Here is a 51,392-nt window from a genome sequence, read left to right as displayed (position 1 = left end):
TCAAAAAATCGCGTCTGTTGAAATTTGATTCGCTCATCTTTCCCTCCATTTGAGAAATTCTTAGCTTAAGTTTAAGGTTCTAAACTAATTGTGCAATTTTAGTTTTATTTTTTACATAAGTCAAATATTATTTAGCGTATAATTATATAATTCTATAATTATAAATTGGAGGTACCAGATGAATTTACATCGTATGCAGCTCGTGCTTAAAGTTGCCGAATTTAGAAGTTTTACCGCGGCTGCCGAGGCTCTTAAAATCCCGCAACCCTCGCTATCGCAAAGTATATTATCGCTCGAAAAGGAGCTTAAAGTAGCGCTGTTTAATCGCTCCACAAACCCCGTTTCGCTCACGCGTGCAGGCGAAATTTACGTAAGTAAGGCTAAGATCATTTTTGAGATAATGGACGATCTAAACAGCGAAATTTCCGAGCTCGACGGTTCAAAAAGCGGCAAGATCCGCATAGGCTTTTCGCAAAACGGCTATAATCTGCTGCCCTTACTGCTACCGAAATTTTGTAAGAAATTTAAAGATTCGGATGTACAAATCATGCAGTTTTCATCAACGCTTAATATTCGAGAAATGCTCTTGCAGGGGGAGCTCGACGTAGGAATGCTAATACTTCCTATCGATATGAGCGGGCTTGAAGGCAGTGAAATTTTAAAACAAAAAACATATGTAGCGCTTAGCTCTTTGCATCCGTTGTCGCTTAAATTTAAAAATGAACCAACTCCTAAAATCGATATTTTGCAGCTAAAAAACGAGAAATTTATCCTGCCTAAACAGAATTTAAGAAGCGCCGAGCAGATAGATGCATTTTTTGCCTCCGCAGGCTTTGCGCCGAAAGTGCTGTGCCGCACAGAGACTTTCGACATCGCCAATGCCATCGTCGCAAGCGGCGCAGGAGCGTGCTTTAGCACACCGCAGATGATAAAAGAGGATAAAGCAGGCAGGATAAAGCTCTTTGACGTAGGCGCGCGCGAGCTCGATAATACGCTGATAATAGCCTACAAAAAAGGCAAACGTCTAAACCATCTAGCGCAGGCATTTATCAAAACTGCACGTAAAATTTCTAATGAAATTTAAAATTCATAGCTCGCAACGATAAATGAGAGATTGAGTTTTTGCAGCACTTTGCATTTCTTTTAGCTTTTGCATAAAAATTTTAGAGCAGATTTCGCTCAAACTTGGGATGAAATTTCAAACTAAGCTTAAATTAGAATTTTGTCAATAGAATTTTTTATTGCTAAAATTTCACTCACAATTTACGACGAAATTTAGTGCGAAATTCTAATTTTCACTCCATTTAAAATATCCAAATCCTTGTTATACACCTTGGTATCTACTTCAAAAATTCCAAGCAGCGTGTGAAAAAGATTATCGTGCGAAAAAGCATCATCCTTATGCGATTTAAGCGCGCCTAAATCGTATCTTTCGCGCATTTTTCCCTCACCCAGCCAAACGATGGCGCCGATATGCTTTTGCGCCTCGGGAGCGAAAAGATAGGGCATGCCGTGCAGATAAACGCCGCCCTCGCCGAGGCTCTCGCCGTGATCGCTCATATAGATCATCGCCGTTTCGTGCGTCTTAGAATACGGTTTTAAAAAATTTATAACCCTACTTAAAAAATAATCCGTGTATAAAATCGCGTTATCGTAGGCATTTGAAATTTCTTGCTGCGAGCAGTTCTCAAGCTCGTTATCGCGGCAAACGGGGCTAAATTTTTCAAATTCTTTCTTATAGCGCTTAAAATACGCAGGCCCGTGATTGCCCATCTGATGCAGCACGATTAACACATCTTTGTCCGCGCTTTCGGCGACAAATTTATCAAGCCCCGCAAGCATCCCCTCATCCCTGCACTCTACTTCGCAGATCGGATTATTTTGCGGAATTTTAAAATCCTGATATTTTACGCGCAGCGCCACACCCTTGGAATCTGAATTGTTATCGCGCCACAAAATCGCCATGTCATCAGCGCGGCTTAGTATGTCTAATACGTTTTGCTCCTCCGCAGCCTTTTCGACGCTAAATTCCTCGCGATTTAGCAGCGAAAACATGCACGGCACGCTTTGCGCCGTCGAAGTGCCGCAAGAATGGGTATTACTTAGGCTTACGACGCCCTGCTCTTTGGCTAGTAGCGGATTAGTATCTCGCTCGTAGCCGTTTAGCGAAAATCTATCCGCTCTCGCCGCTTCGCCCACGACTACGACGACGAGCTTTTTTGAGCTTGTGGAATTTTCATCGATATGCGCGTCCGTAGCGATTTGCATCAGAGGCTGCGAGCCTTGCTTTTTGGATTTTGCGACAAATTTAACGCCGCTGTAGATCCAATATCCGGGATTTGCGTAGCTGCGTAAAATTTTATGCTCTCTGAAAAATGACGCGTAGTATTTGCTAAATCCAAAAAGCAGCGCCGCGATGATTATTATGCAAATGCCCGCTGTTTTGAGCTTAGCTAAAATTTCAAATTTAAGCGGACGATAGCTAACGCGCGCGCGAGCAATCAGCACGCAGGGTAAGACGCCCAGCACCAGCACGTAAATCGCTAGTCTTGGGCTAAAAAGATCCGCTGACTCGGCAAAGTTCGTCTGGGCTGCGTTACGGATCATCTCCGAATCGATTACGACGTTATAGCTATCCATGAAATACGCCGTAAACGACGAAATAAAAAAGCAGATCATCAAAATCGGCTTGGTCGTATAACGCGAGCTAAAAATTGTAAAAAATAGCGTCAAAAAAGCAATCAAAGCCACCGCGTCGCAGACAAGATAGATAAAATTTAGTCCCGAGATTCCGTAGGCGTTTATGATATTTTTAAAAAACGAGAAGTTAAAAAATGCCACAAAAGCAAGCGAGCTTAGAAAAATAAGCTTCTGCTGCGACGGATTTTTAAAAAAGCTAGGCACGAAGCGTTCCTTGAGATAAAATTTCAAGTTGAAATTTTACGGCGTTTTGGTAAATGCTCGGAAATTCCGCGCTTCGTATCTCACAAATCGCAGCAAAATTTTTGTGAAATTTTAAAATTCCGCGCGCATTCATCTTATCTTCATCTTGGAATTTTAAAATTGCGCCATCCAAAATAAAATTTGGAAATAAAATTAAAAGGATTAAAGATGAAAAATCTTAAAGTTTTAGGCGCGCTCGCCGCTACATTCGCCCTTGCGGGTGCATTAAACGCAGGAAGCTTTAGCGAAAAGGATGCTAAAGTTTCATTCGATCAAGCGATAGGGATCGCGCAGCAAAACTTTGATGACGCGACTATAAAAAGCGTCGAGATAGATGACGAGCACGGAAGGCTCGTCTATGAGATCGAGTCGTATAAAGAAGGCAGCGAAAGCGAGATCAAAATCGACGCTCAAAGCGGAGAAATTCTAAAAACTCAAACGCAAAAGAAGCTAAAGCCTAGTAAAATTGATTATTCGCAGGTCAAAATCAGTGCCGCAGATGCCCGCGCCAAAGCACTTAGCGCAAATGCCGGCTGGGATTTTCGCGAGGTCGATTTGGAAAGTAACGGCGGTAAGCCTGCATACGAAGTCAAACTACGCCAAGGCATGAGCAAAAAAGAGGTGCTAATCGACGCCGCTACGGGCGAGCAGATCTTGCAGCGTCAAAAATAAGCAAAGGCGTGAGATGAAAAATCAAAGCTTAAAGAGCGGAGTGGACAACTCCGCCAAAACTAGCGAGGCTTTGGACGCTAGGGATTTTAGCATAAACGAAAACGCTGACTATGGCGCCCAAAATGTAGACGCGGCTAAAAATTTAGATGAAAATACGCAAGATTTTTCGGTAAATTTAGCGAGCGAAACAAGCGAGTGGAATCTCGCGCCCTGCGAGCAAAATTCTAAAGATTTTTCCAGCGTGGAATGTTGCAAAAATCAAAAAAATTCTTCGGAAGCGAAAGATTATAAGGACGAGTGGAATTCTTCGCAGACGCAAGACTTATCAAGTGCGCAAAATTTCGCTAGCGAGCAAAATTTCGCCGATACACAAAATTTTTCTGATACAAGTAATTTCGCAAGCGCGCGAGATTCTGCCAGCGCAGCAAGCTGCGCGGAGGTTTGTAATTCTTGCAAGCCAGTGCTTTGCAGCCGCTGCAAACGCGAAATCGCTAAGCAAAATTTCAAGCTTGGCTGCGTAGGATTTGGGCTTTTTGCGCTAAATATCGCAGCAGGCGCGCTAAATTTTTTAGGGCGATTAGGAAGCGTGGCGGATAAAAAGGCAAGCGAGATTAGAGCTAGGCAAAAGGCGCCTGCGAATTAGCGCAGCTCCCAACGCTACTGAAATTTGGCGGTGCATAAAGCAAGCGGGGTTTACACATCCAAATTTATGCGTTTTTGGCTAAAATGGCGGATTAGAATTAGCAAAATTTTAAAGGAGCGCTTTGAAAATTCTACTTGTCGAGGATGAAAAAGATCTAAATCAAATCATCGCAAAATGTCTGAAAAAGGACGGCTACAGCGTAGATCGCGCCTTTTGTGGTAAGGAAGCGTTAGAGCTTTTGGATGTCGCGAAATATGACGCTATCGTGCTTGATGCGATGATGCCCGTGATGAACGGCTTTGAATTTTTGAAGGCGGCGCGGGCGCGCGGACTGGGCACGCCGGTTTTATTTTTAACTGCGCGGGACGCCAAAGAAGATATCATCGCAGGGCTTGATCTGGGCGCAGACGATTATATGGTTAAGCCCTTTGATTTTCGTGAGCTTTTGGCGCGGCTTCGCGCAATTATCAGGCGTAAAAACGCTACTATGGATAACGAAATTATCATAGGGCAAGTGCGCCTAAATCTAAGCAAAAAATCGGTCGTCTGCGCGGGCGAGGTAGTGGAGCTAACGGGTAAGGAATATAGAATTTTAGAGCTTTTGATGCTAAATCGCGGTGCGATTTTGAGTCGAGAACAAATCGGCGAGAGCATTTGGGATTTTAGCGGCGAAGCAAGCTCAAATGTTATCGATGTTTTAATCAAAAATATCCGCAAAAAGCTAGGCGAGCACGGCGATATAATAGAAACGAAGCGAGGGCTTGGCTATGTCGTGGCAAAATAGCAAGATTTGTATCAAAATTTCGGCGATTGCGAAGCAGATTTTTGTCACTACGGCGCTTTTCATATTAAAATTCGTGCGAAATTTTAAACAGAATTTTACGCATAATTTTGCGTGTTTAAAGAAAAGCCGCAAGAAAAATCCCACGCAAAATATCGAGTTAAACCAGACGCTAAATTCTACTCAAAGCCAGGCGTCAAATTTTAAACGGAATTCCACGCAAAATCTGGCATCAAATTCCGCGCCGAATTTTGCTGCTACAAGCGCAACGCCTGATCTAGCGCAAAATTCTAATAGCGTTCTCGCGCAAAGTCAAGAACAAAATTTCGCGTCTAAAATCGCGATAAGAAATTTTACTCAAGCCTTATCTAGAGTATTTACAACCGCTAAAGAGAATTTTATCTCACACGCGCTACCTATCAGCCTACGCGTGACGCTTTATTACAGCGTATTTATTTTGGTGCTTGCAGGCGCTATTATCGGCATTTGCGGATATATTTTAGACGAAGTATCAGGAAGCTCCGTCAGCCAAAAAAAGCTTGCCCGCTTAGTGCAAAAAGCTGCGCGCGAGGAAAAATTTAAAAGCTTTGATGACGGTGTATTTTTCTACGAACATGACGGACAAGGCGGCGTAATCACAGGGTTTGTGCCTAAAGGCTTCGAGCCTGCGATGCCGCTCTCGCCTCAAGGCGCGCGCGAGGTGGAGCTTGATGACGACGAGTTTTTCTATTACGACGCGCAGATCAAAGGGCGCAGTGCATGGATACGCGGCGTCATCGCAGTTAGCGAGTTTGAGCTTGCGATGAAGCGCGTGATGCTGATCGCTCTTATCCTATCGCCGCTATTTGTGGTGCTCGTCATCTACGGCGGCTACGCGATCATAAAAAGAGCGTTTAAGCCCGTGCGCACTATGTCGCGTACAGCTAGCGAGATCGGAGCTAGCGGCGATTTTACGCGGCGAATAGAACTACCGCGAGGCAAGGATGAGCTAAGCGCGCTCGCAGCTACGTTTAATGAAATGCTAGCATCACTGCAAAGCGCGTTTGAGCGCGAGCGGCAGCTAAGCACCGATCTTTCGCATGAGCTGCGCACACCCGCTGCCGTCATACTGGCTCAAAGCGACTATGCCCTAGCCTATGAGCAAGACGCGAGCGAGGCGAAGGAGAATTTCGCTGTCATAAACAATCAAGCGCGTAAAATTTCGGCGTTAATAGAGCAAATTTTAGAGCTTGCCCGCTTGCAGCGCGGCGCGCGTTTGGCACCCGTAAGCTTAAGCAGAATCGCAAACGAGTGCGCGCAAGACTTTCAACTTTTGTGCGCACAAAAAGGGTTAAGTTTTAGCTCGCAGATAGCCGAGGGCGTGCGCGTAAACGGCGATGAGCTACTTTTGATCAGGCTGATTAATAATTTTTTAAGCAATGCTTTAAAATTTACGCGCAGCAGCGTCGTTTTAGAGCTTTGCGTCAGTGCAGACGCGTGCAAACTTAGCATAAGCGACGACGGAGAGGGCATTGAGCCTGCTTTGCAAAATAAAATTTGGGACAAGCTCTATCAAATAGAGCGCTCCAGAAATCGCGAGCAAAATAGTGGCGCGGGGCTCGGGCTAGCCATCGCCTCACAAATCGCAAAAATCCATGGCGCGCAAATTTCACTACGTAGCAAAGTAGGACGCGGAAGCAAATTTAGCGTGGAGTTTAAGAAGGTTTAGGCGGTTTTGTGGGCTTGGTGGCGTAAAGAAATGCTGGGCGGCGAAATTCTTAAAATTTTATCGCCTATTGTTGCTTAAAATTTAACGACTATAGCAGTATGTAGGGGCGATGGTGTAATTTTAAAATTAGGCCGGCGTCACCAATAATATCGGATGATTTTTGCGATAGTCGTGCGCTTTTAAATTTAAATGGGCCAAATTTCAAAATTTAGTTTTACCGCGAAATTCCGCGGCGAATTAATAAAACAAGGCGCAGCATTTTACCCTTAGGCGAAGTGATAAGGCAAGCGCTTTAGAGCTTAAGTGGGCCGGTACGGGTAATTTAAGAATTTTGAGGTATGCGGCAAAATAAGCCTTTGCTGAAATTTCACGGCGCAGCATTACAGGATAAACCTTTGCTAAAATTCTAAGACGCTACATTCGGCTCTAGGGAATTTAAATTTAGGAGTATCTAGCGACCGAGTAAAAATTTAAATACGGAGCAAAAAAGACAGACTGAGATTTAAGACCGCCTACATAAGCGAAATTTTGTATTTTTGCCCGCTTCGTCCTCGTAGCTTACGGCGATATAATCAAAGCCGTTTGCCTTACCTCGCCCCATGAGGCAGCCCCGCCGTTTATTAGTATGACCCTACCGCGCTCGTCGGTCTCGTAGTCGTAGTGGGTGCTATAGCCAAATTTTACGCGGATCTTGCACAGCGGTAGGTTAAATTTCACGAGCTCGCGGCGAGTTACTTTTTTTTGTGCCATATTCGTCGTAAAACATCGCGCTTTAGTTATGCGCAGTACTATCAAAAAGTAAAATTTTCTCGCCCGTTTTTACGCATTTGATTGCGAACTTGCGAGGCATGAGCTCGTCCTCATAAGTCTGCGGCGATGGACTTTTCTAAATTTTTCGCCCTGCCTAGGATCGTAATCGCCTTGCGCTCGCATATATTTACGCACCTGTAGCAAAGCGTGCACTCATCGCCGAATTGCGCCTTTTTGCAAGCGAGCTTTATTTTTTGCATCGGGCAGGGTTTGACGCAAGCCCCGCATCCGCTGCATCGCGATGGATCAAGGCTCGGCTTGCGCTTGGCAAAGGGGCTTTTATCCCAAATTTTCATCCAAAGTCGCTGTCCTAAAAACCCTGCGATACGACAGAGCGCGCCCAGCCCCTCTTGCGGCGGACGATTTGCGCTAAGCGCCTCTGCAACGCGTCTAACTTTAGTATCCGCCTCTTTGATTATGCGCTCGTTTTTCGCTTGCGAGTAGCCAAAAATCGCCACGTCGAGGATGAACGCGGGCATTTTGATATGAGCGCCGCCCGTTATGTTTGCGCCGAATCGTTTTAAAACTCTAGCCGCACACCCTGCCCCATCGCCGCTGAAAATCTCCATCGTAGCGAGGATGAATACGTTTTTGCCGCTAAAGCTCGCGCCGTTTTGGTAGAGGAAGTCGCGCACGATACGCGGTAGGTCGCTAAAATAGATAGGATACGCCAAAATGACGTCGTTGTGGTGCTTTAAAAGCTTGCCGCAAGCCTCGCTCTCGATCGAGACACAGACGCCACCAAGATGAGCGATGAGCCTACCCGCGCAATGCTTCGTGTTGCCCGTGGCGCTAAAATAGATCGCTATCATACCCGTCTCCCAAGCGTACTTTATGTGACGAATTTTAGCGAAATTTAGCGTCGTTGATTGTTAAATAGATGAAATTTTACGCAAAATGCGCATGAAATTTTAAAATTTGATCGTGCACTCATGCCGCTACGGCGTCATAAAAGCGGCGTTTAAATTTAGCTTTTACCTAGTGTGCGCGATACGCACAAAACAGGGCTTACGCAGCGCAGACTCGGGCGACGCCGTAGAGTTTTGGCGCTACAAAATTTAAAACTCCCGCGTTATGAAATTTTAAAATTTTATGATTTGAAATTTTACCGTCGCGCCGCCGCGGGCGGCGAACGCACTCTCGTCCTTAGGCGTTACGACTTGGGCAACAAAGCCTTTTATGCTGTACGCATTTTACTGCTTCACGTACCTAGCCTTGTAAACCGCTACAGACCCTGCCGCCGCTCTACGTAGGATTTACGGATTGTGTGCTGTGCCCTACTTCGCGTAAGTCCTTCTCAAGCATTTCGGCGCAAAGCATGTATGGCTACTTCGTGTCGAAATTTTGAGGCGCTAAATTTAAGCCCCGATTGTTTCGCCCGCGATCATTCCAAAAACCATACAATCAAGGATCGCGTAGGTTCCGAGCCTGCTCGCGCCGTGCACGCCGCCGGTCACCTCGCCTGCAGCCCAAAGCCCTGGAATCGGCTCGTGAGTAAGGCTCGAGACGACCTGAGCTTTGGTATTGATCTCAAGTCCGCCCATCGTGTGGTGTACCTTCGGCATCGTGCGGCTTGCGTAAAACGGCGGTTTGGAAACGTCGATGCCGTCCAGCTTATCGACAACCTTGCCAAATTCCGGATCTTTACCGGCTTTGACGTAAGAGTTATAATCCGCGACGGTCTTTAAAAACGGCTCCAGCGGCAGGTTGTAAGCCTTCGCAAGCTCCTCTAGCGTGTCAAATTTCTTCACGACGCCCGCTTCTAAAGGCCTTGATGTATAGACCGGATTACGCGCGGCGACGGCTTGAGAGTCGCAGACGTTTACCGGATAGTTGTCGTTTTTCTCGCTCTCGCCGATAACCTTAAAGCAAGCATCCGCCTTGATCTTGCGCCCTGCGTGCTCGTCCATAAAGCGTTTGCCGGTCTTTGGATCGACGGTTAGACCGTAGGTGTCGCAGCAGTGGTTGGTGAAATTTACCGCGGCGCCGAAGCCCTTTTCGTCGGGCGAGCAATACGGAAGGAACTGAATCCACGACGTTAAAAGGGTAAATGCACCGATTCTATTTGCCGCTAGCATCGCTCCCGCCGAGCTTCCAGGGTGGTTGGTGCTGTCTATGCTAGGTACTACGCGCGGATCTTGGATCTGGCGGTACCATAGATCGCGTCCGTATCCGCCCGAGGCTAGCAAAACGCCGTCTTTAGCTTTATAGCTCTTTTTCTCACCGCTTTTATTTTCCAGATCGTCGCTAAAGAGCTTTGGATCAAATTTATACTCCTCGCGCGCTTCTACGCCCACGACGCGGCCGCTGTCATCCACGATGAAATCGTCAAATTTCGTGCGAGTTTTGATCGTGACGTTAGGATCGTTTTGAAGTTTACCCATCATCGGCTGGATGTAGCCCGAGCCCGAGCCGTTGGTTGATTGCAAGCTTCTTGCGACGCTGTGGCCGCTCTCAAAGATCAGCTTATCGCTAAATTCCACTCCGCAGCTAGTTAAAAGATCCACCGCATCGTTGCTGCGATCAAACATCACGCCTAAAAGATCGGTGTGGTTGAGCCCGAGCCCGTCTTTTACGGCATCGGCGATAAAAAGCTCCTTGCTATCCTTGATGCCTTGTGCGACTTGAAATTTATTCATCGGAGCGGCCATATTTCCGCCGTTGATGACGGAATTTCCGCCCGCGCGACCCATCTTTTCTAAGATAAGCACCTTTTTACCGCGCCCGCTAGCTTTAATCGCCGCAGCAAGTCCCGCAAAACCGGTGCCGATGATGACGATATCGTATTCCTCGTCAAATTTGACATCCTTAGCGTTTTGCGCCGCACTTGCGCTACTAGCCCCTAGCGCAAGTGCTCCGGCGCCCACTGCGCTAATCTTTAAAAAACTACGTCTTGATACGTCTTGCATTTGCAACTCCTTTAATTGAAAGTGTATATTTAAAAGAAATGATAACTCGAATTTAAATGTAAGTCAAATAGAATAACTTTATAAATAGATAGTAAAAAGCTATGAAATATAGGCATTGATATAAAATTTTGAAATTCGGCGGGCGAGCGGAATTAAAATTTTAAAATTTTATCAGGCGCTCGTTTGCAAAATGCTTGTGAACGCAAAAGCGCACTCGGCACGAAAATCGCAATGAATGCAAAATTCGCGCCGAGCCTTAAAATAGCTACGCCCTTAGCGAGCGACTTTAAATTTAAGCATTTGCAGATCGTAATTATTTACTCGCTCGTATTGCATATCCTCGATAGAGATCGCAGGAAGCGCGCACGAGCCAGCCATAATCACGTTTATCGGCGTGTAGATGACGCCGGTACTATTATAGCCCTCTTGCGGATCGTAGTAAAAATAACCGCTTTTCGGGAAGTGAAGTACTCGGTCGTACAGATACTCCGTATGCTCGATCGCTACGCTATCCACAAAGCCTTCCGGGCGAGCCTGTGCGGCCGAGCCCAGGCGCTCATTTACCGCCTCAAAGCAGCTAGGCATCGCCTCGTCGATTGCGAAATTATACAGATAATGATTCGCTCGCCAGCTGATCTTAGAGTAAATTTTCTGCCCTACTTTGAGTTTGTTTAGATCGACGATGTTGCCGCGAGCATCGAGAAACTCGCGATAAATTTCAACCTTCTTATCTCGGTCGTTATCAAACGGTCTATTTATGCTAAGCGGATTGTGTTTGACCGCAGCGCTTTCATATCCAAATCCCAGCACCGTAAAAAACAGCTCGCCGTTGCCGCTCATCGGCGTAAATTCTATCGAGCCGTCTTTAACCGCAAGCTTGGTATCCAGCGGCGAATTAAAATTTTTCGTCTCGCCGTCGTATTTCAAAGCAAAGCTAATATCTTTTTTCGCGTCCTTAAAATACGCATCAAATCCGCGTATAACGCTCGCTCTCTCCTGCGTATTGTCCGCATCTTTTAGGTTGCGCACGAGCGCGATAGCCGCCTTGCTTGTGCTATCGTCTTTGATGCCCGCCTTGCCGAATGCGTAGAGCTTAAAGGCGGCGTCTCTTATGTCGCTAGCAAACGTCAAGCCCGCTCCGTCTTCGGCGTAATCATAATCCATTTGGTTTATTTTTTCACGCATGAAGTTAAACTCGGTCGTCATATTGTGCTTTTTAAGTATCGCAGCCATAGCGATGCGAGCCATCGGCGAGTTGTCATAAAGGCCGTTGTCGTAAATGAAATTTATCTCATCGTCATCCAGCTTGCCGTATTGATCTAGCACGAAATCCGCATATACTCGAAGCGTCGCTTGATCTTCGTAGTCTGATTTTAAGGCGCTAAATATCAGCGATCTTTGCTTATTGCTAAGGAATTTATAGCGCGCGTCAAGCTCTAGTAAAACGTCGCTTGCGTAAATCGAAGCGTAGTAATTAGTAACGCCGTGAGCACTCCAGTAGCCGAAACTGCCGCTAGGTTTGAGGCGAGATAAAATTCTACTTGCATACTCGTTTACGCGGTTAGTTAAGGTTTTATTGGAGTCTTTGCGTGCGACATAATCAACCGCTACCATCTTTGAGGTAAGCTGCTCGGTGCAACCGTAAGGATAGAGATATAGCTCGTCCGCTAGGCTAAAAGCATTAGGCGTAGCGCTGATGTGAGTATAAATTTCTTTATAGCTCGGATCGATTTTGAGCGTTACCGGCTTATCGCCATAGCTTACGTGAAATAGCTTCGAGCGCGGGAACTGGCTGATTATGTCAAATTCCACGTCGTTGCTAAATTTCTGCCCGTTTGCGTCAAGGTCAAATTTAATGTTTGCATCCGCGATATCAAGCGCGCTCGCGGTGAAGTTCGTATGCTTGACTTCAAGCGGCTTGAGCGTGAAATTTGCCTCACCGCCGCTTATAGCGACCGAAGGAGACGAGCTGATTTTTAAGACCGCCTTTTGCTCTTTGTCGGTGGTGTTGATGAGCGTTAGCGGCACGGAAATTTCATCGCCGCGCACCATATAGGTTAAATCGGCGGGCTTTATGATCACGTCGTCTCGGACCTTGGCTTCGACGTTTGCCGAGCCGATCGTAGCCGCCTCTCCGATAGCCATGGCGCTTAGTCGGATCGTGGAGTTAAAATTTTTCGGCATCGCAAGCTCAAATTTCGCCTCGCCGTTTGCATCCGCTTTTGCGATCAGCATTTTGATAAATTTTTTCTGCTTTTTGTTTTCGACCGGGCTTAAATTCCGTTTAGCTTTCGCCATCACGCCGTCGCCGCCGAAGCTTAGCTCTTTAGCAGTAGTTTGATACACGCTAAGATCGTCGTAAATGTCAAAGTACCGCAGCGCAAAATACGCGCTAACGTCAAACGCCTTAAATGCATCAAGTTCCTCTTGTGAGACGATATCTAAAATTCCAAGATCGACTGCGTAGAGCACCACTTTGGAATTTGGCTCGCTTTTTACGCTGATCTGCGCGTTTTGCCCATTTTTGTAGCTTTTCTCGGCTAGGATTTGCACGTTAGCCTTGTGCGAGCTCGCATCTAGCGCCACCGGCACGTTTGCATAGGCGCGAAGCGGCATCGCAGCGGGTGTCGCAGCGCGCGCGATTACAGCGTTGATGTGTCCGCCGACGAAATTCTCCGGCACGCTAAGCTCAAATTCCGCGCTACCGCCTTTTATGGATAGAATTTTATAGTCGTAAACCTGCTCTCCTACGAGCGAGATATTTAGCACGCCGCTTTCTACCGGCGAATTGATGACGCCTTTAATTTTATCTCCAGCTTTAACCTTGTCGCTTGCGAGGTTGATTTTAGCGCTTTGCACGTCTTTAGCGTTTACCCGTCCATAATATCCCCAGCCGCTTACGTCCACGCGCACGCCAGCACTCGCGCCGCTTGAGTAATTGTTTGCGACGATTAGATAATTGCCGCCGTTTTGGAATTTGTACTCAAACTCGCGCGCATCGGTGCTAACGGCGCTTACGAGATTAAAGCTTTCTTGCTCGACGTATCTGTTGCCGTCATAAACGTAAGTAAAATCGTCGCGGTAAATTTCAACGTCGATCTTGCCTTTGACGTCGGTTTTGGTTTTGGAATCTAGCAGCGCAAAGCCGAATTTTACGCTATCGCCGCTTGATATAAAATCTTTGTTCGCGCGAATTCCTACGATACGATCATAAGGCAGATAGCTCAGGCTGCGATATGCGTTTACGTTTTTGCCCTCCTCGGTTACGCTGAAATTTAGTAAAATATTTATGGCGTTAGAGACATTTAGATCAGCTGCTGCCGGCGAGAGTGCAAGCTCTTTTTTACCGGCGGGGCTTAGCGTAAATTCCGCTCTGCGAAGCTGCGTAGCGCCCTTTTTCTTTAAGCGATCGTTTAGAAACGAAAAGCCCTCGTAGCCTTTAATTTTTAGCTCTTTTTCGTAGGCGTTTGCTTCCAGCGAGCCTTTCAAATCTCCAGCCGGCGCGCCTGCAAGATAGTTTGAGCTTAGCTTTAAAGTTATGATCTCATCCGCGCCGTATTCGTCTTTAGCAGTTAAAATTTCATTTTTAATGCGGTTTGGGACGAAATTTTCTACGCTGAAGCTTTTAGAAGCGATGATTTTGTCCTCATAGATGAGATCCAGGCGGTAAGTGCCGCTTTTCTCGCCCATCAGCTCGTCGATTTTAACGCTACCGAACTCATCGGTGTTTTGCGCGCGCGTGATGACCACAGTGCCGCTAGGATCGTAAATTTTAAATTTAATCGGCGTATTTTTTAAAGAGCTAAAATCGCGATTTTTCATCACGATCGTGCCTAAAAGCCGCTCATTCGGGCTTATCAGCTCGCTTGCGAGATAAACGAACGGACGCTTTGCAGTAATCGTTTTCTCGACGCTTGCTACGGCGTTATTAAACAGCACGAACGCATGCTCATCGCCTTTACTAATCTCGATAGAGCGTGGATTTTTGGCTAGAATTTCCATATTTTCTAATCTTAAAATTCCATCTCCGTCCGTTTTATCCTCTACGATTAGCTCATTTTTATCGCTGTAAATTTTAACCTTCGCTCTGCTTAGCTCCTCGCCATTACTAAGCCTAGAAGTATAAATTAGCGCGCCGCGCTCAAGTAGCACCACTTGAGCCGTAATGTCGCTAAGATAGGCTACGCGCGAAACCTCTTGCATCTTTTCGCCCACTTTGTAAAACGCCGTGATTTTATAAATTCCATCCTCGTAGCCTTTAAAATCCATCGCGATTTTATGCTCCGCAACGGCGTTTTTAGCACCTCCTATATCAAAGCTCTTAACCGCGATCTCACTAGCTAGCCCACCTACACTATCTTCGTTGCTTTCAAAGTTTAAAAAATACCTAAAATTTTGCTCAGGGACTTTGGCAATCGAAATTTTAACCTCATTTACGTTTGAGCTTTTAAAAGCTAACGAAGCGGATTTTGGGATAAAATTTTTCTCGTCGCTAAAGGCTACGAAAGGCAGCCTGTCGCCCATTTTTACGCTTTGTTTTATCTCGTCACGCAAGATATATGAGCTATCTCCGAAGCCCTTTAGCAGCCTAATCTCGTAGCTTTTATTTGGCATAAACTCGTCGCTTACTATATCTGCATAGTAGTAGCATGAAGAATCGTCGCTTTCGCCGCCCTCTTCATCTTCGCCGTAATAATAATATCGCGGCTGAGTGAGGCTAAATTTACTCACGCCTGCAATTCTTATGTATTTTGCGGACAGCTCGTCCATATAGTTAGGAAAACACACTCTAGCTGCGAGCGAGCCGTCTTTTAGAGCCGCAGGACGAATCTGCACGCCGCTTAAATTTGAAGCGTTAATGCTATCATTAAAAGGCTCCTCGTCCGTGCGCAGCTCCACCGGATTTTGCAGCTTTGCGCCCGCTTTTGAGGTGAGGGATTCTATTTGCAATACGACGTTTTGCGCCTTAGGATCGAAGCTGAATAAAAAATTCCGATCATCGTGCGAGCTAAGCTCGTAGGATATGTCGTTTTGGGCTAAATTCTGCGCGCGATAAATTCTAGTCGCTTGCTGTAGCGCGTCCTTGCTAACCGCATCGTTAAATTTAATTGCCACTAGCCCCGGACGCAGAAGCGCGATATGCTCGGTGCTAAAAGGCTCTGTCTCGAACTCAAAGCGCACCCCGCGCGCCTCGCACGAATAATTAACCCCGGCGCTAAGCATCGGCTTTGGATAGAGCCTGATTGAGCTCTCGCTCACGCTTTCGTAGGTGCCCGTGATTTTGGGAGTGCATTTTAAGATCTGCTTTTGCGTGACACTAAATCCACTGCCGTCCACCCCGCTAATCTCGTAAGCCCCGCTAGCGTATTTGATCTCTACGCCTGCGGCAAAGCTAGCCAAAGCGCAAAATAGCGCTGCGCTTAGTAGTTTTGTCTTCATAAAATTCCTTTGCAAAAATTTTACGAAATTATATACAAATTAACCTTTTATTTTCTTTCATTTACTCTAAAATTTGCTTTAGCGAAATTTGCATTTTCATCCAAGCAGCCAAGCTCAAAATCCCCTGCTCCAAGACTTAGCGTAAAAGCCTCGCCGTTAGTGCGTGCAAAATATTCTCCCATTTTAACTTTAGAATTTGCAGGCGCTAGGCTTTGCGTGGTGAAATCGCGTGCCACAAAATTTTGCTGCGAGGAATTTTGATCCGTAAAATTTTTCGCTGTGAAATTTTGAACCTCCGAATTCTGCTCTGTAGAATTTTGCAAGATAGAATTTTGCGACGCTAAATTCCGTGTGACTGGATTTTTAGTTATAAAATTCCATTCTACAGAATTTTGCTTCGTAAGATTTTGTGATTTTAAATTCTGTAACGCTAAATTTTGTCGCATAGAATTTTGTACCGCAGAATTCTGTTCTGCAAAATTTTGCTGTGTTAAATTCTGCTTTAAATTATCTTGCTGCGCCGCGCTAGAATGCTTGGAATCCAAATCCGTGGAATTCTCCCTCGTAAACGCGGTGGAATTTAGCGCTATAAACTCCCGCGAACCGCCGCTTAGCCTGATATATACCCGCTCGCCAAAAACCGCTGTGCACTGTATCTTTAACCGCAGCGTGCCGTCCGCGCCGGTCTCGTAGGTTTTGGCGTTGATGTCGTTTAACACGGGCTTTACGGCGGCAAATTTAGCCGCGCACCTTCCTGCGCGTACCTTTTGCGGATCGACTAGACCGTGTTTTAGCAGGTAAAAAAGCTCGCTCGTGCCGTAAATTTCGCACTCCTCGTTGGGCTCAACTCCATCGATCGTAAGATCCTCGGCGCTTTGAGCGCACTCCTTTTCGCGGTACGCATCGGTGCATACTCGCCGAAAGCTCACGCCCGCGGGACGCGCAAACTCCGCCTCGCCCAGCATGCTCGATTTATCGAGGAAGGCAAACATATTAAACGCCACCTTCGCCGCACTCACGCCGCCGCTAAGATCCCTAGTCTTGGAGCCGTCGAAATTTCCCAGCCAGACGCCGAGTGTAAATTTAGGCGTAAGCGCGACGGTGTAGAGATCGCGCGCATCGGCGCTTGTACCCGTTTTAAACATCAGCGGCGGCGCGTTTAGGGTGTTTTGCCACACCGAGCCGAGATAGGAGCGCGGCGCGTTTCTTAGCATCTGCGTTACGATATAGACGCTTTGCGGGGTTAAAATTTTAGCATCGTCGCCGATCTTCGCGCCCGCTATTTCGAGCTTTCGCAGCTTGCCGCCGTTTGCAAACGCGCTGTATAGGCGAGCAAGATCCATTAGGCTCATCGAAATACTGCCAAGCGCGATACCTGCGCCGTAATAATCCTTGCTAAACTCCGCCAGATGCACGTTTGATAGCATTTCATATAGCCCGTCGTCACCAAGCATTAAATTTAGCTTTACCGCGGGGATATTCAAACTAAGACTTAGCGCGTCGGTCGCACTAACCGCGCCCAAAAACCCCTGGTTGTAGTTGCGAGGAACGTAGCCCGCGAAGGTTATCGGCGCGTCGATCAGCTTCTTTGAAGGGGTGATGAGCCCGTGCTCAAGGGCCTTGGCGTAGATGAAGGGTTTGAGCGTCGAGCCTACGTTTTTTTGTGAGCACACGCCGTCGTTTTGCCCCTCATTAGCGCTAAAATCGTGGCTGCCGACATAGGCGATCACGCTCATGCTTTCGTTGTCGATCAGCACCGCAGCGCCGTTTCTAACGCCCTTATCGCGCAGGGCGAGGATCTCGCTTCTCAAAAAGCCCTCAAGCGCGATCTGGGTTTTAAGATCCAAGCTCGAATAAATTTTACCCTCGTTTAGACGCGCAAGCTCCTGCTCTAGCGCAGTTTGCTCTTTAGACTGCGCGCCCCCTTTAGAGTTTGCGGATTTTTCCTGCGTTTTGGCGTTCGGATAGGAATTTATCTGCGCTTGGGCGGCTAAAGCGAAATTTTGCGGCACCTTGGCGTTGGGGGCGGAATTTGCCTGCGATTCGGCGCTTGCAGCAGAAGACGTCTGCATTTTAGCGTCTGAAGTAGAATCTGTCTGAGCATTAGCGTTCGACGAAGCGAAACCCGTCTGCATACTAACATCCGAAGCGGAATTTGTCTGCGAAATAAAATTTACACGCGACCGCTCGCCAGAGTTTGCATCTGCGCTAAAATTTTGCGGCGAATGCGCCGTATCTTGCCGATTGTTTAAATTTAGCTTTTGCGAATTTTGCGGGTCTTGGTACGGATGTGCAGCATCGGTGACATTCTGCCGCTTGTTTAAATTCATATCCGCATTCGGATTTTGCGGCGAATACTCGGTTTGTCGTTTATTTGAATTTGCATCTGCGCTAAAATTCTGCGGCGAATACGCAGCATCTTGCCGCTCGTTTAAATTTAAGCTCGTTCGTTCGCTTAAATTTGAACTCTCCGGCGCATCTGTTTTAAAATCCGCCTCTTTGGAATTCATTTCTTTCGAATCCGCTCCCACCTGCGCACTCACGGAGCCGGATAGATTCGGCGCGGCTCTTGTCGTATCCGTAAAGCTTAATTCCGCACTCGCCGTGCCCGAAAAATTTGATTCTGCCGCCGCCGTGGCTCGGCGCGCAGACGAGCTTGCTTGCCCCGCTGCCCCGCTAGGCGTACCGTTCGAGTCAAAATTTTGAGTGAAATTTACGTCATCTTTGGCGGTAAAATTTTGCATTTTATAATTGCTAAACGCTAACAGCGCGTAATGCGGCGCGTAATTGGGCGCTGCGTAGCGTCTGGGCGAAAACGGCTCTGCGAGGGCGCGCTCATACTCGCTCTGCGAGATCACGCCACCCTCTCGCAGCTGCGAAATTAGGCGGTTTTTAAGCGCGTTGATGTTTGATCTACGGTCTAGGCGGTTTTTATTCGGGTTTTTTGGGATCACGCTAAGAAGCGCGATTTGAGCGTTGCTAAGCTCGCGCAGATCCTTTTTGAAATAAAAATACGCCGCGGTCTTGACCCCCTCGATATTGCCGCCGTATGGGGCGAGGTTGAAATACATTCCTAAAATTTCATCCTTACTAAAGTGCCACTCCAGCTGAAAGGCGTTGAAAATTTCGATGATTTTGTTCTTGTAGCTACGCTGTTTGGGGCGCATCATACGCGCGACCTGCATCGTGATCGTGGAGGCTCCGACGCGCTCGACGTTGCCCTCGCTTTTTTTAGTAAAATTTTGCGTAAAATTATACGTAGCCGCGCGCAAAATCGAGGCTGGATTGACGCCGAAATGGTAGTAAAAATAGCGATCTTCAAAGTAGATCGCGCTTTGTTTCAGCCGCGGCGGTATCTCGTCCGCGCTCGCGTAAAAGCGCCAAATTTGATCGTCGCTGATCTGCATATTTAAAATTTCGCCGTTTCGGTCGTATAAAATTCTACTCTTCTGCTTATTTAGCATATCCAAATTTAGCGGATAAAGCGCGTCTAGGATCAAAAACAGAGCGAATGCAAATGCGCAAAATAGCGTGATTTTTAATGTAAATTTTAGAAATTTCATCGCGCAATTATATCAAAGAATTTTAATGATTTTAGGCTATAATGGCGCCTTTTTGCAAAGGAATAATCTTGGACGCTCTAGCTAAGCTAAACACCGAACAATACGCCGCAGCGACCGCTCCTGCGGGGCACAATCTAGTAATCGCAAGCGCAGGCACGGGCAAAACCAGCACCATCGTAGCGCGCATCGCTCATCTGCTAAATCTCGGCACTAGCCCTAGAAAAATTTTGCTCCTTACCTTTACGAATAAGGCCGCAAGCGAGATGATAGCGCGCTTGCAGCGGCATTTTGATAAAAAAATCACCTCTGCAATCGTCGCGGGCACCTTCCACGCCGTATCCTACGCCCTACTTCGCGAGCTGGGCAAAGGCGTGATCTTAAAGCAGCCCGCCGAACTAAAGACGCTGCTAAAAAGCCTCGTAGAAAAGCGCAAATTTTATCACGTAAGCGACGCACGCCCCTACGGCGGGACCTATCTGTACGATGTGTACTCGCTGTATCAAAATAAGGAGATGAGCGCGGATTTTGAGACTTGGTTTAGCAAAAACTACGAGGATCAGGCGGAATTTGCCGAAATTTACGCAGATATTTTGCGCGAGTTTGAAGAGGAAAAGGCGAAATTTAACTACGCCGATTTCAACGACGTTTTGCTAAAAATGCGCCATGAGCTGCGAAAGGGCGCGCCGCTGCGGTTTGATGAAATTTTAGTGGACGAGTATCAGGATACGAACTCGCTGCAAGGAAGCCTCATCGATGCCTTTGCGACGAAAAGCCTTTTTTGCGTCGGCGATTTCGATCAGAGTATCTACGCCTTTAACGGCGCAAACATCGATATCATCGGCAGCTTCGGCAAGCGCTTTGCGGACGCTAAAATTTACGCGCTGAATATCAACTATCGCTCAAGCTCGGCGATTTTGGCGCTTGCAAACCGCGTCATCGCGAATAATCCGCGCCTTTACGAAAAGAAGCTGATCGTGGGCCGTGAGGGCAAATTTAGCGCGCCTAGGCTGCATGTTTACGACGATACGGCGGCGCAATACGCCCACGTAGCCGCACAGATCGCGCAAAGCGGCACTCCGCGCGAAAAGATCGCCGTCATCTTTCGCAACAACTCCAGCGCCGACGGCGTCGAGGTCGCGCTTAAGGAGCTCGGCATCGGTGCAAAGCGAAAAGGCGGCGTGAGCTTTTTTGAAAGCCGCGAGATCAAGGCCTTTACGGACATTTTCGCGATGATAATAAACCCAAAAGATATGATGGCATTTATGAGCACGTGCGAATACGCAAGAGGCGTCGGCAGCGCGCTAAGTAAGGAGCTTTTCGACGCGCTGATCGCGCTTGGGCACGGAAGCATTCACGCAGGTCTTTTGCGTCCCGATGAGAGCGTTAAAATTTTTGAAAAAAAGAGGAAAAACTACCAGCTCGGGCTTTTTGACGATGTGGACATCATCGGCTCGGTATCGCGCTTTGAAGCTTTGGAATTTGACGAGTTTTTTCGCTCGCATCCGGTTTTAAAGCACAATAAAATTACCGAGGGCGGCGCCGTATTTTTGCACGAAATTTATAAAATTTTTAAAAAAAGCGGCTCCGCTGCGAGATCCGTCACGCTCATCTCGCAGATCAAAGACTCGCGCCTTTTCGCGCTTGTGGCGGATTTTATCGCGACGAAACGCGCGACGCTGAAAAACGGCAAGATAGACGAGGATCGCAAAAAGGATGAGATCTCCCGCATCTACGATAAATGCGGAATTTTAGAGCAGATCGCCGGCAAATACGCGGATCCGCAGAGCTTTTATAACTTCATAACTCTGGGTGCAAAGGAGATGAGCGAGGGCGAGGGGGTAAATCTGCTCAGCGTGCACGCAAGCAAGGGGCTTGAGTTTTGCAGCGTCTATCTCATCGATCTGGCGCAAAACCGCTTCCCGAACCTCAAGCTAATGGCGATGGGCGGCAGCCTGGAGGAGGAGCGGCGACTATTTTACGTGGCGGTCACCAGAGCGCGCGACGAGCTGGTGCTAAGCTACGCGAAATTTGATAAGATCAGAAAGATTAATTATGAGCCGAGCTGCTTTTTAAGGGAAGCGGGGCTGGTGAAGTAGGCGAAATTTGCTCGCTAAATTTTTAAATTTCATTTTAGCGCGGACGGATCGTTTGAATAAGAATTTTACTCCTCGCGTACGCCCGCCGCGCCGCCGCCCCGGCTTTTTTATTGGATCGTTGGGGCAAGAATTTCGCCGCGCGATTTTTGTAAATTTTGCGATTTGTAAATTTTTACGGCGCGGACGTTGCACGATATTTTGCGGCTCGCTAAATTTCACAGGCGGTAGCGGGGTTTGAAGCTGCGATTGAGAGGCGTGGTTGCCTGGGGCTTTTTTGCGAGCTGTGCGCGGGCTATGTTGCAGCGCGATCAGGGGCGGTCTGAAAATAGCGATATTTGCGGTGCGGGCGGCTGCAAAATTTTACGCCGCAAATGCGGGCTAAATTTTAAAATTTCATTCCCGCTCTGCCGTAGAGTTTTGACGCGGTAAATTCTCCGCGAAATCTCGCACGGCTAGAATTTTGCAGAAGAATTCGACGGCAATAAAATTCCGCCCCCTATTTTGCTTTTTTCTTACTTTTAAATTTACGTGTTTTATACATCGCAGAACTCAAATTTTATTTAATAAATTTAAAAACGCCGCAAATTCTACGACGAGTTAAAATTTTAAAGCGCTTCAAATTTACAGCGCTGCGAAATTTAAAATTTCACTACGTATTGCGCGCGCTGTAAAAAATACGCGCCCCACTAAATTTATTGTGGCACGAAATCCCGAGCGGCGGCAACCCGCATATTTGATAAATAGATTTCGCATCGCGTAAAATTCCATTGCCGGTAAAGTTTGCTGCCGATCAATTTATCGCCGCATAAAATACTGTCGCGCAAATTTAGCGCAGCACAAAGTCCTTCGCCGCGCAAATCTCACAGCGTATTAAATACCCTATCTCCTGCGTCTCCAAGGCCCGGCACGATATATTTTTGCTCGTTTAGTCTCTCGTCGATCGCCGCGGTAAAAACCTCGACCTGCGGGTAGATCTCGCTAAATTTATGAAGTCCCTCGGGCGCTGCGATGATGGAGATAAATTTGATCTTTTTAACGCCGTTTTTTAGCAGAAATTTCACCGCATCGATCGCCGTGCCTCCGGTCGCAAACATCGGATCGATGATGATTGCGGTACGCTCTGCGGCATCGGCGGGCAGCTTGGCGTAAAAAAACTCCGCCTGCGCGGTCTTTTCGTCGCGCTGAAAGCCCAAAAATCCTACGCTAGCATCCGGTATGAGCTTGAAAACGCTATCTAGCATCCCCAGCGCGGCGCGCAAAATCGGGCAGATCATGATCTTTGTGGCGAGCTTATACGCGCTAGTTTGCGCCACGGGCGTATGCACGCTTACCTCGCGCAGCGCCAGATCGCGCGTCGCCTCGAACATCATCAGGTAGCTGATCTCATCGACGAGCATGCGGAACTGAAACGGATCGGTCCCCCGATCGCGCAGGATCGTGAGCTTATGCTCGATCAGCGGGTGCTTGATCAGCCTCACGTTAGGCAGCTCGCACGCGGTTTGGTACGTACATTTTTGGCTTTGGCTCATTTTCTCTCCTTAAATTTACTGAATTTTGCGCCCTTTGGGGCATTTTAATTATCTGTTTTGGTGCGAACTCCAGTGCCGTGGCGCTAAAATTTTGCCGATAACGGCAACGCGATTTTAAATTTAGCTCATTTTAGCTCACAATGCGCGCGTTACATTTAAATTTAGCTCGGCGGCTCGCTTTAAATTTAGCACTTTTAAAACGCAACGCTTTAAATTTAGCTCGCGCGTGCCGCCTCTGATTTGGTCGCTATTTAAACACGGCGCGCTTTTTATCGGCACGCCGGTGCTACTTTTTGGCGAGCACTTGCGGCGTAAATTTCATCTGCGAAATTATCGTCTGCGGCTGCTTTAAATTTACTTAATGCTCTCGCTCGTGAGCCAAATTTTAAAATTCCCCGCTATCTTGCGCGCCGATAAAATTTTAATTTCATGCACGTCGATCGCCCCGCAAACGAGCTGAAATAAATCGGGCATATCCTCAAATTTAGCCCGCCGCAAGCGGTTAAATTTGCCCTGCCGAAGCGATCAAATTTAACCGCAAAGCCCCTACTCCTTCACCACGCGCAGGAACGAATACACGTCCTGAACTCCGGGCGCGTGCGTCGCGTACCAGATCGCATGCTTTTCGTGCTCGATGTCCGTTACTACGCCGCTAAATACCACGTCGCAGCCCACGATCGCTACGCGCACCGCAGTGCCCGAAACGTCGGTGTCGGAAAAGAGATTTTTCTTTAAATTTGTAAAAATTTCAAACGAATTGCACGGATATTCGGGCTTTTTGACGCGCAGATAGGAATGCACGCGCCGCACGCCTTCGGTTTGCCGAGCTAAAGCAAGCAGCGGCTCGCGCATCGCTTCGCTATCCAGCAGCCCGATGAGATAGACCTCGCCGTAGAAGCATTCGACCTCCAAATCCCAGCTGCTAAGGCCTTTGGTAAATAGAATTTTGCTTTGAATTTTAGTCTGGATGAGCTTGTCGCTAGCGACCTCGCTGACGCTGCGGCGGTCGCGCGCTACGGAGTAGATGTCATACACGCTAAGCGCATTGCCAGCGGGCGCCAGCGGAGCCGCGCACGAGCTAAATAGCACCGCACTCGCGCTCAAAAACACCGCTAAAATCGCTAGAAACAAAACCCTCAAACCCTCTCCAATCTCGTTTAATTTCTAATTATCTCAAGCCAGCTGCCGGCGCCGCTTTTTAAATTTAACCCCGCAGGCACCGTTTTATCGCAGCTTCAAATTTTGCGCAGCGAGATTACGCCCAAACCGCGCGCCGTAAAATTTTACAATATAAATTTTAAAATTTACGTTGTAATTCGCACGGCTTGCAGAATTTTGCGCTTTCGCCATGGCGAATTTCACGCGCAGTATTCGTCGCCGTAAAATTCTACGTGGCTAAATTTCGTTGCAAATTTGCCGCGCGAAATTCTACGGGGTAAATTTCTCGCGGCGGAATTCGCCTCTGTAAAATTTTATATTTCAAAATCCGCGCCCAAAATTTCGCCCAATCGCGGCTAATTCGTCGTAAGCCCGCCGTCTATCGCAAATATCGCGCCGCTGACCCATTTCGCCGCATCCGACGCCAAAAACACCGCCGCATCGCCGATGTCCTGCGCGCTGCCGATTTTGCCGAGCGGATAGATATTTTGCACCATTTGTTCAAACGCCTCGCGCCCCTGCGGGCTAAGCGCGCTTAAATTTCGCTCAAACTGCGGCGTCAGCACGCTTCCGGGCGCTATGGCATTGACGCGAATGCCGAGTTTGCCGACCTCAAAGGCAAGCGATTTGGTGAAAGAATTTAGCGCGCCTTTGGTGATCGAATACGCCGTCGTGGTGCGCCCCACGAGCATTCTGTTTGCGAAATACGACGAGATATTTATCACGCAGCCCTTGCTAGCCGCAAGCGCGCCCAAAAGCCCCTGAGTAAGCAGATAGGGCGCTTTGACGTTTAGGTTTAGATGAGCGTCCAGCAGCGCTTCGTCGGTCGCCTCAAAGGGTACGAATTTTCCCAACCCGGCGTTATTTACAAGGATATCTATCTTAAGAGGTAGCGCTAAAATGCGCTCGCAAAGCCCTTTTATCGTTTTGCTTTGCGCCAAATCCGCCTCTATCGCGTAAGCTTTCACGCCGTAACCGCCCAATGCCTCCTGTGCGATTTTTAATTTCTCCTCGCTTCTGCCGAGCAGGATCAAATTTGCGCCCTCTTTGGCGAAACACTTTGCTATGCCAAGCCCTATGCCGTCGCTTCCGCCAGTGATTACGGCTGTTTTGCCCTCTAATCGTTTCATACTTTTCCTTTCAATACGTAAATTTACGTTCTAAAAATTTGAGCGAGATTTATGGATCTTGCAAACTTCGAAATTTTGAGGCTTTGAAATTTTATTAACTTTAAAATTTCGCCCGCTTTAAAATTTCGCGGCGAAGCGAAATTTCATCGATAAAATTTTACTAACTTTGAAATTCTACCGATAAAATTTCACGGCGGAATTCCATCACAAAGCTTGCGGCGGAATTCCATCGGGAATTTCATCCGTAAATTCCACCCAAACTGCGCCGCTTGGCTTACAGCACCTGTTTTACGCTACTAGCCGTGATTTCAAGTAGCCTCGTAGCAAACGGAAATTTCGCCTTCGTTTCTTCAAACTCCGCACCGCTATCAATAAAACGCGCTGTGCCCTTAACTACAAAGCCACGCCCCGCTCCGAACCTGCCTGCTAGCTCCTTCGTTGCGACGCTAAGCTCGACGTTCGGATTAGCCTCCACGTTGCTTTGCGTCTTTTTCATACCCGCAGCGGGGATGAGGATGCGATCACCCTTAATGACGAGATATCTGTTCCACGTATTGCTGATATGAGCCTCGCCCTGCGCGCAGGTAGCGATACCCACGGCGCATTCGTAATTTAAAATCTCCAAAAATTCCTTGCTAAACATTTTCTCTCCTTAAATTTACATTTTAAAGCTCGCGATTTTGGCTGACAAGCCCCCGCGCGTAACTGAAATCTAACTGCCTCCGCCACTTTCCGCCTCGGTTAAATTTTATATTTCAAAAGCGCCTCCTTGTCGGCTTTGCTTACGCGAAAACTATCGCGGATCTTCGATATCGCCTTGTTTTGGATAAATTTAGCCGTCCGCTTACTCTCCAAAAACGCAAGCGAGATCTCGCGCTGTTTGATAAACATCTCGGCTATCACCCACGCCGCACCCATCTGCACGTAGTACCGCTCGTCGCTTTCGGCGGCGCAAATTTCAAAAAACTCCTCGGGCGAGATCGCGTCCATATTTTGCATAAAATAAACGTAGAAAAATCGCCTCTCAAACTCGTCCGTGCCACCCTTAGCCTGCTTTAGTAGCGCGTCCGCAAAAGCGGCGTCTCTGAATTTCGGAGCGAACATATCGCAAACCGCCCAATTAGGCATCGTTTTGATAAAATCGCTCGCGAGCGCGAATTTCGCCTCATCCTGCTTCAAAAGCATTATAAAAAAGCCCTTTAGCACAAACTCCTCGTGAAAAACGGGCTTATAATTTTGCAGCTTGCGCCGCGCTTCATCTGCTCCACCCAAAGCGGCGAAGCTTTTGCGGGCAAGCGCACGCAGTGCGGGAGTGCGCACGCCTAAAATCTGCGGCGCGGGTATTAGGCGCTGCGAAAATTTCGCAAATTTCTCCTCGCTTAGCGCTCGCAGCTGCCCTAGCATCTTTTCTCGTAGATCCATAGCTTTCCTTTAAATTTTTGATTTAAAATTTTAACTCGCCAAAACGCGAGCCGATCTCGGCGCGCCGAAATTTTGCCGCATAGGACTTTTATTTAAACAGATCGCGATGCAGCTCAAACTAATCGCCCGATAGATCGCGTTTAAATCGCTCGCCGCACCCGCTCAAAGCCTTTGCTCAAAAATACGCTTGCTAAATCGCGCCGTATGCCGCTAGCAGAGCAAGCCGTATCGTCAAAGCCCCTTAAATGAAGCTCGGCGCGTCGTTTGAAAACAAAATTAGATCGCCGCTGTGCGTATTTTCGCTCAAAACCCGCTGCAGATCGCGCTTGTCTTTCAAGACCATAGTCTTTGCGGGATCGATCCTGCTTTGCAGCACCTCAGAATTTAGCTCGCCCGTGATGATCGCGAGATCAAAAATTTCATCGATCTTAGCGCCTAACGTCTCGTTGTCCTCGCGCGTGCTCTCGACGATGCCCGGCGTGATGATGACCTTGCGCCCGCCGTAGCTTCGCATCAGCTCGTAGCTTTGCAGCATGCCGCTTAGATTGCCGTTGAAGCTATCGTCGATGATGATTTTGCCGCCCGCATCGAGACGCGCGAGGCGGTGCTCGACGGCGCTAACATGCGTGACGCGGCTTTTGATCTTATCTGCGCTAAGACCCAAAAATCGCGCGATCTTTATACACGCGGCGAGATTTGCGGCGTTAAATTTACCCAAAATCGGCGCGAAAAACTCGTGTCTCTTTCCTTGTTCGCTCCGCCCGTTTAAAATTTTATGCTCGTTTGGAGCCTCTTGCGTGCCCTGCTCTCTGTCGCTGCAAATTTTATCGTCGCTAGCAGCGCGGGCGGCTTGTTCGTAAAATTCTTGCTCGCTCCGTTCGGCGCAGAATACGGAATTTACTTCGTCAAAATCGGCGCCGTAATTTTTAGAATTTTTGTCTTTTTCTGCGTATATCGCGCTGCCTGTATCTAGGCTCAAATCGCCCTGCTCTTCGCCCTCTGCGGCAGATGTGCCTACGTGCAGCGCAGAATTTTCTCTGCTCGCACCGCTTTCATCATCGCTCAAGCTAAGGCTAAATTTTATCCCGTCCAGATCCGCGCCGCAAATTTCCAGCCCCTCGTCGTAGATCGTGACGCGCTCGTCCGCGCTTTTTTGCGTGGAGCTGTGCAAAAACGCATGCTTTAGCCTCACGCTTGTTAGCGCTTCGAGCTTCGTTTTACGGATGTTTTCAATGCTTTTGAAATACTCGATATGTTGCGCGCCGATCTCGCCCACGACGACGATCTGCGGCGCCAAAAATTCGGTGATCTCGGCGATGTCGCCGCTTAGCCTGGCGCCTGCTTCGGCGATGTATATCTGCGTATCTGCGGGTAGCGCCTCGTTTACGTCGCGCACTAGCCCTGCTAGCGTGTTTACCGAGCGCGGCGTCTTGTAGCAGCGAAAGTCGTTTTTTAAAATTTGATACAAGAAGTTTTTAATGCTTGTCTTGCCGTAGCTCGCGGTGATCTGAATGATCGTAAGCGAGGGCATCGAGGCCAGTTTTTTGCGCGCGGCAGCCTTAAATTTCGCAGCCTGCGCCCGCTCGTAAGCAAAGCTCGCCGCAAGGCCCGCGCCAAGCGGTAAAAAGATCGGCAAAATCGGGCCCCCCGCGGCATAAAACGCGGCGTTAAAGCTAAACACACAAACCGCCAAAATCGCAAAAAATCGCTTCACGCGCGGCGTAAAGACGAGCTTTTTATCTAACCCTCTTTGCCAAAGCCACAGCGCGAGTGCGTAGGCTGCGACGATTAGAATTTTAGCGGCATGCAAGGCATAGAGGGGCGCGGCGCCGAATTTAGCCGCGCAAAGGCTCGCCGCGATCTCGCAGCCAAAATACGCCGCCAGCGGCAAAATCAAAAAATAGAGGTGCCACGCGGGCTTGGTGAAGTGAAAGATAATGCGCGCGGGCTTGTACGAAAACCACTGCAGGCAGGTGATCAGATAAAAGCCCAGCAGTAGGACGAATGCCGCGTGCGCGATCAAAAATATTATATTCATCTTTTAAAATTCCTTTTTATAAATTTACGCGCCCGCTCTGCAAGCCTGTGTGGGCAAAATGCGGCGAGCTCGGGCTAACCGGCATTTGGCTTCATTTGTAAATTTTACGAATTATCGCTTTGCAAATTCTATTTTACAAAATTCGCGTGCTCGCAAATTCACGCTCTCGCAAAAGCTACACGAGCCGCGCTAGATAAATTTACGCTGCCGCGCGCTGACCCGTTTTCGATACCGCGCAGCATCTATCTTTCGCGACCTGAAATTTTTTGCACGCTGCGCATATTGCGACATCGAGCCCTATCTCGCGCAATGATTTGCATTATTTACGGCACATAGACCTTATGTCGCGGTAAATACATGGCGCGGTGCGACTAAATTTAATTGCCCGCTTGCGGTGCACGCAGCGGTTTCGCCGCATCTTGTACGGCTGCCGCAATCGCGAGCGCAGAGCGGAAACAACCCGCCACGGCGTAAAATTTTAAAATTTAACGCGGCACGCCGCAATTTGAGTTTTGCGTTTTATACTGCGCGCCCAAAGAGCGGATTTTACGCCGCTAAATTTTAAATATGTGCTGCGTGCCCGCGACTTTGTAATCTAAATTTACGCTTCGGTTCGCGATCTTTGACGCAAACAGATTTCAAAATTTTAAAACGCGGGCGAACTGCACTAAAGCGCCGCATTGAAACGCTTTTTAAAATGCGTCCACTCTTGCCTTTCGCATGATCTGTTTTTACATCTAAAGCGCGATTTTTAGCAGCGCTAAAATTTCGCGGCTAAATTTTAAAATTTACACCAAATCGCGTTTCGCTTTAAATTTAGCGCGGCGCCAAATCGTTAAATTTAGCTGCCGCTAAGCTCCTTTTCGATCTGCTCGCCAATAAAATCCGCGCTTTGCAAAAAGAAAAAGTGATCCCCCGTCAGCGGATAAAATTTGCTGTTTTTAATGAGCGAGTGGATCAGCTCGCCGCTTTTTAGGCTAGTGGCGCGATCGTCCTTACCCCAAAAGATGAGCGCATTTTGCGGGCTTAGCGCGGAAAAAATATCGCGGAAGTCCTCATTTACGACGTTTTTTAGCGTGCCGTACATCACCTCGCTCATACCTGCGGCATCCTTGCTCGCAAACGCGCGCCAAAGCCCCGCCAGTCCAAGTCTTTTTAAAATTTTAAAAATCGCGATTTTGGCGCGCACGGCAAAGGGCTTGGGCTCGATGATACCGGCGCTGCTTAGCAGTATGAGATTGCGCGGAGCCAGCAATGCAGCGATCTTGCCGCCGAAGCTGTGCCCCATGATCGCCTCGGGCTGCTTGCCCAAAGCCGCGATAAAGGCGCGCATAATCTCCGCGTAATCCTCGCTGCCAAGGGCGTGCGCGGGCTGCGAGCTGGCGCCAAATCCCGGCAGATCGACGCACACTATCGCGTAACGGCGAAATTTGTCCGCAAAAACTCTAGACATAAGCGCCTTGTTTGCGCCCCAGCCGTGCAGCACCAAAATATATTCGGCACGCTGCAGGTTTGAAATTTCGTAGCTGATCTTGTAGCTTTCGCCGCCGCAGACGAGCTCCTTACTCGCCACCGCCGCTCCTTTTGGCGTAAACGGCCTTGAGTAGCTCGACTGCTTTTTCGAGCCGCTCAAACTCGCTCATACTAATCATTACGGCTTCGAATTTGTTGTTTTTGACGATCAGGGCTTTTTTGATTTCTTGGTTTTTGATCTTGTTAAAAACGGTGCTGAAGTTGCGCACGATCTCGGTAGCAGTGTAAATTTCGTCTTGATTTATCATGGCTCGACCTTTGGGGTAAAATTTTACGCAAAATTTAGCGTAAAATTTTAAACGATTTGCTACTTATTAGCGGTGATTTTGGTGATCAGCTCGTAGCTTACAGGGATCTGCCTCATCGGTGGCAGCGACGAAGCAAGAGCTGCTAAAACCTCGGAGAAATCGTCAAATAGGTAGTTTGCGAGGCTGCCCGGATTTGGATTTATCTCGTTTAGATAAATTTCGCCCTCTTTTTCAAAAAAATCACAGCGAATGAGCGCGCCATCGAATGATCCTGCGTTATAAAGCCGCGTAAAGGCGTCTTTCATCTTGCCCTCTAGCAAAGCGCCAGGACGAGCGGGCTCGATCGCGCCACTACGCGAAAAATCCAAATATTTACGATCGAAATTTAAATAGCCCTCTTTTTTCGGCTCTTCGATGTTTGAAAATACGATTTTGCCGTCTATTTTAGCGCCTGCGAGATTGAATTCCTTTACGTTTTCCCAGTATGGCTCTACGATCGCGCTGTCGTCCAGCTCAAAAGCCTGATCCAGCGTATAGCTAAACTCGCTTTCGTTCTTGGCTATCGAAATTCCGATGCTAGAGCCCAAATGAGCGGGCTTAACGATGATCGGAAAATTAAAATTAGGCAGACTAGTACGATTTACGATCTCATACGGCAAGGTTTTTACATTTGCGATTGCAGCTAGGTGCTTGGTTAAAATTTTATTATAGCTTAGCACGCTAGCTTCTATGCGAGGTCCGATATAAGGGATGCCAAAAAACTCAAATAGCGCCGCCATTTTGCCATCCTCGCCGTCGCAGCCATGGATTAGATTGATATATGTGCCGACTTCTAGCATGCTTTTGCTAAACATTCCACTCTCAAAAAATCCGCCCGCACCGATGCTAAGCTCTTTTGCTTTAGCATAGCCGCCCTGCTTAAAATATGCCGCGCGCATATTTTTATCCTCAATGCGGTAAAATTTACGATTTTTATCGCAAAATACAAACTCCAAGTCCCAGCCTTTTAGGGCATTTTTGACGGCGATTGCCGAGATGATACTTACTTCGTGCTCATAGCTTTGAGCTCCAAAAACTAAGCCAAATTTCATTGTTTTCCTTCAAATTTTATTTTCTACGCTAATTTTTTTAACGCCTCTTTGACAAGATCTGACGTATTCGTGCTGCTGCATCCCGCTAAGATTTGATTGATCTTATCGCGCTTAAATCCAAGGCTTTGTAGCGCGGATGCCGCTTCGTTCTTATAAGTCTCGCTAGGACCGAATTCCATTAGCTTCGCATCGCCTAGTTCGGCAATGATCCGTCTAGCGGTCTTTGGGCCTATGCCCGGAACTGAAGTTAGCGTCGCAGCATCCCCCGTAGCTACGCAACGCGCGAAATCCTGCGGAGCGAGCGTCGAGCAAACCGCCATCGCCGTGCTTGCACCTACACCGCTAAGCTTGATTAGAGTTTCAAACATCCTTTTTTCACTCTCGTCTAAAAACCCATACAGCGAATCGGCATCCTCGCGCAGAATTTGTACGCACGCAAGCTCGGTCAGCTTGCCCTGCGTGAGCTTCGCGGAGGTATTTAATGACAATGAAAGAGCGTAGCTCACGCCGCTAGCGCATTTAATGACGCAAGCAGTGGGCTCCTTGCGCGTGATAATTCCTTCGATTGCCGCTATCATCTAAGAGCCTTTAAAATTTCGTTTATGCTCTCATTAAGCGCTAAATTTAGGGCATTATAAATGCTTTGCGAGCTAGGATCAGGCACGAAAACGCGCTTAGTGACGATGCCTGATTTTATGCTTTCTAAAGAATTTAAAATTTCATATCCCATCGTGACGGTTGCTTGATCGTTATTGATCTGAAGCGCTACGATACTGGTTTTTAGGCGTAAATCCCGCTCTTTTGGCACGAAGATTGGATTTAGCGAGCAGGTGGAAAATGCCGCATCTAGCAGCGCCTTATATACCATCTCGCTAGGCATCGTGATAAATTTGGCGTCGCTTGCGAACCGCGTTCGGTTTCTAAAATCCACTATTAAAATATCCCGCCTATCGACGAGATCGGTCGCCGTGATAGTGTCGATAAAGACATTTTTGCGTGCACCGCTAGGATTTACGCAGCGCTTTTGATCATAACGCAGCTCGTAGTAGGTGTATGGCTTAGCCTGCTTAGCTAAGCAGCCGCCTAAAAATATCGCCGCCAGCGTCGCAGCAAGCGTAAACTTTATAAAATTTTTCATCTTTATTCCTTTTTATCGTCGCGATCCGCGCCTTTAGAAGTGTCTTTGAAAAAGAAATCGTAAGGATTGTCCTCTAGCCTAAACATCGCACCTTGGAATTCTCTAAGCGATTTTTTTAGCTCGCGAAGAGTGTTTTTTGCCTCCTCAAGCGTAGGATCCAAGATCGCTTTTAGATTGTACTCGCCGCGATCGATACGCTTAGTGATGATACCTGCGGTTTTATCCAGTGAATTCGATAGATTGGCAGCACTCACGGCAAAGGCGTTTAGATTATCTAGCAGTGCGTCTAGCTCCTTCTCGCGCTCGTTTAAATTTGCTATGAGAGCATTTACGTTAGCAAGCAGTGCGTCTAGACTTTGGAATTTTTTCTCATCACTTAGCTCAGCGCTAAATTTATCCATCGAAGATAGAATTCTATCCACTTTATCGGTATTTTGCTTAGACAACAGCCCATTAATTTTAAAGATCATCTCACTCACGCTATCGGTGATGACTTCGGCTTTGGAGCCGATTTTATCAAGAAGCGTTTTATCCAGCGCAATTATCGGCTTTTTATCATTCGGCGGAAAAAGCTTACCGCTTCCTTTCGTGATATTTATAAACGCGATTCCGCTGATGCCTTGAGATTCTACCTTGGCGACGCTATCTTGCGAGATCGGTAGCTTGCTTTTTACCGAAATTTCAATCTCGATGATCGCATTTTCGATATCGGCAAAGTCGATACTTTTGATGATGCCCGCATTTACGCCGATAAATTTAACCTCGGAATTCTCCTTAATGCCTACGGGAAGCTCTTTTGTGTGGATATAGTAGGAGCGATAGCTCTCGCCGCGATCAGTCTTTGTAAGCATCCACCACATAAACGCCGTAAGAGCCGCGACGCAGATCATAACAAATGCGCCTACTATCGTATATGAAGTTCTATTTTCCAATCTTTTCTCCTAATTTCAGAGCGTAAAATTTAAGCCCTGCGATATGCCTTAAAATAGCCATTTGGGCTTAAATTTTAAAACTTAGCACTTTCTCAAATAGCCGCAAAATTTGCAGAATCATCTGAGTTTAAATTTTAAAGCTTAGCGTGCATTTTGAAATTTCAAAATATCGCCGCGCCGTATTTTAGCGTAAAATTCTACCGCCCCGATTTAAATTTAACGCCGTTTGCTCGTTAAAATTTCAAAATTTAAAAGCGCTATCCAATAAATGCGCCCTTAAATACGACCCGCCTAAATTTTAAAATTTCGATTGAGCCGCTAAGGTCTAAATTTTAAAATTTAAGCCCTGCGGAGCCCGGAATTCCTCGCTAGGTTTAAAATTTAAAATTCTTCCGCTGCTATTTTAAAATTTCAGCTCCTACCTATCTAAATTTTACCCGCCGCGAGCTGTATTTTAGCTCGGTAAATTCCGAAGCTTAATCTCTTTGCCGCATCTTAAATAGCTCTTCGAGCGGGTTGTTTTCTAGGTTTGAAATCTCCTCGATGTTTCCTTCAAAAGCGATTTTTTGATTATCCACAATCAAAAACCGATCCAAAATGTCAAAGATACTATCCACGTCGTGCGTCACCATAACGACCGTGACGCCGAGGCTATCTCTAAGCTCGCAAACAAGCCTATCAAGGGCTCTGGCGCTGAGCGGATCAAGCCCCGAGTTTGGCTCGTCCAAAAATAAAATTTCAGGACTTAGGGCCAGCGCGCGAGCCAGCGCCACGCGCTTTTTCATACCGCCGCTAAGCTCGTTTGGCCTAAGCGCGGCGGCCTCTTTTTTAAGCCCCACCTTTTGAATCCAAAATATCGATAGCTCATCTATCTCGCGCTCGCTAAATTTAGAGTATTCGCGCAGCAGCACGCCTACGTTTTCGAGCACGCTCATCGAGCTGTAAAGCGCGCCGAACTGAAACATCACGCCGCATTTTAGGCGGATCTCGTTTTGCCCTGCTTCGCTTGCGCGCCAAATATCGCGCCCGAAAATTTTAATTTCGCCGCTTTGCGGACGTTTTAAAAATATGAGAGTTTTCATCAGCGTCGTTTTGCCGCTGCCGCTGCCACCTAAAAAGCCGTAAATTTCGCCCTTTTTGACGCTAAAGCTCACGCAATCGTGCATAACGCGCGATCCGTACGCGGTAGTAACATCGCGCGCGACTATGATTTTGGAGGTTTCGCTAGACTGCGCTTGCTCGCTCATAGCCCGATTTCCGAAAACAGAACCGCGAATACCGCGTCGATCGCAATGACCCAAAATATCGCGTTTACGACGCTAATAGTGGTGTATTCGCCGATGCTTTGGGTGTTTCCTTTTACTTCGAAACCCCGCATGCAGCCGATGATAGCAATGAATGCCCCGAAAAACGGCGCTTTAATCACACCTACTAAAAAATGCCTAAGCTCTACAGAAGCCTTAAATCTATCCAAATAATCGCTAAAGGCTATGTCTAAATACGCGTCACACACGATCATCTGAGCAAAAATACTTACCGAATCTGCGATAAAAATGACTAGCGGCATGATTAGTACCATCGCGATAATGCGCGGCATCGCAAGAAAATAAAACGGATCAAAGCCCATCGTCCTCATCGCATCGATCTCTTCGGTGATCTTCATCACGCCGATCTGCGCCGTAAAACTCGAAGCCGAACGACCTGCGATAACAATAGCAGCGATTAGAGGCGCTACTTCACGGAGCGTCAAAGCGCCCATTATATCGATGATATAGATGCTGGCGCCAAATTTAGAAAGCATATCCGAGCCTATGTAAGCAAGCACGATACCAATTAAAAATGCCGTCAATGAGACGATGAAAAGTGCGTCTATGCCGCTATCTTTGATAAAATTTACGGTTTCTTTGAAGCGGAATTTCATCGGATGAATTATAAAAGCCGCGAGTTTGGAGAAAAACTCGCCCAAAAAGCTAGCAAGGCTTAGCAAGCCTAGAATTCCAAGATGGCAATAAAGTCCGATCTGCGCTAAAAAATTTAGCCTGCGAGATTCGGGTACGTAGCTAAAATCGATCGTTTTATCATCCATAAAGCTTAAAATTTTAGCAGCTTTGCAGTTATCCTCCACAAGGCTGACTCGCTTACCGGCAAGGGCGTTTTTGATCATCAGCGCCATGAAATAGTCTAAATTTGAAATTTCGCTTAAGCTTAGCTCCAGCTCGTCTAGATTTTTTACCGCTTTTTTTAGTGCAAGCAGCTGGGCGCGCGAGCTTTTGTAGTTCCACTGCCCGCGTAGCGATAAGGTGTTTTTTCCGCCCGAGCTTTCGAGCGAAAAGGCTAAATTCCGCAAAAATTTCTCTCCAAAATCAAAAAATAGGGGAAATTATAATATAATCAACCTTGGCATTTTATAAAATTTAATGGAGATTTATGCTCAGAGGCTTTTTTACAAATAGCGCAGGCACGCTAGTTTCGCGAGTTTTGGGTTTCGTGCGCGACCTGCTTACCGCATCGGTTTTGGGCGCGGGAATTTACAGCGATCTATTTTTCGTAGCGTTTAAACTGCCTAATCTTTTCCGCAGACTATTCGGCGAGGGAGCTTTTACGCAGGCGTTTTTGCCCAGCTTTACCGCCGCGCGCAAAAAAGGAATTTTTGCCGCAGCGGTGCTTATTAAATTTAGCGTTTTCATCGCGCTTTTAACGGCGCTCGTGCTGCTCGCCGCACCCGTTTTTACTAAAGTTTTGGCATACGGATTTAGCGCCGAACAGATCGGTCTTGCGGTGCCCTACGTGCGGATAAATTTTTTCTACCTCACGTTTATCTTCGTCGTTACGCTCTTTGCCTCGCTGCTTCAGTATCGCGACCACTTCGCTACGACGGCGTTTTCGACCGCACTTCTAAATTTAGCGATGATCGCGGCGCTTCTGCTAGCTCGCGGTAAGGACGGCGCCACGGCGGTGCTCTATCTTAGCTTCGGCGTCGTAGCGGGCGGGCTTTTACAGCTTGCGGTGCATGTTTATGCGCTGAAGTTCACCGGCATGCTGCGCGTCTTAGCCGGCGGCTTTGCGAGGCTCGCACGAGGCGATAAACCGCAGACGCAGGGCTTTTATAAAAATTTTTTCGCGGGCGTGCTCGGTGCGTCGGCGCTTCAGCTAAGCTCGTTTATAGATACCTTTTTTGCGAGCTTCCTTGCTAGCGGCAGTATCAGCTATCTTTACTACGCCAACCGCATATTTCAGCTGCCGCTTGCGCTTTTTGCGATCGCGCTTAGCACGGCAATCTTTCCGCGCATGAGCAAATTCGTAAAAGCTCACGACGAAGCGCAGGCTCTGGCGCTCGTGGAGCGCGGATTTTACTTCCTTTTGACGCTGCTCGGGCTCTCTGCGATAGGCGGCGTGATGCTGCGAAATGAGATCACGCAGCTGCTGTTTGAGCGCGGAGAATTTACCCGTCAAAATTCTATCGAATGCGCCGCGGTTCTCGGCGCATATATGGTAGGGCTCGTGCCGTTTGGGCTGTCTAGGATTTTTTCGCACTGGCTATATGCGAACATGAAGCAGAAGCTAAGCGCGAAAATTTCGATCTGGTGCGTCTTTATAAACGTCGCTTTGTGCGCGCTGTTTTTTAAACCCTTCGGAGCAGTGGGGCTTGCGTTTGCGAGCACGATAACGGGAGCGTTTCTGTTCGGCTTCAACCTCTATTTTTTTGGATTTAATAACTTTTTGGCTATAATCCGCGCAAAAAAAATTATTGCGATCGCGGCGCTTTGTGCGGGCGAAGCGGCGATTTTATACATTTTAAAAGGCTTGTATTATGGTAATTTATGATAGTTTGAGCAAAAAGAAGCTCCCTTTTAAGCCCATTAGCGAGGGGCTGGCGCGCATTTACGCCTGCGGCCCGACCGTTTATGACGATGCGCATTTGGGGCACGCAAAGAGCGCCGTGAGCTTCGATCTGCTGCGCCGCGTACTGCAAGCAGAGGGCTATGAGGTTAAATTTGCGCGAAATTTTACCGACATCGACGATAAAATTTTAAAAAAGATGGCGGAAACCGGTAAGAGTCTGGGGGAGATCACGGAGCTTTATACCCGCAGATATTTGCAGGATATGAGCGCGCTAAACGTCGCGGACGCGAGCATTTCGCCCAAGGCGACCGAAAATATCGCCGCGATCTGCGAGCTCATATCCTCGCTTCTTCAAAAAGGCTTTGCCTACGAGATCGCGGGTGACGGCATCTACTTCGACACGCGCAAGGACGGGGATTATCTAAGCCTTAGCGGTAAAAAAGAGGGCGCCGGCAAAAACATCGCCCGCGTCGCCTCAAACGATGCCAAGCACGACGAGAAGGACTTCGTGCTGTGGAAATTTGACGAGAATTGGTTTGATAGCCCGTTTGGCAAAGGGCGCCCGGGCTGGCACAGCGAGTGCGTCGCGATGATTTTGGCGCACCTTGATAGCGACGATCCGCAATTTTGCATTGACATTCACGCAGGCGGCGCCGATCTGCTCTTCCCGCATCACGAAAACGAAGCCGCACAGTGCCGCTGCGCTCGCCATAGAGCGTTAAGCAAATACTGGCTTCACAACGGCTTCGTGCAGGTAAATAACGAAAAGATGAGCAAGAGCCTCGGCAACTCGTTTTTTGTAGGAGATGCTCTAAAAATCGCACCCGGCGAGGCGCTGAGATTTTATCTCTTAAGCTCGCATTACAGGGCAAATTTTAATTATTCGGTGACCGATCTGCTTGCGAGCAAAAAGAGGCTCGATAAAATTTACCGCCTTAAAAAGCGCGTCCGCGACGTTTTAGCTCCTGCTGCAGGGCAAAATTCCGTGACATGCGTATCTGAACATACCGCGCAAATTTCATCCGCGAGTTCTGCGCAGACCTGCGGGGATGCGGGGCGAAATTTAACTTCGAGCGGATCTCAAAGTTTAAGCTCAAGCGCGGCGCCGAATTCCAAGCCTAAAAATTCTGCGTCTGAGCTGCCCGCCGTGGAGGCTAAATTTAGATCGGAGATGATGGAGTTTTTAAGCGATGATCTTAACACCTCAGGCGCGCTTGCGGTGCTAGGTAACTTCGTAGCAAGCGCGAATGAAGCGCTAGATCGCGCGCCAAAAGACAAGGCGCTAAAGGCTCAGATCGCCGCAAATTTGGAGTTTGCGAAGCAGACCCTTGGAATTTTATATGAGGATGAGACCGAATACTTTCGCTTCGGCGTGAGCGAGCAGCAGAGGGTACAGATCGAGGAGCTGATAAAACAGCGCGCGCAGGCGAAGGCGGAAAAGGACTTTGCGAGCGCGGATGCCATCAGGGCGCGCCTTACGGATATGAAGATCGAAGTGATGGATACGGCTAGCGGCACCGTTTGGGAGGTCGCAGCAGAGTAAAACGTAAAATTTAGCATAAAATTTTACGCTAAATTTTGTGATTTTTACTATTCGAGACGTAAATCCGAACGCTAATATGCGCGTAAATTTTAGTGCGATTTCATTCGGCGGTGCGGCGGTAGCATTGCGGCGGCCGTGCATAATTTCGGTGCAATTTTTATTCGGCGATACGGTGCAGGAGCGATGCGATGTACAGCACGACGCGGCGACAGAAGCGCGAGGTGGATCGCTATTTTCATTCGTCGGCGCAGCTGATACGGTGGCGCGATATAGCGCGGTATAGCGGCAACGCTACGGCTCGTCTGAGCGTAAATTTCAGTGCTATTTTTATGACAATTGGCGTGCAGAGTTACGATGCAGCGCAGTGAAAGTAACACTGCGGCAGCCTGTGCGTAAATTTTAACGCGACTAGGTACAGTTGAATACGCTGCGGCGACGCACAAATTTCCGCGCGATTTTTATTCGGCGATATCGTACATAGTGCGTAGCGATGAAAGTCGCGATTTCATTTGTCGATACGGCTGATGTAGCGGCAAAGCCACAAGACAGGCTGCGATTTTCATTCGGCGGTGCGGTGGCGCAAAAGCGCAATGCAGCGCGGCGATGTGAAGTCGTGATACGCGATGTATATTACGATACGGCCTTTGAGCGCTTTATGGCGTCTCAAAGCGTTCAGCGTTTTAAAAATGGCGTGCGAAAGCGTTTGGAGATCGCGACAAATAAAAACTCGCTTGCTTTAAGCGCTTAATGCTTCGAACGCGGCAAACAAAAAAGCTAAATCTCGGCGTCGTCCGCACGGTCGCCGCATGCGAGCGAGTTGATTTAGTGAGCTTGCGAAGCGCAAATTGGTCCCGCGCCGTAGCGTAAATTTGTGCTGCCTCGCGGCCGAAATTCTAAAATTTCAGGAATTTTGGGATTTTAAATTCCTAAAATTTTAGAAATTTCGAAGTTGAAAATTCCTGAAATTTTAAGAATTACAAAATTTCAGAAATTTTAAATTCTAAAATTTCAAGAATTTTGAGATTTTAAATTTTAAAAATTTTATAAAAAAGGATTGCATTTGAACGGCTTTAAAACTTTACTATCGCGCTTTAAGCCCTATTTTAGGGATTACAAGCCGCAGTTTGCATTGGCGATTTTGGGTATGGTAATGACGAGCGTGGCGACTGCTGCGAGCGCGAAGCTGGTCGAGCCCGTTTTAAATAAAATTTTCGTCGAAAAAAACGAGCCGTATCTCTATACGCTTCCGATGGCGATCATCGTGGTTTTCGCGATGAAAAGCGGCGGCGCGTTTATGCAAAACTACTTCACCGCCTTCATCGGTCAAGACACGGTGCGCCGCTTCCGTGATAGACTCGTTGCAAGCCTCGTGCGACTGGACGTGGATTTTTTCAACCGCTTCCGCACGGGCGAGCTCATCAGCCGCACGATCAACGACATCGAGCGTATCCGCGTCGTGGTTTCGAATATGATCCCCGATTTTTTCACGCAAATCATTACGATTTTGGGGCTTTTAGGCGTCGTGATCTATCAGAGCCCAAAGCTTTCGTTTTTCGCGCTCGTGGTCTTTCCGTGCGCGATATATCCGCTCTCACGCCTTGCAAAGCGGATGAAAAAAATTTCGCGCGAGTCTCAAGAAAAAACCTCCGATATCTCCTCAGCGCTCAGTCAAATTTACTCCAACATCGAAATCGTCAAAGCAAGCAACGCCGAGAGCTTCGAAGTGGAGAAATTTAACGCCGAAAACAGGAAATTTTTCGGTCTAAATTTAAAGGCGGTCGTAACGACGTGTCTGGTAAGCCCGATCATGGAGATGCTAGGCGCAGTGGGCATCGCCGTGGTGATCATCGTCGGAGGGCAGGAGGTCATTGCGGGTCAAATGAGCATCGGCAGCTTTTTTAGCTTCCTTACGGCGCTTTTTATGGTCTACACCCCGATAAAAAAGGTCTCCTCGCTATACAACAACATGCAAGACGCCATCGCAGCGAGCGAGCGGACATTTGAGCTGATCGACTTGGAGCCTACGATCGTCGGAGGCGGAAAGCAGATGGGCGAGATCGGCTCGGTGAGCTTTTGCGACGTGTCGCTAAACTACGGCGACAAGGCGGCGCTGAAAGATATAAGCTTCAGCGTCAAAAAGGGCGAAATTTTAGCGCTCGTCGGAAACAGCGGCGGCGGCAAAAGCTCGGTCGTGAACCTACTGATGCGCTTTTACGACGCAAACAGCGGTAAAATTTTATTCAACGGAAACGACGAGATCGGCGAGTTTAGTATCCCTAGCCTACGCGAAAACATCGGCCTGGTAAGCCAGCGCGTCTATATTTTCAACGACACGATCGCACAAAACGTAAGCTACGGAGCGGAATTTAACGAGCAGCGCGTCATAGAGGCGCTGAAGCTCGCCAACGCCTATGAGTTCGTAAGCTCGATGAAGGATGGAATTTACACCGTGCTTAGCGAGTTCGGCGCAAACCTTAGCGGCGGGCAGCGCCAGCGTATCGCCATCGCGCGCGCGCTGTATAAGGACCCGCAAATTTTAATATTCGACGAGGCGACTTCGGCGCTGGATAACGCAAGCGAAAAGGAGATCTCAAACGTCATCGAAAAGATCAAACAAAGCAAAATCGTCTTTGTAATCGCTCACCGCCTCTCCACGATCGAGCGCGCCGATAATATCGCCGTGATGAAAAACGGCCGCATCCTCGCTATCGGCACCGACGCGAAGCTAGCGGGCGAGTGCGAGGAGTATCGCAGCCTAAAGGGGATCATGCAAAACGGCTAGAGCTTTAAAATTCTGCCCCTTTTGCGCCCCGGTTTTGCTCTATGAAATTTTGAATTTTTAGTTTTGAAGTAAACCGCATAAATTTATCCGCAAAGATTGAAATTTTACCTTTAAATTTAGCCGCGCGGATCGCCGCTTCGGCCGCAGGGCTTTTCAATAAAACTCGACTCTTTGGTGCGACGAGGCACGACTGCTAGAGCTTTAACGTTTGGATTAAAAATTTATCTTAAAATTTTAGCGCTTCGTTACGAGCCGCCTCTAAAATTTAAAAGCTCGTGCTGTTTTAAAACCGCTGCGGTAAAATTTTATCGCACGCTGGGCTTTTCGGCGCGTTACCTGTACTTGATCTTCGGCATCTGCAATAAAATTTTGGCTTTATTTTCCTTTATAAATTTTCGCATCTTTTTAAAATCTCTATCTGAATCGAAATTTTTCAAATATTTTTATATAAAAACCGAGCTTTAATCAATAAAAGGCTACAATACGCCAAATTTAATTCCAAGGGAAAGTCATTGTTTGAATCCATGCGCGCAGCACGCTCGCTAAGCCCCCTATTTCTGGGGATTTTCTTTATGTTTATCGGCGACGCGCTAGTCATCGCAAGCGCGGGCATCATGCTAAAAGAATCCGGCCACAGCGAGCTTGAGATCGGACTAATTTCTGCATTTTTCTTTTTAGGGGCGATCTTTAGCGGCTTTTTCGTGCCTTCGATAATCGGCGCGCTCTCGTACGTGCGGGCGTATGCGGTCTTTACGGCGCTTTTCGGAATTGCCGCAATGCTGCATGATCTTGGCTCAAACCTCGTGTATTGGGCGATTTTGCGCTTCATTTTGGGCTTTTGCTACTACGCGCTTTTGATGATAATCGAAAGCTGGATTAACTCAAAGATCACAAACGCTATCCGCTCCCGCGTGCTGGCGATCTACGAAGCGGTTTTTTACGGCGCGTTTGCGATAGGAGTTATAATTTTAGCGCTAAATTTCGGAACGATGAAGGTCTTCGTGCTAAGCGCATTTTTCATCATCCTAGCGCTGCTGCCGGTAAATTTAATCCGCTTCAACCCTCCTAGGGTTCCCGCTCGCATGCGAGTTTCGATGCCGCAAATTTCGATCGTACCGCCGCTTGCGTTTGCGACGGTGGTTTGCGCGGGCATTTTGATTAACGGCTTTTTTTCGATGGCGAGCGTTTTCGTGCTAAGCGCGGGACTTGGAGTGGGCTCGGTGGGTGCATTTATGGGATCGGCGATGGCAGGAGGCTTCTTAGCGCAGCTCGTCTGCGGCACTATTTCAGATAAGTTCGGTCGCAAACGCGCCATAATGATAGTTTGCGTCGTGGGTCTTACTTCCTGCGCGGCGCTATTTTTTGCCAAAAGCTTCATCCTAACGTGCGCACTTGCGCTGATGTTAGGATTCGGCGCCTTTCCTTTATATTCGCTCGCCATCGCGCGCGCAAACGACTCCATCACCGGCGAGGGCGCATCTCGCGTGCAAATTTCTGCGGCGATGCTTTTTATCTATTCGAGCGCATCGCTATGCTCGCCTTTGATCATCGGCGCGATGATGAAATTTTTAGGTGCGAACGGCTTTATCTGGGTATTTTTCGCGGCGATGAGCTTTTTATTCGTATTTGCTATCTTCCGCCCCGAGATCGCGCCGAAAAGATAGCGTCCGGATTTTAAATTTTTTCATAGATCAAAAATTTATAATAAAACGCCGCGATTGCAAACATAAAGCCCATGCCGAAGGTGATTTGCGAAAGCGAAAATCCAAGCTCGAAAAAAAATCCGATCGCAGCCGACACGAGCGTGGCGACGATGAAATACGCCATGTCGTTGTAGGCGATGACGCGCCCGAAAAACTCCCTATCGACGTGGTTTTGCAGCTGCGTAAAAGAATACGACCACACCGTCGTGATGAAAAATCCCGCCGCGATCATCCCCGCAAACGAAAGCCAGTAGTTAAACTCCAGCACCGCCCACAGCGCGATGCCCGCAAACTGCCCCAGCAATAGCCAAAAAAACGTATGTTTATTAACGATCTTGCTTAGCCATATCTGCCCGAAAAATGCAGCCGCCGAGCGCGACATATTCATAAGCCCGATGACTAGCGAGGCGCTTAAAATCTCTTTGTAGCGGTATTTCGCAAGAAGCGCGATGAGATTGTCGTAAGTAGTGACGGCGACGAAGGCGTGAAGGACGATGAGATGCACGACCAAAGGGTGCGAGCGCAAGTAAGAAAAGCCCTCTTTGAGCATCTTAAACACGGGCCCTGGCGCGTTTTTTGCAAGGTCTTTGAAATTTAGCCGCAGCAGGATGAAAAACGAAAAAACGTATAAGCAAAAATCCAAAATAAACGCCGCTCGCACGCCGAAATAGTGGATAAAAACACCCGCGCTCGCCATGCCGAAAGTATAGGTGATAGTCCAAATAATGCCCGTCATCTCGTTAGCAAGCTTTAGATAGGGGCGGCTTAGGAATTTCGGCAGCGTGGAGGATTCGGTCTGAAAAAACAGCGTGCCTGCGACGCTTCGCACGACCACAATCAGAAGCAGCAGCCACAGATAATCCAAACTATCGATAAAAATCAGCATGAAAATACTGATCATCTCGGTTATAAACATCGCCGTCATCAGCGGCTTTGGTTGAAATTTATCCACGATGATACCGTTAATGGGCGCTAAAAAAACATTCGGCACGAACGAAACGACGCCCACCGCCGTAATCGCCCACACCGGCGCGCCAAGCTCAATCAGCAGCGTAGCGACCCCAACGACCGAAAACCACAAGCCAAACATACATATAAAACCCGCCGAAAAGAGCAGTCGGTAGTTGCGCGAATGGCGAAGCAGCACGATGTATCTGATCATAAAATTTTATCCCGTAAATTTAATATAAAAAATCTAGCGAAATTGTATCACGGCGCGCCTTAAAAGCCAAAATAAGCTAAAAATGCTATAATTGCGAAATTTTAATTCAGGAGTGAAAATGGAAGGGTTCGTAACTACGGTAATAGTATTTTGCGTCCTCATCGCAGCAATTCTAAAGATGGGGGTCAAGATCGTCTCTCAATCGGAAATTTTAATCATCGAGCGGCTAGGTCGCTTTCATAAGGTGCTCGACGGCGGCTTTCACATCATCGTGCCGTTTTTTGACGCGGTGCGCGCGAAGATGAGCGTTCGCGAGCAGCTCGTGGACATCAGCAAGCAGCAAGTCATCACCAAAGATAACGTCAACATAAGCGTCGACGGTATCGTATTTTTGAAGGTCATCGACGGTAAGATGGCGCTTTACAACGTCGAGGATTATCGCCGCGCGATTTCAAATTTAGCGATGACGACGCTACGTAGCGCGATCGGCGAGATGAGCTTAGACAGCACGCTTAGCTCGCGCGATCAGCTAAATTCCAAGCTACAAATCGCTCTGGGCGATGCCGCTGATAACTGGGGCGTAAAGATCATGCGCGTGGAAATTTCCGAAATTTCGGTACCGCACGGCATCGAAGAGGCGATGAATATGCAGATGAAAGCCGAGCGTGAAAAGCGCGCGATCGAGCTTAAAGCCGAGGCTGAAAAAGCGGCCCTCATCCGAAACGCCGAGGCGCTAAAGCAGGAGAAGGTTCTCGAAGCCGAGGCGATCGAGCGTATGGCGGATGCGAAAAAATACGAGCAGATCGCGCTCGCGCAAGGTCAAAAAGACGCGATGGATAGCATAAATTTAGCGATGAGCGCTTCCAGCTTTGCGGCGGAATACCTGCTCGCGCAGGGTCGCGTAAACGCTTTTAGCGAGCTGTCCAAAAACCCGAGCAAGGATAAAATTTTGATCCCTTACGAAACGAGCGAGCTGATCGGCTCTCTTAGCGTGCTTAAAGAATTCCTCGGCAAAAACGGCGCGAAGGAGCTCAAATGAACGCGCTGATTTTTATCATAATCGGCGTGATTTTGGCGATCGTCGAGCTTTTGGTGATGGATTTTACCTTTATATTTTTCAGCGCCGGATTTTTCATCACGGGACTTTTGAGCTTCGGCTTTCACCTTGATTGGGACGTACAAATTCTACTTTCGTTCGTGCTCTCTTTCGTGCTTCTAATCGCACTTAAAAGACCGCTAAAATCGCGCTTTTTCAAACCCGAAGAGAAACACGAGGATAACTTTTTGGACGAGAGCGGCACCGGCGTAATCAAAAACGGCATGGTCTATTTCAAAGGCACGTTTTGGAAAAGCGATGAAATTTCAGATCTTAACGAGGGCGACCGAGTCGAAATTTTAGGCGTAAAAAACGGACAAATCGTGGTTAAAAAAGATAGCAGTCGAAATTCTAGCGGCGCAGATGGCGTAAATTTAAATAACGGCGACGCAAATTTAAGCGACGCGGACAGCACGAGTGCCGACGATAAAAATTCTAACGCCGCCGCAAGCGATGCAAATTTAAAGGGAGCCAATGGCTAGAATGAGCGCCGATGAGGCGCTAGAGCTAATCGAGCACGCCGATCTAAACGAGCTTGGGCGCGCGGCGTTTGCGCGCAAGCGCGAGCTGCACCCGGAGCGCGTCACGACCTTCATCATCGATCGAAACATAAACTACACCAACGCCTGCATGGTAGATTGCAAATTTTGCGCATTTTATCGCCACGCAAGCGACGCGGATGCCTATGTGCTGAGCTTTAAGCAGATTAGCGAAAAGATCGAGGAGCTCATCGCCGTGGGCGGCACGCAAATTTTATTTCAAGGCGGCGTCCATCCGAAGTTGAAAATCGAATGGTACGAGGATCTCGTGGAGTTCATCCACAAAAATTACCCGAGCATCACGATCCACGGCTTCTCGGCGATCGAGATCGATTATATCGCGCGCCTTAGCGGCATCAGCACGCTCGAAGTGCTTCGCAGACTGCAAGCCAAGGGGCTTTACTCTATGCCTGGAGCCGGAGCCGAAATTTTAAACGACCGCGTGCGAGACCTCGTAGCGCCGCGTAAAAGCGACAGCGTCACGTGGCTTAGAGTGCACGAGGAGGCGCACGGCATCGGTATGAAAACGACCGCCACGATGATGTTCGGCACGCTGGAAAGCACGCGCGAGATCGTAGAGCACTGGGATAAAATCCGCGAGCTGCAAGACCGCACGGGCGGCTTTCGAGCGTTCATTTTATGGAGCTTTCAGGGGCAGAACACTCGCCTTTTACGCGAGCATCCAGAGATCAAAAAGCAAAGCCCGAACCGCTACCTGCGCCTGCTCGCCGTCTCGCGGCTATTTCTGGATAATTTCAAAAACATCCAAAGCAGCTGGGTCACGCAGGGTAGCTACATCGGGCAGTTGGCGCTGAAATTCGGCGCGAACGATCTTGGAAGCACGATGATGGAGGAAAACGTCGTAAAGGCCGCGGGCGCGAGCTTTCGGATGAGCAAGGACGAGATGATAGCGCTGATCCGCGACGTAGGCGAAATACCCGCCAAGCGCAACACCAACTACGATATTTTGGAGACGTACGCTTAAGTGCGGGGTTTGCGCGTTTGCGGCAGAAATTTATGCGCTTACGGCGCGAATTTAGCGGTAAAATTTGTCTTAAATACAGATAGCGAATTTTTGCGATCGTGGAATTTTGCAACGGGATTTAAAATTTTGATATCGGTATGGGCTTAAATTTACGGGCGCAAGCGGAATTCGCACGGTAAAATTTCATTTCGCTACGGAATTTTGCCTTAAAATTTTGCGGACGCGAAATTATACGCCGCGAGATCAATGCGACGGAGACGGCGCACAGAAGGCATTTTGTGAAGGCGCTTGCCGCGTTTGCGGCGACAAAACATATTGCGGTTTCGATACGCCGCAGAGCTGTATGTTTGGCAGCGGTAATGCGCCCCGTTTAGGCATTAGCGAATACATTTCACCTCATAGCTGGAATGCACTGCGGCGACGCGCTGTTTGGGGTGCTGAAATTTTACAAAAACGCGGCGCAATTAAATTTCAAATTTTAAAGCAGGACGGGCAAAACTGCCCTAGCGTGAAATTTTAGAAGCGAGCCCCCGACGAAAATTTTTAGAGCGGCGCGGCTGCGCCAAAATTTTAAAACCGCGCCTGCAAGAGCGATAAAATTTAAAAATTTTATAAAGGAAAACGATGGAAAAAAAAGAGATTTCACTTAAAATCAAAGGCGGCAAGAGCGCCAAAATCGACTTTTTGTATCAGTTCGACGATTCGCTGCCGGTGGCGAGCTTCAAGTTAATTTTTAAAGCAAGCGGCGCGGTGAGCGAGAAGACCCTGGGCCTTGCGCGCATCTGCGCGGGCGTTTTGGGCGAGGGCTCAAAGACGCTGGGAGTGAGCGAATTTCACCGCAAGCTCGATATCCGCGCGGTCGAGATCAGCGCCGCGAGCAATTTTGAAACCTTCGGCATCCAGCTAAACTGCCTAAAAGAGCACTTCGATTTTGGCCTAGACATGCTGCGAGAGCTGCTTAAAGAGCCCAATCTAACGCCCTCGGTGCTAGAAAAGCTAAAAATGCAAACCATAGGCGAGATCGCCGTGCTAAAAAGCGAGTTTGATTACATCGCGACGTGCAACCTAAAAGCGCTTCTGTATCCGCGCACGAGGCTCGCTCAGCCGCTCATAGGCGACGAGGCGAGCATAGAGCGGATCACTATGAAGGACGTGCGGGAGTTTTTCGCCTCGCTGAGTTTAGAGAATTTATACGTCGTTTTATGCGGCGACGTAAGCGATAAAAACCCGAAAATCGCGGAAATTTTAAGCCTTTTTGCAAGCGGCGAAAAGCGCGAGCTGCCGTTTTTCACGCCGAGCGATGCGAAAAAGATAAAGATCCAAAAGGAGCAGACGCAGCAGGCCTACATCTACTTCGGCGCGCCCTTTACGCTGCCAAAGGAGCAGGAGTTCATCGCAAACACCGCGCTTTTCGTGCTCGGAAGCAGCGGTTTCGGCAGCAGGCTGATGGAGCGCATCCGCGTCAAGCACGGCCTTGCGTACTCAGTCTATGCGCGCGGCGATTTTGAGCTTAGCCGCCGCGAGTTTTGGGGCTATCTGCAGACCAAAAACGAAAATTTGCAAAACGCCGCCACGCTCGTAAAAGAGGAGATCGCGAAATTTATCGCATCGGGCGTGAGCGAAGCGGAGCTGAAAAGCGCAAAAAAATTCCTGATCGGAAGCGCCGTGCTGCAAAAAGAGACGATGTTTAAGCGCGCGGCGATCGCGCAGAGCGAATATTACAAGGGCTACGCATTCGGTGAGTTCGAGCGAAATTTAAAGCGCATCGAGACGCTAAAACTCGGGGCGCTCAACGATTTCATCAAGTCGCACGATGAGATTACAAACCTAAGCTTTTCCGTCATTTGCGACGAGACCGCCGCGAAAAAGGGGCTTAAAATTTAGTCCGTCGCGGCACAGCGAGTGTATACCTGCGACCGGCCTAAAATTTGGGTAAATTTTAAAATTTGTAAAGCGGCGCGGACGATATTAAGGCGCGAACGGCGCTAAATTTTACTTTTTCGCTCCGCTTGCGGACGGCTTGTGCGTTTAAATTTAAAACCGCGTTTGCGTCGCGCTAAAATTTGTGGGGCTTACAAGAACGGCTAAATTTGCGAGCCTTATAAGGGCGGCTAAATTTAAAGGCGCCGTGCGCGGCTCGGTAAAATTTTAGCGCACAAAATCAAAGCCCGATTTCGCACACCGTTTGTAAGCCGCGCCGTGAAATTTAAAAAGGCGCGGAGTGACGGCTGCCGTAATTGAATTTTTGCGGTTCACAAATCGCGCTGCGAAAATTAAAGTCGCGACTTGGGCTTTCACGAGCGGCGCCAAGTCCATGTTCGCAAATCGCGCCGTGAAATTAAAAGCGCTCGCGCTCTGTTTTAAAACGAGGTGCGCACCGCAAAGACGCGGTTGCCAAACAAAATACGCGCAAACGAGTAAAATTTACAGGCACAGTCGGCGAGCAAATTTGCCGCAATGGGCGAAAATTTTGAATAAAATTAAGTGAGCGTTCGATGCGGCGCATAGAATTTCGATCAAATTTAGGCGGACGATTTCGCTTCGGCGCATAAAATTTCACAGCGCAAGGGCTTAGCGCCTATCAAATTTAAAGGATGAAAATTGATTTTTGAAGCAAAAGACGCGGCGACGCTGCAAAAGGCGGGCATTACGACGCTTTTGGATATGGCGCTGCTTCTGCCCAAAAGCTTCGACGATCTGAGCGTGGGGGACGCGCCGTGCGCGGGCGAGAGCACGGCGGAGGTCGAGTGCCTCTTCCAGCACAGGCGCGGCTCGATGCTCATCGTCACGGCGCACTGCCTCAACTGGGAGCGCGAGATCAAAATCGTGATCTTCAACGCCAAAAACTGGCACTTCGGCGCCTTCAAGCGCGGTAAAAAATTTTTCATCCACGGCAAATGCGACGAAAACTTCGGCTCGTGGCAGTTCGTAAACCCAAAAATCGTAAGCGAGCCGGGCAGGATCGCGCCCAAATACAAAGCCGCGCTGAGCGACGCCGCGGCGCAAAAGCTGATCAAAAAATATCTAAGCGCGGGCGCGCTTCTAGACTGCGGGCTGCGCGCGGACGAGGCGGCGGTACTGCTCGCGCTACACGAAAGCTCGCCGCGCAGCGTGCGAATGCTAGCCGCGCTAAATAGGCAGCTCAAAGAGGGCGGCGCGGAAAATTTCGGCGAGCGCGACGACGTTTCAAACAGCGGCAGAATTCCAAGCGGCAGTGAAATTTTAAATGGCGGAATTTCAAGCAGTGATAAAATTTTAAATGACGACGGAATTTTAGATAACGGCGAAATTTCAAGCTCGCAAAACTCCGCCGCCGCTGAAATTTTAAACGGCAGATCGCAAAATGATGAGATTTTTGAAGGTAAAATTTCAAACTATCCGCGAAGCGGCGGAGTTTTTGCCTGCGAAGCAAAGCGCGGTGCGGAGAATGAAATTTTAAACGACGAAATTCCAAAGGACGCGGAGACTTCGCCCCACCCAAGTCTCCGTGACGGCGAGATTGCGAGCGATGAAATCTTAGACGGCGATCAGCCTCGGGCGCACTGCGCAGAGATTTATAACGACGAAAATTTTAGCATTCAAAGCGACGAGGATTTTCTTACCGCATACGGCGCCGAGGCGCACAGAGATGAAATTTCAGACGATCTCAAAAGCGACAATGACGCGGCGGCGAGCGGCGATAAAATTTCAAAAAATCTAGTATACGACACCCGAGCAATGGCACGGTCAGCAGACACTCGAGCTGTGACCGCGCAACCCATGCTAACTCATGTCGCGCCCGAGCAGTCCATAGCCGAGCAAGCCGCAGTCGCAAAACAAAATTTAAGCACCCAAGGCGTAGATACGCAATCCGCAGCGGTTCAAACTTCAGACGTTCGAATTGCAGATTTGCAACCCGTAGCCGCCCAAACTCAAAACGCAGGCACGCAACCCGCAGCAATCCAAACTTCAAGCCG

General features: G+C 48.3%; 36 protein-coding genes and 2 pseudogenes. 16 read left to right on the top strand and 22 right to left on the bottom strand.

The genetic code is table 11. From position 1 onward, the window contains the following. Positions 1 to 178 precede the first annotated feature (178 nt). Positions 179 to 1,084 carry a LysR family transcriptional regulator gene (locus Q0323_RS03625; protein WP_298051586.1) on the top strand — a complete coding sequence of 302 codons (906 nt, stop codon included), beginning with the start codon at positions 179 to 181 and terminating at the stop codon, positions 1,082 to 1,084. 191 nt (positions 1,085 to 1,275) lie between these two features. On the opposite strand, the gene Q0323_RS03620 is transcribed toward Q0323_RS03625, so the two are convergent. Then, a complete protein-coding gene (locus tag Q0323_RS03620) occupies positions 1,276 to 2,904 on the bottom strand; it encodes a phosphoethanolamine transferase (protein ID WP_298051585.1) in 1,629 nt (542 codons plus the stop codon). Between the two features lie 207 nt (positions 2,905 to 3,111). Between Q0323_RS03620 and Q0323_RS03615 the strand changes: the two genes are divergently transcribed. The 4 genes from Q0323_RS03615 to Q0323_RS03600 all read left to right on the top strand — a co-directional run bounded on the left by Q0323_RS03615 (position 3,112) and on the right by Q0323_RS03600 (position 6,747). Beyond that, positions 3,112 to 3,615, top strand: coding sequence for a PepSY domain-containing protein (locus tag Q0323_RS03615; protein WP_298051582.1), 504 nt, complete (start codon positions 3,112 to 3,114; stop codon positions 3,613 to 3,615). 13 nt (positions 3,616 to 3,628) lie between these two features. Further along, entirely contained in the window at positions 3,629 to 4,258 is a 630-nt protein-coding gene (locus tag Q0323_RS03610) for a hypothetical protein (protein WP_298051579.1), read from the top strand. Between the two features lie 121 nt (positions 4,259 to 4,379). Then, positions 4,380 to 5,042 (top strand): response regulator transcription factor, encoded by a 663-nt coding sequence (locus tag Q0323_RS03605; protein ID WP_298051577.1) that lies wholly within the window; start codon positions 4,380 to 4,382, stop codon positions 5,040 to 5,042. Next, complete coding sequence (locus tag Q0323_RS03600) at positions 5,026 to 6,747, top strand: HAMP domain-containing sensor histidine kinase (protein ID WP_298051574.1); 1,722 nt, start codon at positions 5,026 to 5,028, stop codon at positions 6,745 to 6,747. The genes Q0323_RS03605 and Q0323_RS03600 overlap by 17 nt, the downstream gene beginning before the upstream one ends. Before the next feature lie 558 nt (positions 6,748 to 7,305). On the opposite strand, the gene Q0323_RS03595 is transcribed toward Q0323_RS03600, so the two are convergent. From Q0323_RS03595 to Q0323_RS03575, 5 genes are all read right to left on the bottom strand, one after another. After that, positions 7,306 to 7,497: a hypothetical protein gene (locus Q0323_RS03595; RefSeq protein WP_298051573.1), complete on the bottom strand. Its 192-nt coding sequence runs from the start codon at positions 7,495 to 7,497 to the stop codon at positions 7,306 to 7,308. 110 nt (positions 7,498 to 7,607) lie between these two features. Continuing rightward, a complete protein-coding gene (locus tag Q0323_RS03590) occupies positions 7,608 to 8,369 on the bottom strand; it encodes an EFR1 family ferrodoxin (RefSeq protein WP_298051571.1) in 762 nt (253 codons plus the stop codon). Between the two features lie 546 nt (positions 8,370 to 8,915). Then, positions 8,916 to 10,466, bottom strand: a complete 1,551-nt coding sequence (locus Q0323_RS03585; protein ID WP_298051569.1) for a flavocytochrome c — start codon at positions 10,464 to 10,466, stop codon at positions 8,916 to 8,918. Between the two features lie 273 nt (positions 10,467 to 10,739). Beyond that, entirely contained in the window at positions 10,740 to 15,905 is a 5,166-nt protein-coding gene (locus tag Q0323_RS03580) for an alpha-2-macroglobulin family protein (RefSeq protein ID WP_298051566.1), read from the bottom strand. A 47-nt stretch (positions 15,906 to 15,952) separates the two neighbouring features. After that, complete coding sequence (locus Q0323_RS03575) at positions 15,953 to 19,468, bottom strand: transglycosylase domain-containing protein (protein WP_298051563.1); 3,516 nt, start codon at positions 19,466 to 19,468, stop codon at positions 15,953 to 15,955. 41 nt (positions 19,469 to 19,509) lie between these two features. On the opposite strand from Q0323_RS03575, the gene Q0323_RS03570 reads away from it, so the two are divergent. Continuing rightward, the gene (locus tag Q0323_RS03570; RefSeq protein ID WP_298051561.1) at positions 19,510 to 21,564 is read left to right on the top strand and encodes an ATP-dependent helicase; all 2,055 of its coding nucleotides are present in this window, start codon (positions 19,510 to 19,512) and stop codon (positions 21,562 to 21,564) included. Positions 21,565 to 22,424: 860 nt separating this feature from the next. Here Q0323_RS03570 and upp read toward each other — a convergent pair. The 14 genes from upp to Q0323_RS03500 form a co-directional block, all read right to left on the bottom strand. Then, positions 22,425 to 23,051, bottom strand: coding sequence for a uracil phosphoribosyltransferase (upp, locus tag Q0323_RS03565; RefSeq protein WP_298051588.1), 627 nt, complete (start codon positions 23,049 to 23,051; stop codon positions 22,425 to 22,427). Between the two features lie 588 nt (positions 23,052 to 23,639). Continuing rightward, entirely contained in the window at positions 23,640 to 24,233 is a 594-nt protein-coding gene (locus Q0323_RS03560; protein ID WP_298051559.1) for a BON domain-containing protein, read from the bottom strand. 374 nt (positions 24,234 to 24,607) lie between these two features. Next, a complete protein-coding gene (locus tag Q0323_RS03555) occupies positions 24,608 to 25,381 on the bottom strand; it encodes an SDR family oxidoreductase (protein ID WP_298051555.1) in 774 nt (257 codons plus the stop codon). Between the two features lie 274 nt (positions 25,382 to 25,655). Further along, a complete protein-coding gene (locus Q0323_RS03550; protein WP_177389050.1) occupies positions 25,656 to 26,024 on the bottom strand; it encodes a pyridoxamine 5'-phosphate oxidase family protein in 369 nt (122 codons plus the stop codon). 98 nt (positions 26,025 to 26,122) lie between these two features. Beyond that, positions 26,123 to 26,803: a DNA alkylation repair protein gene (locus Q0323_RS03545; RefSeq protein ID WP_298051553.1), complete on the bottom strand. Its 681-nt coding sequence runs from the start codon at positions 26,801 to 26,803 to the stop codon at positions 26,123 to 26,125. A 241-nt stretch (positions 26,804 to 27,044) separates the two neighbouring features. Continuing rightward, positions 27,045 to 28,841 (bottom strand): Mur ligase family protein, encoded by a 1,797-nt coding sequence (locus tag Q0323_RS03540; protein ID WP_298051551.1) that lies wholly within the window; start codon positions 28,839 to 28,841, stop codon positions 27,045 to 27,047. 841 nt (positions 28,842 to 29,682) lie between these two features. Beyond that, positions 29,683 to 30,414, bottom strand: a complete 732-nt coding sequence (locus tag Q0323_RS03535; protein WP_298051549.1) for an alpha/beta fold hydrolase — start codon at positions 30,412 to 30,414, stop codon at positions 29,683 to 29,685. After that, a complete protein-coding gene (locus tag Q0323_RS03530) occupies positions 30,404 to 30,622 on the bottom strand; it encodes a prevent-host-death protein (RefSeq protein ID WP_298051546.1) in 219 nt (72 codons plus the stop codon). Before Q0323_RS03530 ends, Q0323_RS03535 begins: the two co-directional genes overlap by 11 nt. Before the next feature lie 59 nt (positions 30,623 to 30,681). Further along, positions 30,682 to 31,713, bottom strand: a complete 1,032-nt coding sequence (locus Q0323_RS03525) for a D-alanine--D-alanine ligase (RefSeq protein WP_298051543.1) — start codon at positions 31,711 to 31,713, stop codon at positions 30,682 to 30,684. A gap of 23 nt (positions 31,714 to 31,736) precedes the next feature. Beyond that, a complete protein-coding gene (gene ruvA, locus Q0323_RS03520; protein WP_291937267.1) occupies positions 31,737 to 32,291 on the bottom strand; it encodes a Holliday junction branch migration protein RuvA in 555 nt (184 codons plus the stop codon). Beyond that, on the bottom strand, positions 32,288 to 32,851 hold the full coding sequence (locus Q0323_RS03515; RefSeq protein WP_298051541.1) for a hypothetical protein: 564 nt from the start codon (positions 32,849 to 32,851) through the stop codon (positions 32,288 to 32,290). The genes ruvA and Q0323_RS03515 overlap by 4 nt, the downstream gene beginning before the upstream one ends. Before the next feature lie 2 nt (positions 32,852 to 32,853). Continuing rightward, positions 32,854 to 33,783: an MlaD family protein gene (locus Q0323_RS03510; protein WP_298051539.1), complete on the bottom strand. Its 930-nt coding sequence runs from the start codon at positions 33,781 to 33,783 to the stop codon at positions 32,854 to 32,856. 476 nt (positions 33,784 to 34,259) lie between these two features. Next, on the bottom strand, positions 34,260 to 35,030 hold the full coding sequence (locus Q0323_RS03505; protein ID WP_298051537.1) for an ATP-binding cassette domain-containing protein: 771 nt from the start codon (positions 35,028 to 35,030) through the stop codon (positions 34,260 to 34,262). Continuing rightward, positions 35,027 to 36,130: an ABC transporter permease gene (locus Q0323_RS03500; RefSeq protein ID WP_298051535.1), complete on the bottom strand. Its 1,104-nt coding sequence runs from the start codon at positions 36,128 to 36,130 to the stop codon at positions 35,027 to 35,029. The genes Q0323_RS03505 and Q0323_RS03500 overlap by 4 nt, the downstream gene beginning before the upstream one ends. 80 nt (positions 36,131 to 36,210) lie before the next feature. Here Q0323_RS03500 and murJ point away from each other — a divergent pair, with 80 nt between their 5' ends. From murJ to Q0323_RS03480, 4 genes and pseudogenes are all read left to right on the top strand, one after another. Beyond that, complete coding sequence (gene murJ, locus Q0323_RS03495; RefSeq protein ID WP_298051532.1) at positions 36,211 to 37,608, top strand: murein biosynthesis integral membrane protein MurJ; 1,398 nt, start codon at positions 36,211 to 36,213, stop codon at positions 37,606 to 37,608. Beyond that, positions 37,595 to 39,046: pseudogene (cysS, locus tag Q0323_RS03490) on the top strand (cysteine--tRNA ligase); the annotation flags it as partial. The gene murJ and the pseudogene cysS, both read left to right, overlap by 14 nt. A 613-nt stretch (positions 39,047 to 39,659) precedes the next feature. Then, a complete protein-coding gene (locus tag Q0323_RS03485; protein ID WP_298051530.1) occupies positions 39,660 to 39,917 on the top strand; it encodes a hypothetical protein in 258 nt (85 codons plus the stop codon). A 312-nt stretch (positions 39,918 to 40,229) separates the two neighbouring features. Further along, complete coding sequence (locus Q0323_RS03480) at positions 40,230 to 41,951, top strand: ABC transporter ATP-binding protein (protein WP_298051527.1); 1,722 nt, start codon at positions 40,230 to 40,232, stop codon at positions 41,949 to 41,951. A gap of 4 nt (positions 41,952 to 41,955) precedes the next feature. On the opposite strand, the gene Q0323_RS03475 is transcribed toward Q0323_RS03480, so the two are convergent. Then, complete coding sequence (locus tag Q0323_RS03475) at positions 41,956 to 42,108, bottom strand: hypothetical protein (RefSeq protein WP_298051525.1); 153 nt, start codon at positions 42,106 to 42,108, stop codon at positions 41,956 to 41,958. A 355-nt stretch (positions 42,109 to 42,463) separates the two neighbouring features. On the opposite strand from Q0323_RS03475, the gene Q0323_RS03470 reads away from it, so the two are divergent. Beyond that, positions 42,464 to 43,615 (top strand): MFS transporter, encoded by a 1,152-nt coding sequence (locus tag Q0323_RS03470; protein WP_298051522.1) that lies wholly within the window; start codon positions 42,464 to 42,466, stop codon positions 43,613 to 43,615. Positions 43,616 to 43,625: 10 nt separating this feature from the next. On the opposite strand, the gene Q0323_RS03465 is transcribed toward Q0323_RS03470, so the two are convergent. After that, complete coding sequence (locus Q0323_RS03465; protein ID WP_298051519.1) at positions 43,626 to 44,816, bottom strand: MFS transporter; 1,191 nt, start codon at positions 44,814 to 44,816, stop codon at positions 43,626 to 43,628. Between the two features lie 118 nt (positions 44,817 to 44,934). On the opposite strand from Q0323_RS03465, the gene Q0323_RS03460 reads away from it, so the two are divergent. From Q0323_RS03460 to Q0323_RS03440, 5 genes and pseudogenes are all read left to right on the top strand, one after another. Then, a complete protein-coding gene (locus Q0323_RS03460; protein ID WP_298043472.1) occupies positions 44,935 to 45,855 on the top strand; it encodes a stomatin-like protein in 921 nt (306 codons plus the stop codon). Next, complete coding sequence (locus tag Q0323_RS03455) at positions 45,852 to 46,394, top strand: NfeD family protein (protein WP_298051516.1); 543 nt, start codon at positions 45,852 to 45,854, stop codon at positions 46,392 to 46,394. Before Q0323_RS03460 ends, Q0323_RS03455 begins: the two co-directional genes overlap by 4 nt. Then, entirely contained in the window at positions 46,387 to 47,436 is a 1,050-nt protein-coding gene (locus tag Q0323_RS03450) for a dehypoxanthine futalosine cyclase (protein WP_298051514.1), read from the top strand. Before Q0323_RS03455 ends, Q0323_RS03450 begins: the two co-directional genes overlap by 8 nt. 624 nt (positions 47,437 to 48,060) lie before the next feature. After that, positions 48,061 to 49,320, top strand: coding sequence for a pitrilysin family protein (locus Q0323_RS03445; protein WP_298051511.1), 1,260 nt, complete (start codon positions 48,061 to 48,063; stop codon positions 49,318 to 49,320). A 717-nt stretch (positions 49,321 to 50,037) separates the two neighbouring features. Then, positions 50,038 to 51,392 (top strand): annotated as a pseudogene (locus Q0323_RS03440) (hypothetical protein); the annotation flags it as partial.

This window comes from uncultured Campylobacter sp., assembly GCF_938030145.1.
Classification (GTDB): Bacteria; Campylobacterota; Campylobacteria; order Campylobacterales; family Campylobacteraceae; genus Campylobacter_B.
The sequence above is the reverse complement of the archived record's forward strand: the minus strand, read 5'-3'. Positions and strand labels throughout refer to the sequence as shown.

Excerpts from the sequence above, each read along its gene's own strand:
- Q0323_RS03625 (WP_298051586.1), top strand. The coding sequence starts at position 179 with ATGAATTTACATCGTATGCAGCTCGTGCTTAAAGTTGCCGAATTTAGA.
- Q0323_RS03615 (WP_298051582.1), top strand. The coding sequence starts at position 3,112 with ATGAAAAATCTTAAAGTTTTAGGCGCGCTCGCCGCTACATTCGCCCTT.
- Q0323_RS03610 (WP_298051579.1), top strand. The coding sequence starts at position 3,629 with ATGAAAAATCAAAGCTTAAAGAGCGGAGTGGACAACTCCGCCAAAACT.
- Q0323_RS03600 (WP_298051574.1), top strand. The coding sequence starts at position 5,026 with ATGTCGTGGCAAAATAGCAAGATTTGTATCAAAATTTCGGCGATTGCG.
- Q0323_RS03595 (WP_298051573.1), bottom strand. The coding sequence starts at position 7,497 with ATGGCACAAAAAAAAGTAACTCGCCGCGAGCTCGTGAAATTTAACCTA.
- Q0323_RS03590 (WP_298051571.1), bottom strand. The coding sequence starts at position 8,369 with ATGATAGCGATCTATTTTAGCGCCACGGGCAACACGAAGCATTGCGCG.
- Q0323_RS03585 (WP_298051569.1), bottom strand. The coding sequence starts at position 10,466 with ATGCAAGACGTATCAAGACGTAGTTTTTTAAAGATTAGCGCAGTGGGC.
- Q0323_RS03580 (WP_298051566.1), bottom strand. The coding sequence starts at position 15,905 with ATGAAGACAAAACTACTAAGCGCAGCGCTATTTTGCGCTTTGGCTAGC.
- Q0323_RS03575 (WP_298051563.1), bottom strand. The coding sequence starts at position 19,468 with ATGAAATTTCTAAAATTTACATTAAAAATCACGCTATTTTGCGCATTT.
- Q0323_RS03570 (WP_298051561.1), top strand. The coding sequence starts at position 19,510 with ATGGCGCCTTTTTGCAAAGGAATAATCTTGGACGCTCTAGCTAAGCTA.
- Q0323_RS03555 (WP_298051555.1), bottom strand. The coding sequence starts at position 25,381 with ATGAAACGATTAGAGGGCAAAACAGCCGTAATCACTGGCGGAAGCGAC.
- Q0323_RS03550 (WP_177389050.1), bottom strand. The coding sequence starts at position 26,024 with ATGTTTAGCAAGGAATTTTTGGAGATTTTAAATTACGAATGCGCCGTG.
- Q0323_RS03545 (WP_298051553.1), bottom strand. The coding sequence starts at position 26,803 with ATGGATCTACGAGAAAAGATGCTAGGGCAGCTGCGAGCGCTAAGCGAG.
- Q0323_RS03540 (WP_298051551.1), bottom strand. The coding sequence starts at position 28,841 with ATGAATATAATATTTTTGATCGCGCACGCGGCATTCGTCCTACTGCTG.
- Q0323_RS03530 (WP_298051546.1), bottom strand. The coding sequence starts at position 30,622 with ATGATAAATCAAGACGAAATTTACACTGCTACCGAGATCGTGCGCAAC.
- Q0323_RS03525 (WP_298051543.1), bottom strand. The coding sequence starts at position 31,713 with ATGAAATTTGGCTTAGTTTTTGGAGCTCAAAGCTATGAGCACGAAGTA.
- ruvA (WP_291937267.1), bottom strand. The coding sequence starts at position 32,291 with ATGATAGCGGCAATCGAAGGAATTATCACGCGCAAGGAGCCCACTGCT.
- Q0323_RS03515 (WP_298051541.1), bottom strand. The coding sequence starts at position 32,851 with ATGAAAAATTTTATAAAGTTTACGCTTGCTGCGACGCTGGCGGCGATA.
- Q0323_RS03505 (WP_298051537.1), bottom strand. The coding sequence starts at position 35,030 with ATGAGCGAGCAAGCGCAGTCTAGCGAAACCTCCAAAATCATAGTCGCG.
- murJ (WP_298051532.1), top strand. The coding sequence starts at position 36,211 with ATGCTCAGAGGCTTTTTTACAAATAGCGCAGGCACGCTAGTTTCGCGA.
- Q0323_RS03485 (WP_298051530.1), top strand. The coding sequence starts at position 39,660 with ATGAAAGTCGCGATTTCATTTGTCGATACGGCTGATGTAGCGGCAAAG.
- Q0323_RS03465 (WP_298051519.1), bottom strand. The coding sequence starts at position 44,816 with ATGATCAGATACATCGTGCTGCTTCGCCATTCGCGCAACTACCGACTG.
- Q0323_RS03460 (WP_298043472.1), top strand. The coding sequence starts at position 44,935 with ATGGAAGGGTTCGTAACTACGGTAATAGTATTTTGCGTCCTCATCGCA.
- Q0323_RS03455 (WP_298051516.1), top strand. The coding sequence starts at position 45,852 with ATGAACGCGCTGATTTTTATCATAATCGGCGTGATTTTGGCGATCGTC.
- Q0323_RS03450 (WP_298051514.1), top strand. The coding sequence starts at position 46,387 with ATGGCTAGAATGAGCGCCGATGAGGCGCTAGAGCTAATCGAGCACGCC.
- Q0323_RS03445 (WP_298051511.1), top strand. The coding sequence starts at position 48,061 with ATGGAAAAAAAAGAGATTTCACTTAAAATCAAAGGCGGCAAGAGCGCC.